Genomic DNA, 55,729 nt, shown 5'->3' on the forward strand with positions numbered 1-55,729 from the left:
CGGCCCAGCGGCCGGGGCCGGTGGGACGGAGCGGCCTGCCCGCGCCCCGCCGCCGGGCGTCCGACGGATCCGGACACCCACGACCGGCGCGGGGCCCGGGCGCGCGCCGCATGAGCCGGGCACCTGGCGGAGCGCGTACGGGACCGGATGCCCGCACCGGCCGGGTTCGGTCCCCGCCGGCCGGACGGCTGTCCGGGAGTCCGGCCGGCGGGGCGGCGGAGGCTGCGGGTCAGCCGCGCGCGGCGGGGACCCGCACGGGGGCTGCGGTGCGCGCGAGAAGGTCCTCGGCGGACACGCCGGGCGCGGTCTCCACCAGGACGAGCCCGTCCTCGGTGACGTCCAGGACGCCGAGGTCGGTGATGATCCGGTGGACGCAGCCCCGGCCGGTCAGCGGCAGCGAGCAGCTCTCGACGATCTTCGGGCTGCCGTCCTTGGCGGTGTGGTCCATCACCACGACCACCCGGCGGGCGCCGTGCACGAGGTCCATCGCGCCGCCCATGCCCTTGACCATCTTCCCCGGGATCATCCAGTTCGCCAGGTCACCGCCTGCGGAGACCTGCATGGCGCCGAGGATCGCGGTGTCGATGTGCCCGCCGCGGATCATCCCGAAAGAGAGCGCGGAGTCGAAGAAGGCCGCGCCCGGCAGCACCGTGACGGTCTCCTTGCCCGCGTTGATCAGGTCCGGGTCGACCTCGTCCTCGGCGGGGTACGGGCCGACGCCCAGCAGCCCGTTCTCGGACTGCAGCACCACGTCCACGCCCTCGGGCAGACAGCTGGGCACCAGCGTCGGCAGTCCGATGCCGAGGTTCACGTAGTCGCCGTCGCGCAGCTCGCCCGCGGCACGCGCGGCCATCTCTTCCCTGGTCCAGGCCATCAGGCGCGCACCGTCCCTTCGCCCTCCGGCGGCGCGGCGACCGTGCGCCGCTCCACCTTCTTGTCCGCGGCCTGCTCCGGCGTCAGCGCCAGCACCCGCTGGACGAACACGCCGGGCAGGTGCACCTCGTCGGGGTCCAGCTCGCCGGGCTCGACCAGCTCCTCCACCTCGGCGACGGTGATCCGGCCGGCCATCGCCGCGAGCGGATTGAAGTTGCGCGCCGCCTTGTTGAAGACGAGGTTGCCGTGCCGGTCGCCCTTCGCTGCCCGAACGAGCGCGAAGTCGGTGGTGATGCCGCGCTCCAGCACGTAACTCTCGCCGTCGAACTCGCGCACTTCCTTGGGCGGCGACGCCTTGGCGATCTCGCCTCCCCCAGCCTCCGGCCGGGAGGTGCCCCCAGCCCCGTACCGCAGCACCATGCCGCCGTCGGCGACGTCCGTGCCCACCCCGGCCGGGGTGTAGAACGCGGGGATGCCGCAGCCGCCGGCCCGCAGCCGCTCGGCGAGCGTGCCCTGCGGGGTCAGCTCCAGCTCCAGTTCACCGGCGAGGTACTGCCGCGCGAACTCCTTGTTGGCGCCGACGTAGGAGCCGGTGACATGGGCGATCCGGCCCGCGCCGAGCCAGATGCCCAGGCCGCCGCCGTCCACGCCGCAGTTGTTGGAGACCACGCGCAGGCTGCTCGCGCCGGTCTCGTACACGGCCTGGATCAGCACGTCGGGGACGCCGCTGAGCCCGAAGCCGCCCACGGCGAACGAGGCACCGTCGGCTACATCCGCCACCGCCTGCGCGGCGGTGGCCACTACCTTGTCCATGCCCCGCCCCGTCAGCCGTTGATGTCGGAGGGGTGCACCGCCAGCGGCGTCACCTCGATGGACATGTACGGGAAGAGCGGCAGGCCCCACAGGATGTCGTGCAGCTCGTCGTTGGACTCCACGTCGAAGACGCTGAGGTTGGAGTACTGGCCGACGCACCGCCAGATGTGCGGCCACTTCCCGGCCTTCTGCAGCTCCTGCGAGTACGCCTTCTCGCGGGCGAGGGTGTCGGCCTTGACCTCGGGGTCCAGGTCGGTGGGGAGGTTCACGTCCATCTTCACGGCGAACAGCATGCTCAGGCCTCCGTCCGGTCCATCACGAAGTCGTACGTGACCTCGTTGCCCCTGCCGTCGGCCGCGGGCTTCGGGGCGAGGACCAGCTCGGGCTTCACGGCCGAGGCGATGTCGTCCTCGACGTGGCTGCCGCCCTCGAAGTACAGCTGCGTGGTGATCAGCTGGTGGCCGGGCGCCGACACCTTCAGATGCAGGTGCGCGGGGCGCCAGGCGTGCCAGCCGGCCGCGGCGATCAGCTTGCCGCAGGAGCCGTCGGTGGGGATCTGGTACGGCGCGGGCTGAATCGTGTGGATCTTGAAGTTGCCCTGGTCGTCGGCGACGACGGTGCCGCGCAGGTTCCACTCCGGCAGGTTCGGCGCGTACTGCGAGTACAGGCCGTCGTCGTCGGCGTGCCACATCTCCACGTGCGCGCCGGCCAGCGGCTCGCCGTCCACGCCCCGGACCTGGCCCTGGAAGAGCAGCGGCGTGCCGGCCTCGTTCTCGCGCATCGGCAGAGTGGTCTCCGCCTCGTGCTTCGGCGACTCCGGGACGTAGTAAGGGCCCTCGATGGTGCCCTTGCTGCCCTGGCGGTTCTCGTTGGCGACCTCCTCGACGACGTGCTCGATCCACACGTCGAGGAAGAGCGGCCACTCGCCGTCCTGGCCGACGCCGATCAGCCACGATTTGAGCGCGTCGTACTCGGCGTACGTCACCTTGTGCCGGCGGATGACGTCGTGCACGGCGGTGATGACCTCGGTGGCCAGCGTGTCGACGCGCTCCTTGCTCGAAACGGCCTCGGACCGCTGCTTCGCGCGGAAGGCCTCGGTGGCCGAGGCGCCGGACGCGGCGGCGGTGGCCTGCTCCTGGACGTTCTCGCTCATGGTCGTGCTCCTGTCCTGACGGGGAGAGGGGGAAGAAGGGGGCGGCTCAGGTGTCCTGGCGGTAGCGGGCCAGCTTTTCGGGGTCGAGGACGAGGCCGAGGCCCGCGCCCTCGCGGACGCGCAGCGTGCCGTCCTCGATGGCCAGCGGCTCGGCGAGCAGGTCGTCGCTCATGTCGAGGAAGTTGGACAGCTCGCCGGCCCGGCGGGCGGTCAGCTCGTACGCGGATCCGAAGACCGCGGTGCACAACGTGCCGATCTGGCCGTCGATCTGATTGCCCATCACGGCCTCCACGCCCAGGCCCTCGCAGAGGTGGTGGACGCGCTGGGAGTACGTGAAGCCGGTACGGGCCGTCTTGATGCTGATGGCGGTCGCGGAACCGCCCAGCAGCTCGCGGGTCACCTCGCCGGGGCGGACGGCGCTCTCGTCGGCGACGAACGGGATGTCCGTGTGCGAGACCAGCCACCGGCGGCCCAGCACGTCGTCGGCCGGGCACAGCTCCTCGGCCAGCGTCAGATCGAGCCCGTCCATCGCGCGCAGCGCGCGGGCCGACTCCGACGCGGTCCAGCCGCGGTTGCCGTCGATGTACAGCTCCACGTCGTCACCGAGTCCCTCGCGCAGCGCGCGGCAGGCCTCGACGTCGAGCCGGAAGGGGCGGCGGCCGACCTTCACCTTGAAGGTGGTGATGCCGTAGGTGTCGCGGATGCGCTGCGCCTCGGCGACCATCCGCTCCGGCGGCGCGAAGCCCACCATGTGCGAGACCCGCATCCGGTCGGTGTAGCCGCCGAGCAGTTCGGTGACAGGCAGCCCGACGGACTGCCCGATGATGTCCCACAGGGCCATGTCCACGGCCGACTTGGCGGTGGGGTTGCCGACCGTACGGTTCAGGCGGGCGTGCACGGCTTCGCGTGCGGTCGGTGCCAGGCCGGTGAGCTGCGGCGCGAAGATCTTGTCGAGCACCGCGACGATGGATTCCTGGGTCTCGCCGTAGGTGAAGGGGCGCGGCGGTGCCTCGGCGACGCCCACGAGGCCGTCGTCGGTGTGGACGCGTACGAGGACGTGTTCTGCCGTGCGGACCTCGCCGCTGGCGAACTTCAGCGGCTTCTTGTACGGGATGGCGAACGGAATCGCCTCGATGGCGGTGATCTTCATCGGTCCTCGTTTGCGGTGGTCTTCATCGGTCCCCGGGGGCGGGGTCCGGGACGAATACGCCGTGCGTCTCCAGGACGCCGATCAGCGTCTCCAGCAGGGGCGAGGCGTCGTTCTCGCGCCAGGCGAGGGCGAGTCCGACGGTCTCCGCGTCCCGGAGGGGCTTGAAGACGACGCCGTCGCGGGAGACCGAGCGGACGGAGTCGGGGAGCAGGGCGATCCCCAGGCCGGCGGCGACGAGCGCCAGCGCGGTCGAGGTCTCGGTGACATCGTGTGCGCAGTGCGGGTAGTAGCCCGCCGCGAGGCAGCTCCGGGTGACCGCGTCGTTGACGACGGAACGGGAGTTGACCGCGTACATGATGAAGTTCTCGTGGCGCAGCTGGCCGACCTCGGCGGCCTCCGCCTCGCTCAGCCAGTGGTCCTCGGGGACCGCCAGTACCAGCGGTTCCCGGGCGACCTCCCGGCAGACGATGCCCTCCTGCCGGACCGGCGGCCGGAGCATGCCCACATCGAGGCGGTTCTCGCTGAGGGCCAGCTCCTGCGCCGGGGTCAGCAGCTCGGTGTGGATCTCCAGTGCCACCCCCGGCATCTCCTCCTTGACCAGCCGGGCGATCTCGGGAAGCTGCCGGTAGCAGGCGGTGCCGGTCAGGCCGAGGCGCAGGATGCCCTCGGCGCCCTTGGCGAAGCGGCGCACGCGGGTGGTCGCCTCGTCGACCGACTGGAGGATCCGTACCGCGTCGGTGCGGAAGACCTCGCCGGCCCCGGTCAGGGCCACCTGGCGGGTGGTCCGGGTGAACAGCTCGACCCCGAGGTCGGCCTCCAGCTGCCGGATCGCCTGGGACAGCGGGGGCTGTGCCATGTGCAGGTTCTCCGCGGCGCGGCCGAAGTGCCGGGTCTCGGCGACGGCGACGAAATAGCGCAGGTGGCGCAGTTCCATGGGGCCTCCTTGGCTTCCTTGCCGCCGGATGCGGCTCATCGTAGGCAGCGGGTTCCAGACGAGAGAAATACTCTTTTGCCGCCGATTGATATGCAAGGAATCTGAATAGGGCCCTGGGTCAACCCTGGGGGAATGCCCGGGGTGGCGTCGTCACCCCGCTGCCATGGTGCTGAAAAGCGGCCGTGAGGGCCCCCGACGGGACGACGGGGCACCGGGCGCAGGTTTGGAGGGACCATGACGCAGACGTCGGTCACCACCCGGGCGATCCTGGACGACGCCCTGGTGGAGGACGAGGAGAACGGCATCCACCGGGCCCGGCGGAAGATCTTCACCGACGAGGAGATCTTCGAGCTGGAGATGAAGCACATCTTCGAGGGCAACTGGGTCTATCTCGCCCACGAGACGCAGATCCCGGAGATCGGCGACTACTTCACGACGTACATCGGCCGCCAGCCCGTGGTGATCTCGCGGAGCAAGGACGGCGAGCTGAACGCGCTGATCAACGCGTGCAGCCACCGCGGCGCGATGCTCTGCCGCCGCAAGACGGACAACCGCACCACCTTCACCTGTCCGTTCCACGGCTGGACGTTCAACAACTCCGGCAAGCTGCTGAAGGTCAAGGACGGCCGCGGCGCCGGCTACCCGGAGCAGTTCAACAAGGACGGCTCGCACGACCTGACGAAGGTCGCCCGCTTCGAGAACTACCGCGGCTTCCTCTTCGGCAGCCTCAACCCGGACGTGAAGCCGCTCACCGAGCACCTCGGCGAGGCCACCAAGATCATCGACATGATCGTGGACCAGTCCCCGGAGGGCCTGGAGGTGCTGCGCGGCTCCTCCACCTACACCTACGACGGCAACTGGAAGGTCCAGGCGGAGAACGGCGCCGACGGCTACCACGTCTCCGCGACCCACTGGAACTACGCCGCCACCACCGCGCGCCGCACCTCCGGCGAGTCCGCCAACGACACCAAGAACATGGACGCCGGCAGCTGGGCCCGCCAGAAGGGCGGCTACTACTCCTTCGAACACGGCCACCTGCTGCTGTGGACCCGGTGGGAGGACCCCGCCAACCGCTCCCTGAACGAGCGCCGGGACGAACTGGTCGCCGAGTTCGGCGAGGTCAAGGCCGACTGGATGATCGAGTACTCGCGCAATCTCTGCCTGTACCCGAACGTCTACCTGATGGACCAGTTCAGCTCCCAGATCCGGCACTTCCGCCCGATCGCGGTGGACAGGACCGAGGTCACCATCTACTGCATCGCCCCCAAGGGCGAGAGCGCCGAGGCCCGCGCCAACCGCATCCGCCAGTACGAGGACTTCTTCAACGCCTCCGGCATGGCCACCCCGGACGACCTGGAGGAGTTCCGCTCCTGCCAGAAGACCTACCTGGCCGGCGCTGCCCCCTGGAACGACCTCAGCCGCGGCGTCGCCCACCGGATCACCGGGCCCGACGAGGACGCCAAGAAGCTCGGCATCCACCCCGTCGCGAGCGGCGCCCGCACCGAGGACGAGACGCTCTACCCGATCCAGCACGGCTACTGGCTGGACACCATGCGCGGGGCAGTTGCCGCCGAGGACGCCGCCACCCCCGGCCAGGACCGGTAAGGACGGAGCGAGGACATGACCGTGAGCACCGAGACGGCCACCGCGGCCGTCACCGTGGAGGACATCCGCCAGTTCCTCTACCGCGAGGCCCGCTACCTCGACGACCGCGAGTTCGAGAAGTGGCTGGAGTGCTACCACCCGGACGTCGAGTTCTGGATGCCGGCCTGGGCCGACGACGACGAGCTGACCCGCGACCCGCAGACCGAGATCTCCCTCATCTACTACGCCAACCGCGGCGGCCTGGAGGACCGGGTCTTCCGCATCCGCACGGACCGCTCCAGCGCCACCAGCCTCCCCGAACCGCGCACCGGCCACCACATCGCCAACGTCGAGGTCGTGGAGCGCCGCGGCGCCGAGATCGACGTCCGCTTCAACTGGCACACGCTGTACTACCGCTACCAGAACATCGACCCGTACTTCGGGACGTCGTTCTACACCATCGACTTCTCGGGCGGGACCCCGCTGATCACGAAGAAGAAGGTCGTTCTGAAGAACGACTGCATCCACCACGTGGTCGACATCTACCACATCTGAGGCCCCCCACCCCGGCCTCCGAGTCCCGCCCTTCCCCCCGAATCGAGTTCACCATGAGCTACCAGGTCGCCCTGACCTTCGAGGACGGCATCACCCGGTTCGTCACCTGCGGACCGAACGAAACCGTCGCCGACGCGTCCTACAAGGCACGCATCAACATCCCCCTGGACTGCCGGGACGGTGCCTGCGGCACCTGCAAGTCCCTCTGCGAGAGCGGCCGTTACGACGGCGGCGACTACATCGACGAGGCGCTGACCGACGAGGAGGCCGCGCAGGGGTACGCGCTGCCCTGCCAGATGACCCCGCAGAGCGACCTGGTGCTCCGCATCCCCACCACCTCCGACGCCGCCAAGACCGCCGCCGCCACGCACACCTCGACCCTCGTCGCGCTGGAGAAGCTGTCGGAGACCACCGTCGCCTTCACCCTGGAGCCCGACGACCGCGCCGCGCTCGCCTTCCTCCCAGGCCAGTACGTCAACGTCGCCGTGCCCGGCACCGACGTCACCCGCTCCTACTCCTTCAGCTCCGGCCCCGCCGAGGGCCAGGTCTCCTTCCTCGTCCGCCTCACCGAGGACGGCGCGATGTCCGGCTACCTGCGCGACCGCGCCCAGGCGGGCGACCGCATCGAGTTCACCGGCCCGATGGGCAGCTTCTACCTCCGCGGGATCGAGCGGCCCGCACTGCTGCTGGCCGGCGGCACCGGCCTCGCCCCGCTCCTCTCCATGCTGGAGAAGCTCGCCACCGAGCCCCCGGCCCACCCCGTCCACCTGGTCTACGGCGTCTCCGCCGACCGCGACCTGGTACGCCTCGAAGCGCTCGCCGACTACGCCGCCGTCATCCCCGGCTTCACCTACGACCACTGCGTCAAGGAGTACGTCACCGGCCGCCTGGAGCCGCGCCACCTCAACGACGGCGACGTGGACGTGTACGTCTGCGGCCCGCCGCCCATGGTCGAGGCGGTACGTACGCATCTGGCCGAACAGGGCGTGGTTCCGGCCCACTTCCACACCGAGAAGTTCGCGCCGACCGGCACCGCGCAGCTCGCGGGGGCCGCCCGGTGAGCGCCGCGCACTTCCCCGGCCGGTTCGCCGGCAGGAAGGCCGTGATCACAGGGGCGGCACAGGGCATCGGCGAGTGCGTGGCCCGCCGGATGGCCGCCGAGGGTGCCGAGGTCGTCCTCGTCGACCGCTCCGAACTGATCCTGGAACTGGCCGCCGAACTGGGCAAGGACGGCGCCGCCGCGCACGCCGTCACCGCCGACCTCGAACAGTACGAGGGTGCCGAGCGGGCCGTGACCGAGGCGCACCGCGCGCTCGGCGGCCGCATCGACGTCCTGGTCAACAACGTCGGCGGCACCATCTGGGCCAAGCCCTACGAGCACTACACCCCCGAGCAGATCCGGGCCGAGGTGCAGCGCTCCCTCTTCCCGACGCTGTGGACCTGCCACGCGGCCCTCCCGCACCTGAGCGCCCAGCGCTCCGGCACGATCGTGAACGTCTCCTCGGTGGCCACCCGCGGCGTCAACCGCGTCCCGTACGCCGCGGCCAAGGGCGGCATCAACGGCATCACCTCCGCGCTGGCCCTGGAGGCCGCCCCGTACGGCATCCGCGTCGTCGCCACCGCGCCCGGCGGCACCGACGCGCCGCCCCGCCGGGTCGCCCGCGGCCCGGCCGCCGCCGACGCGCGGGAACGCGCCTGGTACCAGCAGATCGTCGACCAGACGGTCGACTCCTCCCTGCTCAAGCGGTACGGGAAGCTCGACGAGCAGGCCGCCGCGATCTGCTTCCTGGCCTCCGACGAGGCCTCGTACATCACCGCCTCCGTCCTGCCCGTGGCCGGCGGTGACCAGGGATGAGCGGCCCGCGTGAGCGGCCGCCCGCGCGCGGCTAATGTGAAGCGCAATGGACGATCACGACGGCGCGAACGGTTCCCCGGAGGATGTCCGCGAGACCGGCCGGCAGGGCCCCGCCGGCCGGCAGGCGGAGCTGGCCGCCCTGCACCGCCTGCTGGCCGCGGCCCGCACCGGACACCCCTCGATCGTCCTGGTCGAGGGGGCCTCCGGCATGGGCAAGACCGCGCTGATCGAGTACTTCTTGCAGGAACAGCACGGTCTGAACGATCAGCAGGGCCTCTTGCGGGAGCAGCGCGGCCTCGACGAACAGCACGACCCGGGCGAGCACGCCGTCCGCGTGTACCGCGCGAGCGGCGTGCGCTGGGAGAACGAGCTGGACCTCGGCGTCGCCGACCAGCTCGCCAAGGCCGCGGGTGCCGCCCTCTTCCCGGACGGCACCGCACCGGCCGAGCCGCCCGGCCCGCTCGCCGCCGGCCGCCGGCTGTACGAGATATGGAGCGCCCACCGCCAGGACACCGCCGTCGTCGTCATCGACGACGCCCACTGGGCGGACGCCGCCTCGCTGCGCGCCGTCGCCTCCGCCGTCCGCCGGATGTCCACCGAGAAGGTGCTCGTCGTGCTGGCCGCCGCCGACGACGCACTGCACCGGCTGCCGGTCGACGTGCTGGACTTCCTGGCCGCGTACCGCGACGGGGCGCTGCGGCTGGGCCCGCTCACCCCCGAGGACGTCCAGCAGCTGGCCTGGAGCGCGGGCCGCGTCGACCTCTCGCTCCCCGCCGCGCGCATCCTCTGCCGCCACACCCGCGGCAACCCCCTCCACATCACCGACCTGCTCCAGGAAGTGCCCGCCGGCATCTGGCGGGACTGGCAGCCCGCCCTGCCCGCGCCCCGCCGGTACGCCTCCGCGGTCCACCGCCGCCTCGACGCCTGCGGACCGCAGGCCCGCACCCTCATCGAGGCCTGTTCGGCGCTCGGCGAGGCGGTGCCGTTCGCCGAGGCCGCCGAGCTGTCCGGCGTCGCCGACCCGCTCGCGGCCGTCGACGAGGCCCGCCGGGCCGGCCTGCTCACCACGGCCGACGGCCCCGGACTGACCCTCCTCACCTTCCCGCACCCGCTCGTACGGGCCGCCGTGCACGGCGCACTCGGCCTCGTCGAACGCGGCGACCTGCACCGCCGCGCCGCGGAGATCGTCGAGGACCACGGCCGCCGCCTGATGCACCGGGTCGCCGCCACCCCCGCCGCCGACGCCGAGCTCGCCGACGACCTGGACCGGTTCGCCGCCGACCGGGCCGCCGAGGGCGCCTGGTCCCAGGTGGCCGGCGCGCTGGTCGCCGCCAGCCGGCTCACCCCGGCCCGCGCCACCCGCCGCGACCGGCTGCTGCGGGCCGTCGACGCCCTGGTCGGCGCGGGGGACCGGCCGCAGGCCGAGACCTTCGCCGCCGAGCTGGAGAGCTACCCGCCCGGCGCCCTGCGCGACTCCGTCCTCGGCTACCTCGCGATCACCCGCGGCCGCCCCGAAGAGGCCGAGGTGCGGCTCACGCACGCCTGGGAACGCTGCGACCCGGCCCGCCGGCCCGAGCTGGCCGCCGCGATCTGCCACCGCCGGGTACTGCACTCGCTCGGCCGCTGCCGCGCCGCCGACCTCGTCCACTGGGCCCGCAAGGCCGTCGACCTGGTCGGCCCGATGGAGCCCTCGGCGGTGGAGTCGGAGGCGATTCTCGGGCTCGGGCTCGCCGCCATGGGCCGCGCCGAGGAGGCCGCGCACGCCTACGACGACGTACTGGCCCGGATCTCCAGCGGCGCCCAGTCCCAGCGCGTACAGATGGGCCGGGGCTGGATGGACCTGGCGATGGACGAGCCGGAGGCCGCACGACGCGAGCTGGAGGGCGCCGTACCGACCGGCTTCCGCATGGGCTCCACCCGGATCTCCCTCTGGGCACAGGCCTGGCTGGCCCGCACCCAGTTCGCGCTGGGCGCCTGGCAGGACGCCGTGCGCACGGTCGACCGGGCGGCGGCCCAGCTCGCCGAGGTCCGGATGGAGCTGCTGCGCCCGCTGGTGCACTGGACGGGCGCGCAGATCCACGCGCTGCGCGGCGACTGGGCGGCCGCCCACCACCACGCCCGGCAGGCCTCCGCCGACATGCAGCACTACGAAGCGATGGTGGTGCCCGCCTGCCTGGCCCGCGCCCAGGTCGCCGAGGCCCGCGGCCAGTACGAGCGGGTGACCGCGGCGCTGGAGCCCGTCCTGCGGCTGCGGCAGCGCGAGGGCATCGACGAACCCGGCTTCTGGCCCTGGCAGGACGTCTACGCCAACGCGCTGGTGATGACCAACCGGGTGCCCGAGGCCGACACCTTCCTGAAGCCCTTCGAGGAGCTGGCCGCCGACCGCGGCCACCGCTCCACGATGGCCCGGCTCGGCTACGTACGCGGCCGGATCGCCGGCTCCGAGGGCGACCTCGACACGGCCCGTGCCCACTTCGAAGGCGCGCTGGCCCACCTGGAGCACCTACCGCTGCCGTACGACCGGGCACGGGTGAGCTACGCGTACGGCCAGACGCTCCGCCGCGCGGGCAAGCGCCGGGAGGCGGACGCGCTGCTCCAGAACGCCCGGGACGCGTACGTGCTGCTCGGCGCCCGTACGTACGTCGAACGCTGCGAGCGGGAACTGCAGGCCGGCGGCGTGAAAAGGGGCGGCGCGGAGGATTTCTCCCGGCTCACCGCACAGGAGCGCGCTGTGGCCCGGCTGGTCGCGCGCGGGATGAGCAATGCGCAGGTCGCGTCGGAGCTGTTCCTGTCGGTGAAGACCGTGCAGTACCACCTCACGCACGTGTACGCGAAGTTCGGCGTGCGCTCGCGGGGAGAGCTGGCGGCCGTGTTCCGCGACTCCTGACCCGTGCAACATTCGCACAGAAATTCGAACACGGCGTACGCTGGCACCATGGCCACCACGCACTTGCAGAGCTCGCTCTTCGACGGGGTCGACGACATCGGTCTGCGGCCTTTGGCAGGGGTCGAACGCACGACCCTGGGCCTCGGCGCCTGGATCGACGTGCTGCCCGGCTGGCTGACCGGGGCCGACGAGCTGTTCCAGGAGCTGGTGGCGGCCGTCCCCTGGCACGCCGAGCGGCGGCAGATGTACGAGCGGGTGGTCGATGTGCCGCGGCTGCTGTGCCACTATGCAGAGGGCGTGGAACTGCCGCATCCGGTGCTCGACGAGGCGCGGGAGGAACTCGGCGCGTACTACGCCGAGGAGCTCGGCGAACCGTTCCGCACGGCCGGGCTGTGCTACTACCGCGACGGCGAGGACAGCGTCGCCTGGCACGGCGACCGCATCGGCCGCGGCCGCACCCAGGACACCATGGTCGCGATCCTCTCCGTCGGCGAGCCCAGAGCGCTCGTGCTCCGCCCCCGCGACGGCGGCGGACCGACCGTCCGCCGCTCCCTCGGCCACGGCGACCTCATCGTCATGGGCGGCTCCTGCCAGCGCACCTGGGACCACGCCATCCCCAAAACAGCCCGCCCGGCCGGCCCCCGGATCAGCATCCAGTTCCGGCCTCGAGGGGTGCGCTGAGGGGGCGGCCACTTCCGGTCGCGAGGCGTGCGCCGAGGGGCCCCGCCACTTTCTGGGGTTCTGCCACATGACCGGGCCGAGCCTTGTGGGTCCCACCCACATCGGTGCGGGATCTCGTGCTGCTTAGGGTGACGCCCATGAGCGCCACCTCCACACCAGGTACCGCCCCCGCGTCCGGCCTCGCCGGCCGCACGGCACTCGTCACCGGCGCGGCCGGCGGCATCGGCGCGGCCTGCGCGCTGCGGCTGGCCGCCGACGGCGCCACCGTCCGTGCGGTCGACCGGGACGGCGACGGGCTCGCCCGGCTCGCGGAACGGGCCGACGGCCTGCCCGGTGCGCTCCGGCCCGTCACCCTCGACCTCACCGACCTGGAGGCCGCCGAGGAGAGCGCGGCCGGCGCCGACATCCTCGTCAACAACGCCGGCATCCAGCTCGTCCGCCCCATCGAGGAATTCCCGCCCGACGTCTTCGCGACCGTACTGAAGGTCATGCTGGAGGCGCCCTTCCGCCTCCTGCGCGGCGCACTGCCCCACATGTACGCCCAGGGCTGGGGCCGCGTCGTCAACATCTCCTCCGTGCACGGCCTGCGCGCCTCGCCGTACAAATCCGCCTACGTCGCCGCCAAGCACGGCCTGGAGGGCCTCTCCAAGGTCGCGGCCCTGGAGGGCGCCGAGCACGGCGTCACCTCCAACTGCGTCAACCCCGGCTACGTCCGCACCCCGCTGGTCGAGAAGCAGCTCGCCGACCAGGCCGAGGCGCACGGCATCCCCGCCGAGCGCGTGCTCACCGAGATCCTCCTCGCCGACTCCGCCGTGAAACGGCTCGTCGAGCCGGACGAGGTCGCCGAAGCCGTCGCCTACCTCTGCGGCCCCCGGTCGTCCTTCATCACCGGCACCTCGCTGTCCATGGACGGCGGATGGACGGCGCACTGACCTCGGGGAACGCCGGAGCCGGCGCAGGGGAGCCGGCCGCGGGCCCACCCGGCACCGAGGCCGGCGCGCCTCCCCGCACCCAGGGTGGCGCGCCGCGGCGTACCGGAGGTATCCCTAGGTCCATGCCACCCCAGCAGTCCGCCGAGCCGTCCGCCGCACCGGCCGAGACCCCCTTCCTCGACCTGCTCGCCACCGGCGCGCCCGCCGAGGACTTCGAACGCGCCGTACTGCGCGCCCGGGCCGACGGCGCCTCCCCCGAACGGCTCGCCGCCCTGGAACGCGCCAAGCTGCTCGCACTGCGGGTCCGCACCGAGCTGGAGGGGCGCCGCCGCCGCGAGGCCGAGCTGTCCGCGCTGTACGAAACCGCGCACGACCTGGCCGGGCTGCGCGACCTGGACGCGGTGCTGCGGGCCATCGTGCAGCGCGCCCGCTCCCTGCTCGGCACCGAGACGGCGTACATGACCCTCAACGACCCCGTCGAGGGCGACACGTACATGCGGGTCACCGACGGCTCGGTCTCCGCCCGCTTCCAGCAGCTGCGCCTGGGCATGGGGGAGGGGCTCGGCGGCCTCGTCGCGCAGACCGCCCGCCCCTACGTCACCGACAGCTACTTCGACGACCCGCGCTTCCAGCACACCCGGACCATCGACACGGGCGTACGCGACGAGGGGCTCGTCGCGATCCTCGGCGTACCGCTGAAACTCGGCAGCGGCGTCATCGGTGTGCTCTTCGCCGCCGACCGCCGGGTCCGGGTCTTCGACCACGCCGAGATCGCGCTGCTCTCCGCGCACGCCGCCCACGCGGCCGTCGCCATCGACACCGCCAACCTCCTCGCCGAGACCCGCAAGGCGATGACCGAGCTGGAGGCCGCCAACGAGATCATCCGCGACCGCAGCGGCGTCATCGAGCGCGCCTCCGACATCCACGACCGCCTCGCCGAGCTGGTGCTGCGCGGCGGCGGCGTACAGGACGTGGCCGCCGCGGTGGCCGAAGTCCTCGACGGCACCGTGGAGTTCACCGACGCCGAACGGGTGCCCGCCGACGCCCTGGACCGCTCACGCGCCGCCGACGGCCACGCGGTACGCGACGGCGACGACTGGGTGGCCGCCGTCCGCTCCGGCAGCGAGGTGCTCGGCGCGCTCGTCCTGCGCGGCCACCCCCACCTGGACCCCGTCGACCAGCGCACCCTCGAACGGGCCGCGATGGTGACCTCCCTGCTGCTGCTCGCCCGACGCACCGCCGGCGAAGCCGAGCAGCGGGTACGCGGCGAACTCCTCGACGACCTGCTGGACGCCCCCGACCGCGATCCGCGGCTGCTGCGCGAGCGCGCCGCCCGGGTCGCCGCCGACCTGGACGCGCCGCACGTCGTCCTCGCCGCGCGCATCGAGGACCCGGCGGGAGACGGAGCCGCCCCGGCCGCCACCGGCCCGGACGGGGCCGGGGCCACCGGCCGGCAGCGGCTCTGGTCCGCCGCCTCCCACCTCGCCGCCACCCGCCAGGGACTGGCCGCGGCGCGGGACGCCGGCGTCGTCCTGCTGCTCCCGCTGGGCCGGGACGACGAGCCGGGCGAGGCGGCCGGGAAGGCCGCCCGCCAGCTCGGCGCCGCCGTCCACGCACCGGTCACCGTCGGCGCCTCCGCGCCCGTACCCGCGCCGGCCGCCACGCCCGCCGCCGTCGCCACGGCCTACGCACAGGCCCGGCGCTGCCGCGAGGCGCTGCGCGTGCTCGGCCGCTGCGGCCAGGGCGCCGCCGCCGAGGACTTCGGGTTCCTCGGCCTGCTGCTGGCCGACGGCCGCGACGTCGACGGCTTCGTACGCCGCACGCTCGGCGAGGTCGTGGACTACGACGAGCGCCGCGGCACGGACCTGCTGCGCACCCTGAACGCGTACTTCGAGAGCGGCATGAGCCCGGCCCGTACGAAGGACACGCTCCACGTGCACGTCAACACGGTCGCCCAGCGCCTGGACCGCATCGGCCGCCTCCTCGGCCCGGGCTGGCAGTCCCCGTCCCGAGCCCTGGAGCTGCAACTGGCCTTGCGACTGCATCAGCTGTCGGCGGCGCTGGGCGAGTAGCTTCGGCTTCCCTGGCGGGGCCGCTCCAGATTCCCTGGCAGGGCCCCTCCCTCTCCCCAACCGACGGGAGAGCCGCCCCACCCCCGCGGCAAGGCCCCTCCCCCACCTCCACCGCACATAAGCCGAAGGTAGCGCTCCCCACCGACAGCCGGGGCTGCCTGTGGACAACGCCACCTTCGCCGTGCGCAGCCGCTGGGAGGCCCCTCAGCCCAACCCCGCCTCCGCCGCCCGTGCGTTCTCCTTCGCCGGCGCGGATTCCGGCTCGACCGCCGTCAGGTCCCGGTTGCGGGTTTCCTTGGCCGCGTACAGGGCGATCAGGGTCAGTACCGCCGCGGCGATGACGTACAGCGCGATCGGCGTCGGGCTGCCGTAGTCCGCCAGCAGCGCGGTCGCGATCAGCGGCGCCGGCGCGCCCGCCGCGACCGAGGAGAACTGGGCTCCGATCGACGCGCCCGAGTACCGCATCCGCGTCGCGAACATCTCCGCGAAGAACGCGGCCTGCGGCGCGTACATCGCCCCGTGGAACACCAGCCCGACGGTCACCGCGAGCAGCAGCAGCCCGAAGTTCCCGCTGTCGACCAGCGCGAAGAAGGGGAACGCCCAGGCCGCGACCCCCAGTGCGCCGACGAGGTACACCGGCCGCCGGCCCACGCGGTCCGAGAGCGCGCCCCACGCCGGGATCACCGCGAAGTGCAGTGCGGAGGCGATGAGTACGGCGTTCAGGGCGATCTGCTGGGACAGCCCGCTGTGCTCGGTGGCGTAGACGAGGACGAACGCCGTGAGCACGTAGTACGAGATGTTCTCGGCCATCCGCGCGCCCATCGCGATCAGTACGTCCCGCCAGTGGTGCCGCAGCACCGCGACGAGCGGCAGCCGCTCCGCCGCCGACTCCGTGCCCTTGCGCGCCGCCGCCTGTGCCAGCGCCGCCTTGAACACCGGCGACTCGTCCACCGACAGCCGGATCCACAGCCCGAGAATCACCAGCACGCCGGAGAGCAGGAACGGGATACGCCAGCCCCACGACACGAACGCCGCCTCCGGCAGCAGCGCGGTCAGCGCCGCGAGCACCCCGGTGGCCAGCAGCTGCCCGGCCGGTGCGCCGGTCTGCGGCCAGGACGCCCAGAAGCCGCGCCGCCGCGCGTCGCCGTGCTCGCTCACCAGCAGCACGGCGCCGCCCCACTCGCCGCCCAGCGCGAAGCCCTGGACGAGCCGCAGCAGCGTCAGCAGCAGCGGCGCGGCCGAGCCGACCGTGGCGTGCGTGGGCAGCAGCCCGATGGCGAACGTCGCGCCGCCCATCATCAGCAGGCTCAGCACCAGCAGCTTCTTGCGGCCGAGCCGGTCACCGTAGTGCCCGAAGACCAGCGCGCCGACGGGTCGGGCCGCGAACCCGACCGCGTACGTCAGGAACGACAGCAGCGTGCCCACCAGCGGGTCGGAGTCCGGGAAGAACAGCTTGTTGAAGACCAGCGCGGCGGCCGATCCGTAGAGGAAGAAGTCGTACCACTCGACGGTGGTGCCGATCAGGCTCGCGGCGACGATGCGCCGCAGGCCGGCGGGGGATGGTGGGACGTGCGCGGTGGCGGCCATGGGCTCACTCCGGAACCGGAAGGGGGACGTTGCGATGTCGCCACACGGTAGGAAGCGGGGGACGAGCCGCGTATGTGGCCGCGCACCACACTTCCCGGGGAGGGTGTGCGGGCGGCGGCCATGCCACCTGTGACGGCTCACCCGCCGGACTCCGGTTTCCGGACCGGCCCGCCCGGGCACCCGGCTGATCTCACTCGTACCGCTGGGCGAGTGACAATGCGCGGACACCCGCTCCTCCCGGTCGCACACGCGATCCCGCGGGGTGAGCCTGGACGGGGACGGTATCCGCGTACGGCTCGACAGGAAGGTTGCACAGTGGACAGCGCGCACCAGGAGACGCAGGCGGGGCACGCGGCGGAGGTCACGGTCGAGTGCAGCGGATGCAGGCCGGAGGATGCGCAGGCCATCTTCACCGCGCTGCAGACGTCTTTCGTGTCCGACCGTGACGCGGACGACGTGCCCCGCGAGACGGCAGGCGGGGGACCGAGCGTGTGGACCGCGACCTTCGACGTCAATCAGGGTCGCGACAAGCCCGGGCCCACTCGGCTCTCGGCCCCCTGCACGGTCACCCTGCAGGGCGGCTATCAGGCGGTCGACCAGCTGCGGAAGGCGCTGCTGCCCGCCTTCGTGGTCTCCGTCGTCGGCACGGCGGCGGGCGACCAGGAGGAAGAGGTGCAGCTGCGCCTGGAAGGCCGCTAGGACCGGGCCATTGCCGAACGCCAGTACCGGGCGGCCGTGCAAGAACCGCTAGGACCGGTGCTCGGGCCTGCGGGCGAAGAAGTTCAGGGCCGTCAGGGTCAGCACCGATTCGTCCCGCTGGTTGAGCACTTCGATCCCGGTGCGCACGATGCCCCGGTCCGGCTTGGACCGGGACACACGCGCGTCCAGGACCGTCGTACGGATCGACAGTGTGTCGCCCGGCCGGACGGGCCGTACCCAGCGCAGTTCGTCCACGCCGGGTGACGCCAGGCTCGCCACCTTGCTGACGTAATGGTCGGCGTAGAGCCGCATCATCACCGCGCTCGTGTGCCAGCCGCTCGCGATCAGTCCCTTGAACGGCCCGTCCGCCGCCGCCACCGGGTCGGTGTGGAAGCTCTGCGGGTCGAACCGCCGCGCGAAGTCGAGGATCTCCTCCTCGGTGAGCGTGATGCTGCCGTAGGTGTAGACCGCTCCCGGTACGTAGTCCTCGAAGTACCGCGCAGTGATGGGCGTCGCGAAGTCCGTGGCGTCCATGGGGGCGTCCGATGGCGTCGTCGTCATGCGGGCACGGTATTACGGTACTGACACCATGAGCGCGCATCTCTACGGTCCGGACTTCTTCCGGGACCCCTACGCCACCTATGCCCAACTGCGGTCCGCGGCCCCCGTGCACCCCCTCCCGCCGCGCGGCGACGGCCCGCCGGCCTTCCTCGTCACCGGCTACGCCGCCGCCCGCGCCGCGCTCGCCGACCCCCGGCTGTCCAAGGACACCGCACGCTACTTCGCCGACCGGCCCAGCAACCGCCGGCTGCACCCCGCGCTCGGCCACACCATGCTCGCCACCGACCCGCCGGACCACACCCGGCTGCGCCGCCTGGTGGCCCCCGCCTTCACCACGGGCGCCGCCGCCCGGCTCCGCCCGTACCTCGACGGGCTGACCGCCGAACTGACCCGGGACTGGCGGCCGGGGGACACCGTCGACCTCGTCGCCGGGCTCGCCGTACCGCTCCCGGTCACCGTCATCTGCCACCTCCTCGGCGTGCCCGAGGCGGACCGCGCGCAGCTGCGGGCCTGGTCGGACCAGCTGTTCGAGGCGGGTGCGCCGGACCGCATCGACGCGGCGTCGCACGAGGTGGCGGAGTATTTCGGCCGACTGGTCGCGGCGAAGCGCGCGGCGCCCGATGAAGGCCTGCTGTCCGCGCTGATCGCCGCGCGCGACGGCACCGACCGGCTCGGCGAGGACGAACTGGTCTCGCTCGCCGTCCTGATCCTGGTCGCCGGGCACGAGACCACCACGAACCTGATCGGCAACGCGGTGCTCGCCCTGCTCGCCCACCCGGACGCCGCCGCCCGGCTGCGCGACCGCCCCGACCTGGCCCCCGCGGCCCTCGACGAACTGCTGCGGTACGACTCCCCGGTGGGCGTCGCCACGTTCCGGTACGCCACCGAGCCGCTGACGCTGGCCGGGACGGACGTACCGGCCGGAGCGCCCGTGCTGGTCTCGCCCGGCGCCGCCAACCGCGATCCGGCGCGGTACGCCGACCCGGACGCGCTCGACCTCGACCGCGACGCGGCCGGCCACCTCGCGTTCGGCCACGGCATCCACCGCTGCCTGGGCGCCCCGCTCGCCCGCGCCGAGGCCACAACGGCACTGACCACCCTCCTCACCCGCTTCCCCCGCCTCCGCCTGGCCGTCCCCGCCACCGAACTGCGGTACCGCCACACCCGGTTGATGCGGGGCCTGGAGGCCCTGCCGGTGGTGCTGTGAGCCGACGGGCGGGGGCGGAGGGCGTGATAATCCCGTCCGTCCGCGCCCGCGCAGGCACACTGGATGCATGGCTCACATGGACCACACCGAGACGACCATGGACCCTCTGGAGGCGCTCTACCGGCGCTGGCTCATCGACCTGTGGCACGGTGATTTCGCCGTGGCCGAGGAGATCCTCGCCCCCGGCTTCGTCGGCCACTGGCCCACGTTCGACGTGCACGGACCGCAGGAGACCGCCGAGCAGATCCGCCGGTCGTACGAGTACTTCGACGACATCAAGGTCACGCTCGACGCGGGCCCGGTGGTCGGCGACGGCATGGTGGCCGCGCGCTGGACGTTCCACGGTGCCTACCGCGGCGGCATCCCCGGCACCACCGCGCCGCCCGGCACGCGGGTCGCCTTCGCCGGCCAGGACCTCTTCCGGGCCGGCGACGGCCGCTTCACCGAGTACTGGGTCGTGTCCGACGGCCTCGGCATGATGACGGCGCTGGGGGCGGTCGGCGCGTAGGCGGCGACTGCGGGCCCACGATGCGGACGTACGGGAAACCGGTACGTCACCGGGCCGGTGCGGCGCCCCGAGGTGCAGGCGCCCGCACCGACCCGACCCCACCCGGCCGTGCCTCGCTCACTCCTTGCGGTAGGAGTACGCCTCCGCGGCAGCCGTGGCCACCGCGTCCAGGTCGGCGCCGGCCGAGGCCGTGACCACGGCGGCCACCGCGCCCTCCAGGAACGGCGCGTCCACCAGCCGCGTGCCCTCCGGCAGTTCGTCGCCCTCGGCGAGCAGCGCCTTCACCGTCAGGACGGCGCTGCCCAGGTCCACCAGGACGGCCACGCCCGCGCCGCGGTCGACCGTACGGGCCGCCTCGGTGATCAGCTCGGCGCTCGTCCCGAGCCCGCCGTCGGGCGTGCCGCCCGCCGCCGCGACCGGCGCCTTCGCGTCGCCGCCCGCCAGCCCGGTGGCCAGCTCCGCGACCGCCTCGGCCACCGCGCGGCTGTGCGAGACCAGCACGATGCCGACCGGTGTGTCCGCGCTCATCCGGTCACCTCCGCGAGTGCGGCGAACAACAACGCCGACGAGGTCGCCCCCGGGTCCTGGTGCCCGATGCTGCGTTCGCCCAGGTAGCTGGCCCGGCCCTTGCGGGCTTGGAGCGGCGTGGTGTCGACCGCGCCCTTCTCCGCGGCCTCGGCGGCGGCCGCGAAGGAGGTGCCCAGCGCCTCGACCGCCGGGTCCAGCGCGTCGAGCATCGTCTTGTCGCCCACCGCCGAGCCGCCGAGCTGAGCGACCGCGTCGACCCCGCCGCGGAGCGCAGCGCGCAGCTCCTCGGCGGTCACGCCCGGCGCGTCGCCCAGGGCCTTGCCCGCACGGCGCAGCAGCGTCCCGTACAGCGGTCCCGAGGCGCCGCCCACGGTCGAGATCAACTGCCGTCCGGCGGTGGTCAGTACGGCACCGGGCGTCGCCGGCGGTTCCGACTCCAGCACCTTGGCGACGGCGGTGAAGCCACGCTGCAGGTTGCTGCCGTGGTCGGCGTCGCCGATGGGGGAGTCCAGCTCGGTGAGGCGCTCGGCCTCCTGGTTCACCCGGGCGGCGGCAGCCTGCATCCAGCGGATGAAGAGCGCGGCGTCGAGGGCCGTTTCGGTCACGTGCTGCTCCTGAGGTCTGCGGTACGCGTAGGGATACGAGTACGGGACGAACTGGGGACAAGTACGGGGACAGTACGAGTACGGGTGCGGAGACGGTTACGGGGAGGGGGTACGGGCACTCGCGGGCGGGCAGTCGATCCTGGCAGGTCAGCGGCCCCACCGTAGTCCGGGCGTCTGCACCGGCGCGTCCCACAGGCGGAGCACCTCTTCGTCCGCCTGGCACAGCGTCACCGAGCAGCCCGCCATGTCCAGCGAGGTGACGTAGTTGCCCACGAGCGTACGGGCCACGGGCACGCCGTGCTCGGCGAGCACCCGCTGCACCTCCGCGTTGAAGCCGTAGAGCTCCAGCAGTGGCGTCGCGCCCATACCGTTGACCAGCGCCAGCACCGGTCCGCGCGGCTGCCAGTCCTGCAGGATCGCGCCCACCGAGGCGTCGGCGATCTCGCCCGAGGTCATCATCGGCCGCCGCTCCCGGCCGGGCTCGCCGTGGATGCCCACACCGAACTCCAGTTCCCCGGCGGGCAGATCGAACGACGGAGTTCCCTTCGACGGCGTCGTACAGGAGCTGAGCGCCACACCGAAGCTCCGCGAGGACTCCACGACCTGGCGGGCGAGCGCCTCGACGCGCTCCAGCGGCCGGCCCTCCTCGGCCGCGGCGCCGGCCACCTTCTCCACGAAGAGCGTCGCCCCCGTGCCGCGCCGTCCCGCCGTGAACGTGGAGTCCTCCACCGCCACGTCGTCGTTGACGAGCACGCTGGCGACCTGTACGCCCTCGTCCTCCGCCAGTTCCGCCGCCATCTGGAAGTTCAGCACGTCACCGGTGTAGTTCTTCACGATGAACAGCACGCCCTTGCCGCTGTCCACGGCGGCCGCGGCGCGCACCATCTGGTCCGGTACCGGCGAGGTGAAGACCTCGCCCGGGCACGCCGCGTCCAGCATGCCGGGCCCGACGAATCCCCCGTGCAGCGGCTCGTGCCCACTGCCGCCGCCCGACACCAGCGCGACCTTCCCGGAGACCGGCGCGTCCCGCCGCACCACGACGCGCCCCTCGACGTCCACGACCAGCTCCGGATGCGCCGCCGCCATCCCCCGCAACGCGTCCGCAACGACACTCTCCGGCACATTCATCAGCATCTTCACGGATACCTCCTGGTGAGTCCTCAAGCAAGCCCTCTGAGCAGTGTTGCCGCAGGCCACGGTGGTCATGCCCAGCTCTCGATCTTGGCCGTCCCCGGCGGCCCGACGTGCCTTCCGGCGGGCCCCGCCGCAAGGTCCGGCACCAGTATCGGCCGAGGGGCCATTGAGGTCACGGATCACGTCGAAGGGCGTTCCGCGGCACGGGGCCGGGAGGGGGCGGCAATGCGGGTCGGCGGAGTCCGCGGTGGGGCGCTTGCACGTGTGCGGTCATGCACGAAGCCGGTGCCTCGGGTGAGGTGCCTGAGGTACCGGCTTCGGTGTGGCGGAGACGCGCTCCGGACGGGCGAGGGGGTCAGGCGAACGGGTCGCCCGCCACCCCGCTGAGGCGGACCAGCCCCGGCCTGCCCTCGTCGGTGACGCGCACGTACAGCGTGTAGGCCGACCCGGTCTCCGCCGCCTTGGCGCGTGCCCAGGCCAGGACTTCGTCGACGTCGGCGCCGGTCACCTCGTAGTCGTCCGACGCTTTCGCCGACCTGTCCCAGAAGCACGCCCGATAGGTGGCGTCGTCCTGTTCCCAGGTGGTGTCCCGCGGATCCACTTCTCGTACGCGCATGGGGCCGATCGTAACCGCCCGGCCCTGATAGCGGCCCAGTGACGTTGTGAGCGCCCATGGCGCTGTAGTCAGTGCGACGTTTCGTGTGACGCTCTGCGCGCCGGAATGCCATGTCACATGTTGGACGCGCCTGTTCCTGACTTTCCGCGACCTTCATGTCGGGTAATTCCGGAATATCAACCGCTCGGTGTCGTTCGAGGTGTGCCGGGATCTGGAATGCCATTGATCGTCTGCCGCCCCTCTGCGTAATCTCCGTTCCGGACATCCATGCAGGGCTGTGGCCCGCATGCAGGGCCGTGACCTGGCCCACCGCGATGAGAAACAGGGGGAAGACGTATGCGTAACTCACTCCGCGCGATCGCCGTTTTTGCTACGAGCCTCACCATGGCCGGCGGTCTGAGCGCCGGCCCCGCAATGGCTAGTAGCCACCACGCGGCCGATGCGCGCAAGTTCGTGTGCAAGGCGTCGGCCGACAGGCCGCACTGGTCCAAGGGGGCCAAGAGTGTCATTTACAAGACCCGCGTCGAGTGCGCCGGCAGCGAGCCGACCGTCACGGTCCATTGCAAGGGCCAGTTGATCTATTCCGCCGGCGGTTCTCCGGCGACGGCCGCGTCGTCGAGTGAGACGCGCTCGGTCAAGACGGACGGCACGAAGACGACCTTCTACACCCCTGAGGCGGGTGGAAAGAAGGTGGACTGGTCGGGCAAATTCCAGGGTGCGACACACTGCACCAGCCCGGGTACCAGCGTCGAAATCGGTGACGCCATGACACCTGTGGTTTCGGTAAAGGTTCCGTAGGGAATTCCTGACGCGCCCGGCTCCCCGCTGGCGATCGAAGTGCGAGCCCCGTCACGATGACCGGCAACCGGGTCGACGTGAGGGTGTGACAGCGGGGCCGCCCGGCGAGTCAGCCCGCGCCGGTGGTTGCGTCAGGACCGGCGTCGCGCCGCGGCGATGCGTTGGCGGTGTGCCTCGTACAGCACAGCCGTGGCGGCGTTGGCGGCGTTGAGGGAACTCGCCGCGCCGGTCATCGGTATGCGGACCGTGTGGTCGCACAGGTTCCGCCACGCATTGCTCAGCCCGGACGTCTCGTTGCCGACGAGCAGCAGTACCGGCTGGGTGAAGTCGAAGTCGAAGACATCGCAGTCCCCCTTTTCGTCCGTGCCGACCAGGACGATCGGCTCACCCGCGGCCCGCCGTGCGTCGACCCAGGGCATCACCGTGCCGGGCGAAGATACGCGCACGGCCGGCACGGCGAAGAGGGAACCCGTGCTGGCACGCACGGACTTGGGGTCGTACACGTCGGCGGCGTGCCCCGACACGATGAGGCCGTGCGCCCCGAAGGCGTCCGCGGACCGGATGATGCTGCCGATGTTCCCCGGACTCGTCGGGCGGTCGAACATGACGCCCAGGAAACTGCCTTCTCCTCCGAACCGGCTGAGATCGTCGGCGGGCATTCCGACGACGGCGACCATCTCCGGGGCGCTCCCGCTCTTCTCTCCGAGGTCCGCCAACAGGTCGGGCGCCATGGCTATGTGCTCGGCGTCCACCCTTCGCAGCAGCTCCTTCGCCCACTGCGACAACGGCCGCTCACCGTCGTAAATCAACGCCCTGATGGGCCAGTCGAACTGCACTGCCAAGGAGATCGGGCGCACGCCCTGGACGAGGAACTCACCTGCCCGGGACCGCTTGTTCCGGTTGCCGATCAGCGACTCCCATTGCTGGAAGCGGGCGTTGCGTGCAGTGATCCGTTGGAGCGTTGGCACATGCCCTCCGGGGGGAGCCGTCATCAACGAGGTGCTCCGAGCTTACGGAATCCGCACCGGTGTTCTGACGCCGCTACGCTCTCCACCTACCGGGTCCAGATCCGGGAGGCGGACGAGACGCTCGTCCGCGTGGGCCGAACGGACGCTCGGCGAGATGCTGGACACCGTACGGCCGGTGGCGGAGAGCTTCGTGGGGCGGTTCAGGGGGCCGGCGAACGCACCGGACGAGAGCACGCTGGAATTCGGGGTGTCCCTGTCGGCCGAGGCGGACGTGGTGATCGCCAGTACGGCGACGGCGGCCAACTTCTCCGTGAGCCTCACCTGGAACAGAAGCGATGGGGGAGATGCCAACCGGGTCGCGGCGCAGCAGGGTTGAGCGGTCGGGCCCGACGGTGGCGGCCGGGCCCGACGTTGAGTGGCCGGGCCCGACGGTGAGAGGCCGGGCCCCGTGGCGGCGGCCGGCCGTCAGGCCGCGCGGCCGGTCAGCTCGTAGCCGGCCTCGTCGACGACCTCCGCGATCTTCGCGTCGTCCAGCTCCCGGTCGGCAGCCACGCTCGCCAAGCCGGCCTCGACATCGACCTCGACGCTCAGTACGCCGTCGACCTCGCCGATCGCCTTGGTGAGCGTCGACTTGCAGTGGCCGCAGGTCATTCCGGCGATCGCGTACACCGTGGTCCGGCTGTCGGCGACGGCGGTCGCCGTACTCTGAGCGCCGTCGGTCTGGCAGCTGCCGTCGGGCGTACAGCAGTTGGACATGGTTCCTCCTGGCGAGGTTGCTGATTTCGTACGTGACAGGCATCCCGGGTACCCCTAGGGGGTACCTGTCACGTACGTATGTATACCCCCCGGGGGTACATATTGCAACCGTGGGTCGAGGTCGACGCGCGCGCCGGGCTACTCCGTGTCCCAGGTGACGGGCAGGCTGTGGACCCCGTGGATGTTCGCTTCGGGGCGCATCGGCACCTCCTCCGGCGGGACGGCGAGGCGGAGCGTCGGGAAGCGGGCGAAGAGCGCCGGGAAGGCGACGCGCATTTCGACGCGGGCCAGTTGCTGGCCCAGGCACTGGTGGATGCCGTGGCCGAACGCGAGGTGCCCGGTGGCCTTGCGGTGCAGGTCCAGCGTGTCGGGGTCCGCGAACCGCGCAGGGTCCCGATTGGCTGCCTGTACCGACACCACGACCGACTCGCCGGCCCGGATCAACTGGCCGTCCAGCTCCACGTCCTGCAGGGCTGAGCGCACTCCGGTGTGGGTGATGCTCAGATACCGCAGCAGTTCCTCGACGGCCTGGTCGACGAGTCCGGGGTCCGCACGCAGGGAGGCCGCCTGCTCCGGGTGGCTCAGCAGCGCGAAGGTGCCGAGCGCCAGCATGTTGGCGGTGGTGTCCAGCCCGGCCGCCAGCAGAAAGCCGCCCAGTCCGGCCAGTTCCTCGTCGGTCAGGTCCGTGGTGGTCAGATCGCTGAGCAGATCGTCGGTCGGCCGGGCGCGCTTGGCCACCACCAGCTCGGCGATCAGCTCCTGCAGTGCGGACAGGGCCGCGAACTGCTCCTCCAGGGAGGCATCGGTACGGGATATCCCGGCGGCCTGGCGCTTGAAGCGGTCGCGCTCGGCCGCCGGTACGCCCAGCAGCTCGCAGATCATGAGGGCGGGTACGGGATGCGCGTACGCCGCCACCAGGTCCACCGACGGACCCTGGCGTTCCATCGCGTCCAGGTGCTCGACGGCGATCTGCTCGACGCGCTCGGTGAGCGCCCGCATCCGGCGGACTGTGAACTTGCCCATCAGCAGCCGCCGGTAGCGGGTGTGGTGGGGCGGATCGATCCCGGTCATGTCGCCGACCGGGGCCGGGCCCATCTCCACCTCGCCGTCGTACGGCGTCGGGGCGTGCATCAGGTCGTACCGCGAACTGAACCGGGGGTCGCCGAGTACCGCACGGACCGCCGAATGTCCGGTGGCCAGCCAGCCCAGGTGGCCGTCCGGGAAGCGCATCCGGCGCAGCGGCCGTTCCTCGCGCAGCCGCCCCAGGTCGGCGGGCGGGGCGAAGGGGCAGTCCGCGGGGCGGGAAGTCGGCAGTCCGGGAACCGGTGAGAGAGCCTCGGGCATGAGGAGTGGCCTCCATCGGGAGTCGGTGTCTCGTTGGTTGGGTTGGTGTCTTGTCGGTTGGGTGGCGGCTCGTCAGTCGAATGGCGAGCAGGTGGTGCGGAGTGGCGAGCAGGCGGTCCGGTGGGGCGGGTCCTAGCGGACCCAGCCCGTGTATTTCTGTGGACCGTGGTGGCCACGTCCGGCGGGGTGGTCGCGCGCTCCCGGCTCCAGGGCCGCGGCGGTGGCCCGCACCAGCCAGGTGTTGACCGACAGTCCCTCGCGCGCTGCGGCCTCCTCGGTCCGGATCTTGAGGTGGGTCGGCAGGCGGAAGTTGATGCGGGCCGTGCCGCCCGCCTCGCCCTCCGCCGGGCCGGGGCGTACGTCCACCGGGTCCGGCGTCAGGTCGCGGGTGGTCTCGGCCGTGGCGTCGGACAGTGCGTCGAGCAGGGCCAGCCGGACGGCCGACTCCAGCTCGCGACGGAGGCGGTCGACGTAGGGGGCGAGGTCCATGGCGCCAATATGGCACCACTATGGCGCCATGGCAAGTGTTGGCGACGTCATCGCGGATTCCCGGGAGGGGCGCGGTGTGCCGTATTCCGGGGGAAGTAACGCAAAGGCCGGGTGGCGCCATAATGGCGCCACCCGGCCTCACCTGCTGTGCCGGAATTCGTGGGCGTTCGCCGGCATCTGCCGGCACTCGCCTCAGCTTCCCGACAGTTCCCTCACCAGTTCCCTCAGTGCGATGTTGAGCTGGAGGACGTTGACCCGCGGTTCGCCCATGAAGCCGGCGACGCGGCCCTCGGTGTGGTTCTCGACCAGCTTCCGCACCTGTGTGACGGAGAGGTGGTTCTTCTCCGCGACGCGGTGGACCTGGAGTGCGGCGTACGCGGGGGAGATGTCCGGGTCCAGGCCCGAGCCGGAGGAGGTGACCGCGTCGGGCGGCACCTGCGACGGCTTCACCCGGTAACCGTGCACGCTGTTGTCCTTGACGACCGCGGCCTGCGCCTCCTCCACCGTCTTGACCAGCTCGGGGTTGTCGGCCGCGAGGTTGGTGGCACCGGAGAGGAGGAGCTTGTACTGGGTGTTGACGGAGTTGGTGCCGAGGCCGTTGGAGGGCCGCGGCTGGAACCACTTCAGGTCCGGTTCGGGGGTCTCCTGGCCCTTTTCCAACGGCAGGTCGTAGCGCTGGCCTATCAGCGAGGAGCCCACCACCTTGCCGTCGTACGACACCTCCGAGCCATTGGCCTTGTCGTGGAAGGCGGCCTGCGCGATACCCGTAACGGCCAGCGGGTAGAGCACGCCGCACACCACGGTCAGGGCCAGCAGGGCGCGCAGGCCCGCCGCGAACAGCCGGGCGGTGTTCTTCACGGAGTTGTTCACGGCGGTCACCCGATGCCAGGAATGAGGGAGAGGAGCAGGTCGATGAGTTTGATGCCGAGGAAGGGCGCGATGAGGCCACCGAGGCCGTAGATCCCCAGGTTGCGGCGGAGCATCCGGTCCGCGCTGCTCGGGCGGTAGCGGACGCCCTTCAGCGCGAGCGGTACGAGCGCGACGATGATCAGCGCGTTGAAGATCACCGCGGAGAGGATCGCCGAGTCGGGCGAGGAGAGCCGCATGATGTTGAGCTTGTCCAGACCCGGGTAGACCGCGGCGAACAGCGCCGGGATGATCGCGAAGTACTTGGCGACGTCGTTGGCGATGGAGAACGTCGTCAGCGCGCCCCGCGTGATGAGGAGTTGCTTGCCGATCTCGACGATCTCGATGAGCTTCGTCGGGTTGGAGTCGAGGTCGACCATGTTCCCGGCCTCCTTGGCGGCGGAGGTGCCGGTGTTCATCGCGACGCCCACGTCCGCCTGGGCCAGGGCCGGGGCGTCGTTGGTGCCGTCGCCGGTCATCGCGACCAGCTTGCCGCCGGCCTGCTCGCGCTTGATCAGCGCCATCTTGTCCTCGGGGGTGGCCTCGGCGAGGAAGTCGTCGACGCCCGCCTCCTCCGCGATGGCCTTGGCGGTCAGCGGATTGTCGCCGGTGATCATGACGGTCTTGATGCCCATCCGGCGCAGCTCGGTGAAGCGTTCGCGCATGCCCTCCTTGACCACGTCCTTGAGGTGGATGACGCCCAGTACGCGGGCGCCGTCGGTGTCCTCGACGGCCACCAGGAGTGGTGTGCCGCCTGCTTCGGAGATCGCCCGGACGAGGTCGTCGGCGTCCTCCGCCACGGTGCCGCCGCGCTCCCGTACCCACTCCAGGACCGAGCCGGACGCGCCCTTGCGGACCTTCCGGCCGCCCACGTCCACGCCCGACATACGCGTCTGCGCAGTGAAGGCGATCCACTCCGCCTCAGCCAGCTCGCCCACCCGTCGCCCACCACCCTTCATCGGCCGCGCTTCGCGCGCAGTCACACTTCGCTCGCGCAGCCCGTACTTCTCCTTGGCGAGGACGACGACGGAGCGGCCTTCGGGGGTTTCGTCGGCCAGTGAGGAGAGCTGGGCGGCGTCGGCGACCTCGGCGGCGGTGGTTCCGTGTACAGGAACGAACTCGGCGGCCTGCCGGTTCCCCAGCGTGATGGTGCCGGTCTTGTCCAGCAGCAGCGTGGAGACGTCGCCGGCGGCCTCGACCGCGCGGCCGGACATCGCCAGGACGTTGCGCTGGACCAGGCGGTCCATGCCGGCGATGCCGATCGCGGAGAGCAGTGCCCCGATCGTGGTGGGGATCAGGCAGACCAGCAGCGCGGTCAGCACGATGAGCGAGGTCTGCTTGTCGGCGCCCGCGTAGACCGCGAAGGGCTTCAGTGTCACCACGGCGAGCAGGAAGACGACGGTCAGCGAGGCGAGCAGGATGTTCAGCGCGATCTCGTTGGGCGTCTTCTGCCGCGCCGCGCCCTCGACCAGGTTGATCATGCGGTCGATGAACGTTTCGCCGGGCTTGGTCGTGATCGTGACCACGATGCGGTCGGACAGCACCTTCGTACCGCCGGTGACCGCGGACCGGTCGCCGCCCGACTCCCGGATGACCGGGGCGGATTCGCCGGTGATCGCGGACTCGTCGACGGACGCGACGCCTTCCACGACATCGCCGTCACCGGGGATGATGTCGCCCGCCTCGCACACCACCCGGTCGCCGACGCGCAGTTCGGTGCCGGGTACGTGCTCCTCCGTGGCGCCGGCGAGGCGGCGGGCGACCGTGTCGGTCTTGGCCTTGCGGAGGGTGTCGGCCTGCGCCTTGCCGCGGCCCTCGGCCACGGCTTCGGCGAGGTTGGCGAAGAGGACGGTGAGCCAGAGCCAGACGGTGATCGTCCAGCCGAACCAGTCGCCGGGGTGCGCGAGGGCGAGCGCCGTGGTGAGCACCGAGCCGATCAGCACGACGAACATGACCGGAGACTTGATCATCACGCGCGGGTGCAGCTTGCGGACGGCGTCGGGCAGCGACTTCGCCAGCTGGGCCGGGTCGAAGAGGCCGCCGCCGACCCGGCCGCCGCCGGCGGGTTCGTGGTCCGTCGGCCGGTCGCGGTGGGGAGCCCGGGGCGGGGTTGCTGTGATCATCTCTTCCTGCTTCTCGGTCCCTTGCTGCTGCGGGTCGGTCGCCTGCTGATCAGCGGCGCCGTACGGGCCGGCGGTCGGCCGGGTCTCGGTGGTCATGTCGCCAGCCCTTCGGCGAGCGGGCCCAGCGCGAGGGCCGGGAAGTAGGTCAGGCCGGCGATGATCAGGATGGCGCCGACCAGCAGGCCGCTGAAGAGCGGCTTCTCCGTGCGCAGGGTGCCCGATGTCTCCGGTACGGGCTGCTGCTCGGCGAGCGAGCCGGCCAGCGCCAGGACGAAGACCATGGGCAGGAAGCGGCCGAGGAGCATCGCGAGCCCGATGGTGGTGTTGAACCACGGGGTGTCGGCGCTGAGGCCGGCGAAGGCCGAACCGTTGTTGTTGGCGCCGGAGGTGTACGCGTACAGGACCTCCGAGAAGCCGTGCGCGCCGGTGTTGAGCATGGAGTGCGGCGGGGTGGGCAGGGCCATCGCGGCGGCGGTGAAGCACAGTACGAGGGCCGGGGTGACCAGGATGTAGCAGGCGGCCAGCTTGATCTGGCGGGTGCCGATCTTCTTGCCCAGGTACTCGGGCGTCCGGCCGACCATCAGGCCCGCGAGGAACACCGCGATGACGGCCATGATCAGCATGCCGTACAGCCCGGAGCCGACGCCGCCGGGCGCGATCTCGCCGAGCTGCATGCCGAGCATCGTGAGGCCGCCGCCGAAGCCGGTCAGTGAGGAGTGGAAGGCGTCCACCGCGCCGGTCGAGGTGAGCGTGGTGGCCACCGCGAAGATCGAGGAGCCGCCGATGCCGAACCGGGTCTCCTTGCCCTCCATCGCGCCCCCGGCGATCTGCAGTGCCGGGCCGCCGTGGTGGAACTCCGTCCACATCATCAGCGCCGTGAAGCCCACCCAGATGGTGACCATCGTGGCGAGGATCGCGTAGCCCTGCCGGAGCGAGCCGACCATCCGGCCGAAGGTCCGGGTGATCGCGAAGGGGATGAGCAGGATCAGGAAGACCTCGAAGAGGTTGGTGAAGCCGTCGGGGTTCTCGAAGGGGTGGGCGCTGTTGGCGTTGGCGAGACCGCCGCCATTCGTGCCCAGCTCCTTGATGACCTCCTGGGAGGCGTAGGCGCCGCCCTGCCACTGCTGGTGGCCGCCCATGAAGCGGCCGACCTCGTGGATGCCCGCGAAATTCTGGATCGCACCGCAGGCCACGAGGACCAGCGCGCCGATGACCGAGATCGGCAGCAGGATGCGGACCGTGCCGCGTACCAGGTCGGCCCAGAAGTTGCCCAGTTCGCCGGTACGGGACCGGGCGAAGCCGCGGACGAGGGCGACGGCCACCGCCATGCCGACGGCCGCGGAGACGAAGTTCTGCACCGCCAGGCCGCCGGTCTGCACGACGTGGCCCATGGCCTGTTCGCCCGCGTAGGACTGCCAGTTGGTGTTCGCCACGAAGGAGGCGGCGGTGTTGAACGCCTGGTCCGGGTCGATGGAGACGAAGCCCAGCGAGCCGGGCAGCACGCCCTGGAGCCGCTGCAGCAGATAGAGGAAGAGGACGCCGGCGGCCGAGAAGGCCAGCACTCCGCGCAGATAAGAGGGCCAGCGCATCTCGGTGTCAGGATGCGCGCCGATGGCCTTGTATACCCAGCGCTCCACCCGGAGGTGGCGCGGCGAGGAGTAGACCCGGGCCATGTAGTCGCCGAGGGGGCGGTATGCGAGCGCGAGCGCGGCGATGAGCGCCAGCAGCTGAAGCACACCGGCAAGTACGGGGCTCATGTCGTGCTTCAGAACCTCTCGGGGTAGATCAGTGCGAGGACGAGATAGCCCAGCAGGGCGACGGCCACGACCAGGCCGACGATGTTTTCGGCGGTCACAGCTTTGCGACCCCCTTGGCGACGAGGGCCACCAGCGCGAAGACCGCGAGCGTGGTGACGACGAAGGCCACGTCGGCCATCGAGAGCTCCTGAATGAGAGGGGAACTGAACGGACGGTTAGAGCAAACCGCCCTTTCGAGCCACCGTGGCCGCCGTTGACGGCTCCCTTACGGCGGCGTACGCGCCCTTGATGGATCCCATACGCACACCGCGCTGAGCTGGGAAAAGATCGCCGAAGGCCCGCACCGGGCAGGCGGTGCGGGCCTTCGAGGGGAGCAGCGGCGGCTGCCCTACGGGCTGGGAAGTGCGGCCCCCGGGGAGGAGGGCTAGCTGCCGATGTCGCGGCTGCTGAGGTCGTCCAGGGTCTCGCGGCGTACGAGAAGGCGCGCCGCGCCGCCCGTCACGGCGGCCACCGGCGGGCGGCCGACGAGGTTGTACGCGGAAGCCATGGACAGGTGGTACGCGCCGGCGGCCGGTACGGCCAGCAGGTCGCCGGGCCGGACGTCGCCGGGCAGCGGCACACCGGCCGCGAGGACGTCACCGGCCTCGCAGTGCCGGCCGACCACGGTCATCGGGGCGGGCTCGGCGTACGAGTGTCGCCCTACGAGGCGCGGCGCGTAGCGCACCCCGTAGAGCGCGGGCCGCGGGTTGTCGCTCATCCCGCCGTCCACGGCCACGAAGGTGTGCGCCTCGGTGCGCTTGACCGTGAGCACCCGGTACAGCGCGACGCCCGAGGGGCCCGCGACGGCCCGGCCCGGTTCGATGACGAGCCGGGGCACGGTGAGTCCGGCCGTCGCACAGCTCTCGATCAGCTCGGCGCGTACCTTCCTGGCGAGCGCGGGGACGTCCAGCGCGGGCTCGCCGGGCCGGTAGGCGATGCCGTGCCCGCCGCCGAGGTCCAGCTCCGGCGGCACCGTGCCGTGGGTGTCGCGGATGCGGGCCATCAGCCCCACCATCCGGCGCACCGCGGCGAGATAGGGCTTGGCGCTGGTGATCTGCGAACCCAAGTGGCAGTGCAGTCCGGCCAGTTCGAGGTCGGGCTGGGCGAGGACCCGGGCGACGGCGTGCTGCGCGCTGCCGTCCGCGACCGACAGGCCGAACTTCTGGTCGGCGGTGCCGGTACGGATCTTCTCGTGCGCCCCCGCGGCGATGCCGGGCACCACCCGGACCATGACCCGCACACGGGCCCGCGCGGCGCCGGCGGCGGCCGCGAGGCGGGCGATCTCGGACGGGCTGTCGATGACGATGCGGCCCACGCCGAGCCGGAGCGCGGCCTCCAGGTCGTGCGGGCTCTTGGCATTGCCGTGCAGCAGGATGCGCTCGGGCGGTACGCCTGCCGCGACGGCGAGTTCCAGCTCGCCCGCCGAGCAGACGTCCAGCCCGAGCCCTTCCTCGGCCACCCAGCGGGCCATGGCCCGGCACAGGAACGCCTTGGCCGCGTACCGGATGTCGGCGTCGGGGAAGGCGCGCACGTACGTACGGCAGCGGGCCCGTACCTCGTCCTCGTCGAGGAGGTAGAGCGGCGTACCGAAGCGCTCGGCGGCCTCGGCGAGCGGCACGCCGCCCACAGCCAGGTCGCCGGTGGACAGGGGAACGGTGGAGGCGGGCCAGACGGACAGTTCGGCCGGCCCGGCGGGCGCGCTCGCCACGGATGCGGCGGGCGGCAGACCAACAGTGGTCATGCGGCGCGCCCCCGGAGGAGGTAGGGGGCCGCCGACGCGGCGGTGCGGTCCGGTACGGGCGAGCGGTACGGCCTGGCGGCGTGGGGGTTGGGGGCCGCGAAGCGGGGGTCGACGGTGACGCGGTCGACGCCCAGCGGGGCGACGAGGGCGCGCAGTGCGGGCTCGGCCAGCCGGATCCACGCGACACCGGGGCCGAGCGCTCCCAGGAGCCGGTCCGCGGAGGTGAAGCCGACGGCGGTACGGCAGCCGAGAGGCGTGCGGCACAGGCGGGCCGCGTACCCCATGGGTCCCGGCCGGACCGGCACGTACAGCGGTCCGGCCGGGCCGTGTTCGTAGGGTTCGGGGTCTTCGGTGAACAAGGTGTCCGGCATGACGTTCTCCCAGGTGGTGCGGGTGTGGAGGCAGCGGCCCCGGTTCGGTGAGGGCGAGCCGGGGCCGCTGCCGACGGTATGCCCGGGACAACGGCCGGCCCGGTGGTCCATGACGGGACGCTGATGGTGAACGGGACGCTTCTGACGGAATGCTGACGCGTTCTGGCGGATGCCTGCGAGATGCCTGCGCGTGAGTGACCGGTCGGGGCGTCACCGTGTACGTGGGGTATCACCACCTCAGTGGTGCAGCGTCAGTGGGCCTTCGAGGCAGGCCCGTCGGTGGGCCAGTAGGTCATCGAGGGGACGGCGCCGGCAGGCCATCGAGGGGACGACCGCCTCTGACGGCCGCGGACACTCGCGGCGGCGGCACACCATGCGCACTCGGAGGGCATGTACGGCTACGTGCCGGCCTCCGGGGGCGGATCACCTCTCGCGGTGCCGCTCCGCGTCCTGGGTCGAGCGCTCGCCCTCGGTCTGCGAGGGCGTCGGTTCGTGCCTCGGGTCTGCGTCGCGCATGTGCGCCTCCCGGTCTTACCGGTCGTCGCTCCGGCACGGATGCCGGAGCGATCATCGGATACCCGGTGGCATTGGGTGCAAACCAGAGCAAATAGCTGGTCGGTGCACGAAAGTCACCCGCGGGGCGCGGTCGTACGGGCTACGCCTCCGCGAGTGCCTTGACGCCCTCCAGGGTCGCGGCCATGCCCGTACGAAGCTCCGCGAGGCGCGCCTCGATCAGTTCCTCCTCACGGTCGGGCATACGGGCGATGACCGCGCTGAGCCCGGAGGCGCCGGGGCCTACGTGCACGGAGTGCCGCAGCAGGACACCTCGAGGTGCGGGCTCCAGGGTGAAGCGCCACGTGGCGAGTGCCTGTGCGGGGTCCGTCACGGGTGCGCCGAAGCGTCCGGCGGTGTCCAGCACCGCCCAGCCGAACTCGCGCCCGGCGGCGACCGTGACGAGCTGCGAGACGGTGCGCCACTCGCCGATCTTCGGGTGCCGGTTGTGGCCGACGAAGCGCGCACCCACCACGGGGGCGGTGGCGCCGTCCAGCCACTCCACCCGCTGGAGTTCGGGGCTCAGCCGGGCGGGCAGCCCGATGTCGCTGACCAGCTCCCAGACCCGTGGCGGCGCGGCCGCGATCGGTATCTCGCACGCGGTCGTCGGGCCGTCGGCGTAACGCATCGTGTGTCCTCGTCTCCTCGGTCGTGCGGAAAGTATGGGCTGCCGTGCGGAAGGCGTGGAACGAGGGCACAGGTTTCATCGCCTTCACACATTTCACAGAAAAACCGCTGAATGTTCGACTAGTTCGATATTCTGAGCGCCTGCTGAGTTCTTCCGGGACTCGGCCCGACATCTGAGGATGCGCGTTGCTCCGTACACGTACGCTCGCCGCCGCGGTGACCGCCGCCGCGTGCGCCGGGATCCTTGCCCTGCCCGCCCAGGCCCAGGCGGCCGGCTCGGTCCATCTGTACAAGATCTATTACGACAGCCCGGGCAAGGACACCCGCTCCAACTCCAGCCTGAACGCCGAATACGTGCAGATACGCAACACCACCGGCCGGAGCGTGAGCCTGAAGGGCTGGACGCTGGTGGACGCCTCGCGGCACAAGTACACCTTCGGGACGTACACGCTCGGCTCCGGCAAGACCGTGACCGTGCGCACCGGCAAGGGCAGCAACACCCAGGCCACCCGCTACCAGGGCCGGGCCGCGTACGTCTGGAACAACGACAAGGACACCGCGACGCTGCGCACGTCCGCGGGCCGGACCCAGGACACCTGCTCGTACAACTCCACGCGGTACGACTCCAAGATGTGCTGAGCCGGAGGCGGCAGGGCCGTCCGCCGGGCGCCGAAGCGGCGTGACCGGCGGACGGCGGCGCTACGGGGCACGCCGCCGCGCGGCCCCGAGAGGCCGCCGCGAGCGTTGCGGGGCGCTTCCGGGCGCGTGATGATGGCTGTCTGGAGCGACAGCGCCGGACGCGGCGCGTCGGTCACAAGGGAGCGAGCCATGACCGAACCCGGTGACCTGCGGCAGACGTACGCATTCAGCTGCACCGGATGCGGACATGCCTGGAAGCAGACCTACGACATCGTGATCGTCAGCGATGCCGAGGGCCGCCGCTCCCAGACGTACCGCATCGAGGGGCGCACGGTGCGCTCCCCGCTCACCTCGCCCGTCTGCCCGCACTGCGACAGCGGGCGGGTGCACGCGGTGCCGGTGGGGCTGGCCGAACGAGCACTGGCGGCGGAGACCGCGGCGCGGTCCCGTCCCGAACGCCCGGAGCGCACACCGCACACGCCGCACGGATCCCATTGGCATCTGCGACGCCGTTCGGGACGGTCGAACGCGCAGGATCCCGCGCGCGTGCAGGACCGCCCGGACACGAAGGACGAGCCACCGGCGCTGTAAGGGAGGCGCCGGGGCTCTGCCCTCTTCGGGTGCGCCGAGACGAGCCCTCCGTATGCGGCGGGACGCGCCCTTCGGGTACGCGGGGCCTCTCGTCCCTATTCCGTCGGGAGGGCGCCCGTCCCGGCGAGGGCCCGGTGGAGGCGGTGCACGCCGTCCTCCAGTTGCGCCGTGCCGGGAGCGCTGACGTAGCTCAGCCGCAGGTGCGGGGCGGGCGCCTCGGCGCTGAAGTACGGGCCGCCCGCGGTGACCGAAACGCCACGGCGAAGGGCAGCCGCGACGACGGCCTGCTCGTCGGTGCCGTCCGGCAGCCGCAGCCACAGGTGGTACCCGCCGCGTGGCGGCCGCTGCGGAAGGAGCGCGGGCAGCGCGCCGCCCAACGCGGTGAGCAGGGCGGCACGCCGGTCGCGCAGGGCGCCGGCGAGCACCCGCAGATGGCGGGACCAGGCGGGCGAGCCGACCAGTTCGAGGGCGGTCTCCTGTAGCGGCCGCGGGACGAAGAAGCTGTCGGTGACCTGGACGGCGCGCAGCCGCTCCAGGGCCGGGCCGCGTGCGGTCAGCGCCCCGATCCGCAGGCTGGGGGAGGCCACCTTGGTCAGCGAGCGCACATGGACGACGACACCGTCCGGGTCGTCCGCGGCCAGCGGGAGCGGCAGCGGCGGGGAGTCGGCGTGCGCCAGGCGGCGGGCGAAGTCGTCCTCCAGTACGAACGCGCCCGCCGACCGGGCGATGTCGAGCACTTCGGTGCGCCGTTGCGGGGACAGGGCGGCGCCGGTGGGGTTCTGGAACAGCGGCTGGCAGACGAACAGCCGGGCCCGGGTGGCCGCGAAGGCCTCGGCGAGCAGGTCGGTGCGTACGCCGTCGGCGTCGACCGGTACCGGGACGGGCCGCAGCCCGGCGGCGCGGGCGACGGCGAGCATGCCGGGGTAGGTGGGGGATTCGACCAGGACGGGGGAGCCGGGGGCGGCCAGCGCCCGCAGGACGGTGGTGAGCGCGCCCTGGCCGCCGCCCGCGATCAGGACGTCCGAGGCGTCGAGCGGGCCGTTCGGGCCGCCGATGTCGTGGGCGAACCACTGCCGCAGTTCGGCCAGCCCCTCCACCGGGGGCCGCGACCAGGTGCCGGGCCTGCGGCCGGCCCGGGCGAGTGCGGCGGCCAGGGCCCGCTCCGGCTGGAGCGCCGTGTGCAGATAGCCGCCGTTGAGGTCGATGACCTCGGGCGGCGGGGTGTTGAGGGTGGCCAGGATCGCGGCGGGATCGGTGCCGTGCGGGCCCGTGAGGGGCGCGTGCGGGGGATCGGCGCTCAGGGCCACCTCCTGCCAGGAGACGTCACCCAGGGCGCCCGCGGCGCGGCGGGCGGTGGCCTTGAAGACGCCGGCGCCGGGCCGGGAGGTGACGACGCCTTCGGCGACGAGCGTGGCGATCGCCCGGGAGACCGTGACGGGGCTGACCCGGTGGCGCGTGACCAGCTCCCGGCTCGACGGGAGCTTCGCCCCTTCCGAGTAGCGGTCCAGCTCCTTACGCAAAGTCGCCGCTAGCTGAGCCACACTGCTACTGTCTTTCATGACAGTACAGAATAGCGCTACTCCTTCTCTTGCGATATCGGTCCGCAGCGGTACTCTCCTCGCCGCGCTCGGCGTGGTGTCCTTCTCCTTCAGCCTCCCCGCCACGGCATGGGCCCTGGACGGCTTCGGCCCGTGGACGGCGACCGGCGTACGCGGTCTGCTGGCGGGCCTGCTGGCCGCGGTCTGCCTCATGGCGGCCCGGGTCCCGGTGCCCGGGCGGCAGCACTGGCCCGGCCTGCTCACGGTGGCCGCCGGCTGTGCCGTCGGCTTCCCCCTGCTGAGCACGCTGGCCCTCCAGACGTCCACCACCGCGCACTCGGCCGTCGTCATCGGCATGCTGCCGCTGGCCACCGCCGCCGTCTCGACCGTCCTGACCGGCCGGCGCCCCTCGCGCCTCTTCTGGGCGGCCGCCGGCCTCGGCGCGCTCACCGTGGCCGCCTTCACCCTCCAGCAGAGCCGCGGCCTGCCGACCCTCGGTGACGGGTACCTCTTCGCCGCCGTACTGGTGTGCGCCGCCGGGTACGCGCAGGGCGGGCGGCTCGCGTCCCACATGCCCGGCTGGCAGGTGATCGCCTGGGGCGTCGTCGTCGCGCTGCCGGTGTCCGCCCTGGTCACCGTCTTCGCCCTGCCCGTGGAGCCGGTGCACCTGACGGACAGAGCGGTCGTCGGCATGGCCTACATCGCCGCCGTGTCCCAGTTCGGCGGCTTCGTCATGTGGTACCGCGGCATGGCGGCCATCGGGGTGCCCAAGGCGAGCCAGCTCCAGCTCGCCCAGCCCCTGCTCACCCTCGTGTGGTCGGTCCTGCTCATGGGCGAGACTCCCTCGCCGCTGGCGCCGGTCGCGGCCCTGATCGTCCTCGGCTGCATCGCGGCGACCCAGCGCGCCCGCGGCTGACCCGTCCCGGTGACCGGCCCCGGCGCGTCCGTACGGCGGCGCTCGGTCGCGGTTCTCGGGAGCCGCGGCCCTCAGGGGGTGACGGCCAGTTCCAGGTACGCCGCGAGCAGGGCCAGATGAAGGGCGCCCTGGAGGAGCGTGGCGCGGCCGGGGATGACCGTCAGGGTGCCGACGATCATCGTGAGGGCGAGCAGCACCATGTGGGTCGCGCCGAGGCCGAGGATGAGCGGGCCGTCCAGCCAGATGGACGCCGCGGCCACCGCGGGGATGGTGAGGCCGATGCTCGCCATGGCGGAGCCGAGGCCGAGGTTGAGGCTGGTCTGCACCCGGTCGCGCTTGGCCGCGCGCACCGCGGCGATGGTCTCGGGCAGCAGCACCAGCAGTGCGATCACGATGCCGACCACCGCGGCCGGCAGGCCGGCCGCGGCCACGCCGGCCTCGATGGTGGGGGAGACGCCCTTGGCGAGCCCCACCACCCCGACCAGCGCCAGCGCGAGCAGCCCCAGGCTGATCAGGGCCACGCGGCGGGTGGGCGGGTCGGCGTGGTCGTCCTCGTCGAGGATCTGGCCGGACGAGGTGACGGGCAGGAAGTAGTCGCGGTGCCGCACGGTCTGGGTGGTCACGAAGAGCCCGTAGAGCACCATGGCGGCGAGCGCGGCGAACCCCAGCTGGGCCGGGGCGAACTCCGGCCCCGGCTTGCTCGTGGTGAACGTGGGGACGACGAGGCTGAGCCCGGCCAGTGTGGCCACCGTCCCGAACGCCGCCGACGTGCCCTCGGCGTTGAACACGGCGACCCGCCGCCGCACCGCGCCGATCAGCAGACTCAGCCCGACGATGCCGTTGCAGGTGATCATCACGGCGGCGAAGACGGTGTCGCGGGCGAGCGAGGCGGCCTTGTCCCCGCCGTCCGTCATCAGGGTGACGATCAGCGCCACCTCGATGATGGTCACCGCCACCGCGAGTACGAGGGACCCGAACGGCTCACCCACCCGGTGGGCCACCACCTCGGCGTGGTGCACCGCTGCCAGCACGGCCCCGGCCAGGAAGCACGCCACGACGGCCACGACGGGGCCGGGCAGCGAACGGCCCCAGGAGAGCGCGAGCAGGACGACGGCAAGGACGGGGAGGGCGGTGGTCCACTGGCCGGCGACCGCCCGCACGGTACGCAGCATGGCTCGACCTTCTCAGGAAAGGCCGCGGCCTGCGCGCGGAGAAGTGCGCGCCTGCCCCTTCCGTATTACTGGAACGCGTTCTACCGTGCGGGCGACCCTACGGACCGCGGGACCGGGACAGGGAGGGGCCGTGCACCTCGAATACACGCCCGAACAGCAGCGGCTGCGCGCCGAGCTGAGGACCTACTTCGCCGAACTGGTGCCGGACAACGCGTACGCGCGGTACGCAGCGCCGGCCGAGCAGAAACGCTTCTACCGGGAGACCGTCCGCCGACTGGGCGCCGACGGCTGGCTCGGCGTCGGCTGGCCGAAGGAGTACGGCGGCCGCGGCCTCACCCCCGTCGAACAGTTCGTGTTCTTCGACGAGGCGGCCCAGGCGAACGTGCCGCTGCCCCTGATGGCGCTGAACACCGTCGGCCCCACGATCATGAAGTACGGCACCGAGGAGCAGAAGGCGTACTTCCTGCCGAAGATCCTCTCCGGTGAGCTGGACTTCGCCATCGGGTACAGCGAACCGGACGCCGGCACCGACCTCGCCGCCCTGAAGACCCGCGCCGTACGGGACGGCGACTCCTACGTCGTCAACGGGCAGAAGATCTGGACCACCAACGGCGACACCGCCGACTGGGTCTGGCTGGCCGTCCGGACCGACCCGGAAGCGCCGCCCCACAAGGGCATCACCATGCTCCTCGTGCCCACCAGCGATCCGGGCTACAGCTGCACCCTCATCAACACCCTCGCCTCCCACGACACCACGGCCAGCTACTACGAGAACATCCGCGTCCCCGTGAGCCGCCGCGTCGGCGCGGAGAACGAGGGCTGGCGGATCATCACCAACCAGCTCAACCACGAGCGCGTCACCCTCGCCGCACACGGCACGATGGCGATCCGCGCCCTGCACGACGTCCAGCGCTGGGCCATGGACACCAAGCTCGCCGACGGCCGGCGCGTCATCGACCTGGGCTGGGTACGGACCCGGCTGGCCCGCACGCACACCAGGCTGGAGGGGCTGCGGCTGCTGAACTGGCGCATGGTCGACGCGCTCCAGCGCGCCACCCTCACGCCCCAGGACGCCTCCGCCGTCAAGGTCTACGGCTCGGAGGCGCGGCGCGACGCCTACGCCTGGCTGATGGAGGTCGTCGGCGCCGCGGGACCCTTGAAGGAGGGCTCGGCGGGCGCGGTGCTCCACGGCGAGCTGGAGCGCGGCTACCGGTCCGCCGTCATCTTCACGTTCGGCGGCGGCAACAATGAGATCCAGCGGGAGATCATCTCCTGGATCGGCCTGGGGATGCCCCGCGTGCGCAGGTGATCCCGTACGGGCGAAGGGGGTACGGCGGTGACGGACGAGGGCATCGGGCGGGGCGGACGGCGGGGCCCGGAGGCGGGCGGAGAGAGGGCCCCGAAGGCGGGCGAGGGCGGTCCTTCGGGGGCGGCCGGGGGCGGTCCTTCGGGGGCGGCCGGGGGCCGGGCCCGGGAGGCTGATCCCGGGCTCTACGGGCCCGACTCCGTGACCTGGCAGCTGCACGGTGACCCGATGATGTGGATAGCGGGCGTCCGCGCGCTCTACCTACAGGCGCTGCATCCGCGTGCCGTTCGTGGCGTCATGCAGAACTCCGACTTCCGGCGGGACGCCTGGGGGCGGCTGATGCGCACCGCCGGCTTCGTCGGCACCACCACCTTCGGTACCACCGAGGCCGCCGAGCGGGCCGGTGCCGCGGTCCGCCGCATCCACCGCCGGCTGACCGCCACCGACCCGGTCACCGGCGAGCGCTACCCCATGGACGAGCCGGAGCTGCTCCTGTGGGTGCACTGCGCCGAGATCGCCTCCTACCTGGAGGTCGTCCGCCGCTCCGGATACGCCGCGAGCGCCGCCCTTCAAGGGGGAGCGGGCGATGCGTACATACGGGAGAACCGCACCGCCGCCCGGCTCGTCGGCCTCGATCCCGCCACCGTCCCCGGTGACCGGGCCGGGCTCGCCGCGTACTTCGAAGAGGTGAGACCCGAACTGGCCGCCACCCCGGAGGCCGCGGCCGTGGACGACTTCCTGCAGCGGCCGCCCGCCCCCCTGCCGCTGCTCCCCGTCCGCGCCCTGCTGTGGCGGCGGGTGGCCACTCTGGCGTACGAAGCACTCCCCCCGTACGCGCACGAGTTGTACGGCAGGGCGGCACCTCCTCCGGACACCGTGGACCGGAAGCTGCGTGCCGCAGGACGGGTGCTGCGGTCGGTCCCCGCGACCGTGCGCTGGCAACTGCCCCCGAAACACATCCTGCGCGCGGTGGCCAGACTCGGACCCGGCACCCGCCCGTCGGCCTACAAGCTGTGCCGCCCGGCCGCCATACTGAGGGCTCACGGTGCTCAGGGGGAGCCACGGGACTGATTGCGGGGACGGGGGCGGCGGCAGGCGATGGGGGAGAGCAGGCTGATCCACGGCCGTTACCGGCTGATCGAACTGATCGGGCGCGGCGGCATGGGGGAGGTGTGGCGGGCCCGGGACGAGTCCCTGGGCCGCCGGGTCGCGGTCAAGTGCCTCAAGCCGCTGGGGCAGCAGCAGGACCCGTCGTTCATGCGGGTGCTGCGCGAGCGGTTCCGCCGCGAGGCGCGGGTCGCCGCCGGGCTGCAGCACCGCGGCATCACCGTCGTGCACGACTTCGGCGAGGACGACGGCATCCTGTACATCGTCATGGAGCTGCTGGACGGGCGTAATCTCAGCCAGCTTCTGGACGACAACCGCCGGAACCCACTGCCCGTCCCGGACTTCGCCGACATCGCCGACCAGGTGTCGTCGGCGCTCGCGTACACGCACGAGCAGGCGGTCGTGCACCGGGACCTGAAGCCCGCCAACATCGTCCGGATAGCGGACGGAACGGTGAAGATCTGCGACTTCGGTATCGCCCGGCTGGGCCACGACATCGGCTTCACCGCCCGCCTCACCGGTACCGGCATCGCCATGGGCACGCCGCACTACATGTCGCCCGAGCAGATCGCGGGTGGCACCATCGACCACCGCAGCGATCTGTACTCCCTGGGCTGCGTGCTGTACGAACTGGCCACAGGCGTCCCTCCGTTCGAATTCGACGACGCCTGGGCGGTACTGGTCGGCCACCGCGACACGGCGCCCCAGCCGCTCCGCAAGCGCCGCCCCGACCTTCCCGAGCCGTACGAGCGCATCGTCCTCGACCTGCTCGCCAAGGATCCCGACGACCGCCCGCGCGACGCCGCGGAGCTGGGCAAGCGCATCGCCACGGCGCGCGCCCCGCAGCAGGCCACCCCCGGGCTGCCTTCCTGGACCGCCGGGATGCGGATCGGTGCCGGCGCCCGGCCGGTCCGTGCGCTCCGTACGCCGCCCCGCGGCGCCGTCGGCGAGCTGACGGGCTCCTGGACCATCGGCTTCGAGCCCCATCGCCCCGACAGCGCCCCGCCCGCCCGTGAGCGGCCCACGCCCTCGCCCGCGACCCTCGCCGCGCTCGCCGGGCGGCACAACGCCGGGCTGAGCCTGGGCCGGCTCGGGCGCTGGGAGGAGGCGGGCGAGGTGCACCGCTCGGTCGCCGCCGAGCGGGAGCACGTGCTCGGGCCCGAGCACGCCGACACCCTCGCCAGCCGCTTCGAGGTGGCTTTCACCTTGGCGCGCTCGGGCCGGTTCGCCGACGCGCTGCGCGAGTACGAGACGGTCGCGACGGGCCGCGAACGCGCGCTCGGCCCCGAGCACGCCGACACGCTCGCCGCCCGCCAGGAGACCGCGTACGTACTCGGCCGGCTCGGCCGCCACTTCGAAGCGCACCAGGTCTACACCTCCGTGCTCGCGGCCCGTGACCGCACGATGGGCGCCGACCACCCCGACACCCTGCGCTGCCGTCACAACCTCGCCTACAACCTCAGCCGCCTGGGCCGCCTGGAGGACTCCTACGAGATGGCGCGCGACGTCGCCGCCGCGCGCGCCCGGGTGCTCGGTGAGCGCCACCCCGAAACGCTCGTCACGCGCCACGAGGTCGCGTACACCCTCGGCCGGCTGGGCCGCTGGCCCGAAGCGCTGCGCACGTACCGGGAGGTGGCCGCGGCGCGCACCCAGGCGCTCGGCCCGGACCACCCCGATACGCTCGCCGCGACGTACGAGGTGGGGATAAGCCTCGGGCGGCTCGGCCGCAGTGCGGAGGCCCTGGAGCTCTACCGGGAGCTGGTGGCGGCCCGTACGGAGGCGCAGGGCGCCGAGGACCCGGAGACGCTGCGCGCGCGGCACGGTCTGGGCGTCAACCTCGGGCGGCTCGGGCGCTGGGAGGAGGCGCTGGCCGAGGCCCGCGAGGTGTGCGCGCTGCGGGAGAAGGCGCTCGGCCCGGACCACCCGGACACGCTCGTCAGCCGCCGTGAGATTGCTGTGGGGCTGGGCTGGCTGAAGCGCTGGAGCGAGGCCCTGTCGGTCTACCGGCAGGTCGCCGAGGCCCGCGAGCGGGTCTTCGGCCCCGATCACCCGGACGCGCTCGCCAGCCGCACCGACGAGGCGTACTGCCTGGAGCAGCTCGGCCGCGCCGCCGAGGCGGTCGGTCTGTACCGCCGGGTGGCGGCCCTCCGGCAGCACCGGGGGACGCACGGGCACTGAGGCGTACGAGGGCGCGCGGTCGTTGCGTGCGTCCGGCGAATGACGTGCAAGCGCCCGTCAGGTGTCCGGAGACGATCGGACAGGAGCGTTCCGGAGCGCGGCGCTACCGGAGGGAGGCCGACCTCTGGCCGGTAGTGATCGCTCCGTGCTACCAAGAGACATGCCGGAACGGACGTCCTATGACGTGATCATTGTCGGCGGCGGGCACAACGGTCTCGTTGCCGCCGCCTACCTCGCCCGCGCCGGGCGCAGCGTGCTCGTTCTGGAGCGGCTCGGCCACACCGGTGGCGCGGCCGTCTCCACCAAGGCCTTCGCCGGGATCGACGCCCGGCTCTCGCGCTACTCCTACCTCGTCAGCCTGCTGCCGTCGAAGATCGTCCAGGATCTGGGGCTGCGCTTCGCCGTCCGCAAGCGCACCGTCTCCTCGTACACGCCCACCGACCGTGACGGCCGTCCCACCGGGCTTCTCGTGGGCGGTGGTTCGGCCCGTACTCGTGCCGCGTTCGAAGCGCTGACCGGCTCGGACCGTGAGTACGAGGCCTGGGAACGCTTCTACGGGACGACGGCACGGGTCGCCGAGCGCGTCTTCCCGACCCTCACCGAACCGCTGCCCACCCGTGCGGAGCTGCGTGCCCGCATCGACGACGAGGACGCCTGGCAGGCCCTCTTCGAGCGGCCGATCGGCGAGACCATCGAGAAGACCTTCGCCGACGACCTCGTACGCGGCGTCGTCCTCACCGACGGCCTGATCGGCACCTTCGCCTCCGCGCACGACGTGACGCTGCGGCAGAACCGGTGCTTCCTGTACCACGTCATCGGCGGCGGCACCGGCGACTGGGACGTACCGCTCGGCGGTATGGGCGCGCTCACGGACGCGCTGGCCCGGGCCGCGCGGCAGGCCGGCGCCGAGATCGTGACCGGCCACGAGGTGACGCGGCTCGACACGGACGGCCGGTCGGCCGAAGTCACCTGTGAACAGGGCACGTTCCATGCCCGGCAGGTACTGGTGAACGCCTCTCCGGAGGCGCTGGCCGGGCTCCTCGGAGAGCGCGCTCCGGAGCCGGCCGAAGGCGCCCAGCTCAAGGTCAACATGCTGCTGACGCGGCTGCCGCGCCTCCGGGACGAGAGCGTCGACCCCCGAGAGGCGTTCTCCGGCACCTTCCACGTCGCGGAGGGCTACGAAGAGCTGGAGACGGCCTACCAGCAGGCAGCGGCCGGTGCGCTCCCCACGGCGCCGCCCAGCGAGATCTACTGCCACTCCCTCACCGACCCCTCGATCCTCGCCCCCGACCTCGTGCGCCAGGGCTACCAGACCCTCACGCTCTTCGGGCTGCACACCCCGGCGCGCCTCTTTGCCGACGACAACGACGCGCAACGGGAACGCCTGCTGCGCGCCACCGTCGGGCAACTGGACGCGCACCTCGCCGAGCCGCTGGCCGACTGTCTGGCCCACGACGCCGACGGCCGTCCCTGCATCGAGGCGAAGACCCCGCCGGACCTGGAGCGCGACCTCCGCCTCCCGGGCGGCAACATCTTCCACGGTGACCTCGCCTTCCCGTACGCGGAGGGCCACGAGGACGACACCCCGGCCGCTCGCTGGGGCGTCGCCACCGGCCACCCGAACGTCCTCCTGTGCGGCGCCGGGGCGCCGCGCGGCGGCGGCGTCAGCGGCATCCCGGGGCACAACGCGGCAATGGCGGCCCTGGCGGGCCGAACGGCCTAGAGGGCGGCCGGCGGGACCAGGCGCAGCACCGCGTCCAGGCCGCGGACCGCGCCCGGCGCGGCGCCGGCGGGCAGCACGTACGAGCGCAGGCCGCTGCCCGCCGCGCCGCCGTCCTTGGCCGGGTGGTCCCCGACCATCAGCGTCTCGGCGGGCTCCACGGCCAGCTGTCGGCAGGCGTACGCGAAGAGCGCCGGATCGGGCTTCTCCGTGCTGTGTTCGTAGGAGTGGACCCACACCGAGAAGTACCGGTCGAGCCCGTGGTGGGCGAAGGTCGCGCGCAGGTCCCAGCCGACGTCGCTGACCACGCCGAGCGCGACGCCCTGCCGCGTGAGGGCCTCCAGGGCGGCTTCCGTGTCGGCGTACGGGCGCCAGTGCTCCGGGGCGCGCAGCTGCTCGTACAGCGCGTCCGCGACCGGCGCCAGGCCCGGCACGGACGCGTACCAGGTCGTGAAGGCGTGCCGGTGGGCCGCCGCGGAGACGTCCCGGCCCCGCTGGGCCGCGACGACCTCCGGATCCGTCAGCCCGGCCTCCAGACCGGCCAGCAGCGCGTCCATCGCGGACTCGTCCACGGGGGAGCCCATGGCCGCACGGATACGGTCGGCGTACGGCGCCACCTGGAAGAGGGTGCCGGAGAAGTCGAAGAGCACCGCACGGACCGGCGACGGGTGCGACGGACGGTCCGGGACGCGCAGCGGGCCTTCGGGGCCGCAGACGGGAAGAGAAGTCATGCGGGGATCTTCCGGCACGAAGCCGGCCCGCGCCCGGGATTCGGACTTCTCGGCCCCGCGATCCGGCATTCTCGACCCGCGGACCGGCGTGCCGGCGAGCCGCGATCTGACGTTGCGTCAGAAAAACTCTTCCCTCGTGCGGCGCGCTGCGGCATCCTGCGCCCATGCAGACGGAGTTGAGCAGCACACTGGGGGCCGAGCACGCCGTCTTCGGGTTCACACCGTTCCCCGCCGTCGCCGCGGCGATCAGCCGGGCCGGCGGATTCGGGGTACTCGGCGCGGTGCGGTACGGCGCCGCCGACGACCTCGCGCGCGACCTGGACTGGATGCAGGAGCACACCGACGGCCTGCCGTACGGCCTGGACGTCGTGATGCCCGCGAAGAAGGTCGAAGGCGTCACCGAGGCCGACATCGAGGCGATGATCCCCGAGACGCACCGCACGTACGTCGAGGAGACCCTCGCCAAACACGGCGTGCCGCCGCTCCCCGAGGGCGAGGCGTCCGGGTGGCGGATCACCGGATGGATGGAGCAGGTCGCCCGCTCCCAGCTGGACGTGGCCTTCGACTATCCGATCAAGCTGCTCGCCAACGCACTCGGCTCGCCGCCGCCCGACGTCGTCCGCCGCGCGCACGACCACGGCATCCTCGTGGCCGCACTCGCGGGCAGCCCCCGGCACGCCCGGCACCACCAGGAAGCCGGCATCGACGTCATCGTCGCGCAGGGCTACGAGGCGGGCGGGCACACCGGCGAGATCGCCACGATGGTGCTGACCCCCGAAGTCGTGCGCGCCGTCGACCCGCTCCCCGTGCTCGCCGCCGGCGGCATCGGCACCGGTGAACAGGTCGCGGCGGGCCTCGCCCTCGGGGCGCAGGGCGTCTGGCTCGGCTCGGTCTGGCTCACCACCGAAGAGGCCGAGCTGCACTCACCGCTGCTCATGCAGAAGCTGCTCGCCGCCGGCCCCGGAGACACCGTCCGCTCGCGCGCCCTCACAGGGAAGCCCGCACGACAACTGCGTACGGAGTGGACCGACGCCTGGGACGACCCGGCGGGCCCCGGCACGCTGCCCATGCCCCTGCAGGGCCTGCTGGTCGCCGACGCGCTCACGCGCATCCAGAAGTACGAGACGGAGCCGCTGCTCGGCACCCCGGTCGGCCAGATCGTCGGACAGATGAACAGCACCCGCAGCGTGCAGGCCGTCTTCGACGACCTCACCCGCGGGTTCGAACGCGCCATCGACCGCATCAACCGCATCGCCGGCCGTTGAGGAGGGCTGCGCCATGAAGGGCCACACCACGACAGAACAGTCGCCATCCGGGACACCGGCACCCAGTGGCTTCTGGGCCCAGGCCGCCGCGACACCGGACCGCACCGTGCTGATCGCACCGGACGGCGAGGAGTGGACGGCGGGTCGGCTGCACGCCGCCTGCAACCGCCTCGTGCACGGCCTGCGCGCCGCAGGGCTGCGCCGCGGCGACGTGTTCGCCGTCGTGCTGCCGAACGGGGTGGAGTTCTTCACCGCCTACCTCGCCGCCAGCCAGGCCGGGTTCTACCTCGTGCCCGTCAACCACCACCTCGTCGGCCCGGAGATCGCCTGGATCGTCGCCGATTCCGGCGCCAAGGCGCTGATCGCGCACGAGCGCTTCGGGGACGCGGCCCGCGCCGCCGCCGACGAGGCCGGACTCCCCGCCGAACACCGCTACGCGGTCGGCACCGTGGCCGGCTTCCGCCCGTACGCCGAGCTCCTCGAGGGACAGCCGGAGACGCCCCCCGAGGACCGCACGCTCGGCTGGGTCATGAACTACACCTCGGGCACCACCGGACGCCCGCGCGGCATCCGCCGCCCGCTGCCCGGCAAGCCCCCCGAGGAGACCCACCTCGGCGGCTTCCTCGGGATATTCGGCATCAAGCCCTTCGACGACAACGTGCACCTCGTGTGCTCGCCGCTCTACCACACGGCCGTCCTGCAGTTCTCCGGAGCGTCCCTGCACATAGGGCACCGGCTCGTCCTCATGGACCGCTGGACCCCCGAAGAGATGCTGCGCCTCATGGACACGTACCGGTGCACGCACACCCACATGGTCCCCACCCAGTTCCACCGGCTGCTCGCCCTCCCCGAGGAGACCAGGAACCGGTACGACGTGTCCGCCATGCGGCACGCCATCCACGGCGCGGCACCCTGCCCCGACCACGTCAAACGCGCCATGATCGACTGGTGGGGGAGCTGCGTCGAGGAGTACTACGCGGCCAGCGAGGGCGGCGGCGCCTTCGCCACCGCCGAGGATTGGCTCAAGAAGCCCGGCACGGTCGGCAAACCCTGGCCCATCAGCGAACTCGCCGTGTTCGACGACGACGGCAACCGCCTGCCGGCCGGCGAGGTCGGCACCGTCTACATGAAGATGGCCACCGGCGGCTTCCGCTACCACAAGGACGACGGCAAGACCGAGAAGAACCGCATCGGCGACTTCTTCACCGTCGGCGACCTCGGCTACCTCGACGAGGACGGCTACCTCTTCCTCCGCGATCGCAAGATCGACATGATCATCTCCGGCGGCGTCAACATCTACCCCGCCGAGATCGAGTCCGCGCTGCTCGCCCACCCCGCGGTCGCCGACGCCGCCGCCTTCGGCATCCCGCACGACGACTGGGGCGAGGAGGTCAAGGCCGTCGTCCAGCCCGAGGAAGGCCGCACAGCGGGCCCGGAACTGGCCGCCGAGATACTCGCCCACTGCGCCACCCGGCTGGCCGGCTACAAGCGCCCCAAGAGCGTCGACTTCCTCACCACCCTGCCCCGCGACCCCAACGGCAAGCTCTACAAGAGGCGGCTGCGCGCACCGTACTGGGAGGGCCGCGAACGCGCCCTCTGAGACCCGGCACGGCGGGCGCGGCAACCGGAGACCGCCGCGCCCGGTGCCGTCTCCCTTGACCCGGACGGAGGCGGGGCACAGGATCGCGCCATGGCTGGAGTGCGGAGCAGTACGGTCGACGGAATGCTGCGGCGGAGCGCCCGGCGGGTGCCGGGGCGCACGGCGGTGCGGTACGCCGAACGCTCCTGGACCTACCGGGAACTGGACGAGGCGGTCACCGCCGCCGCCCGGCTGCTCCTCGGCGAGGGACTGCGCCCCGGCGACCGGGTCGGCTCGTACGGGCACAACTCCGACGCCTACCTGATCGGCTTCCTCGCCTGCGCCCGCGCCGGCCTCGTCCACGTACCCGTCAACCACCACCTCACGGGCGACGACCTGCGGTACATCGTCGAACAGTCCGGCAGCTCGCTCGTCCTCACCGACCCCGCCCTCGCCCACGAACTCCCGGCCGGCACACCCGTACTGCCGCTGCGCGACGCCGCCGACGGGCTGCTCGCACGGCTGGACCGGCTGCGCACGGATCCCGCGGCACAGGCCGCGCTCCCGCCGCTGGGCGACGTCGACGGCGAGTCGCTGGCCCAACTGCTCTACACCTCGGGCACCACCGCGCTCCCGAAGGGCGCGATGATGACCCACCGCGCCCTCGTGCACGAATACGTCAGCGCCATCACGGCCCTGGACCTGACCGAGGCCGACCGGCCGCTGCACTCCCTGCCGCTCTACCACTCCGCCCAGATGCACGTCTTCCTGCTGCCCTATCTGGCGGTGGGCGCGGAGAACACCATCCTGGACGCGCCGGCGGCCGAGGTCATCTTCGAACTGGTGGGCGCGGGCCGCGCGGACAGCCTCTTCGCGCCGCCCACGGTGTGGATCGGCCTCTCCCACCACCCCGACTTCGCCGCACGCGACCTCACGGGGCTGCGCAAGGCGTACTACGGGGCGTCGATCATGCCGGTACCCGTACTGGAACGGCTCCGCGGCCGCCTCCCCGACCTCGCCTTCTACAACTGCTTCGGGCAGAGCGAGATCGGCCCGCTGGCCACCGTGCTGGGGCCCGACGAGCACGAAGGACGGATGGACTCCTGCGGGCGTCCCGTGCTCTTCGTGGAGGCGCGGGTGGTCGACGAGGAGGGCCGGGACGTGCCCGACGGGACGGCGGGCGAGGTCGTCTACCGCTCGCCGCAGCTGTGCGAGGGCTACTGGGAGAAGCCGGAGGAGACCGCGGCGGCCTTCAGGGACGGCTGGTTCCGCTCCGGCGATCTCGCCGTACGGGACCCCGAGGGGTACCTCACGGTCGTCGACCGGGTGAAGGACGTCATCAACTCGGGCGGCGTGCTGGTCGCCTCGCGACAGGTCGAGGACGTGCTGTACGAGCATCCGAAGGTCGCCGAGGTCGCGGTGATCGGGCTGCCGGACGCCCGGTGGATCGAGGCGGTCACGGCGGTGGTCGTGCCGAAGCCGGACGCCGGCGACCTGGACGAGCAGGAACTGATCGCCGCGGCCCGCACCCGGCTGCCCGCCTTCAAGACGCCCAAGCGGGTCGTGCTCGTTCCCGAACTCCCGCGCAACGCCAGCGGCAAGATCCTCAAGCGCGAGCTCCGGGACCGGCTGGGGCAGGAGCGGGGCTGAAGCCGGCGCTGCGGGCGCGGCATGCCGCCTGACCTGCGGCGATGCTGCGTTGCGGGGCGACTGTCAGTGGTGCCTGCCATGCTGTGAAGTGTTCGGAAAACCGGGCGGTGCGGGCCGCGATCGGCCGGCGGCCGGGCACCGCCATGACAGCAGTTCACCAGCTTCGCCAGACACCGAAGGATCTGCTCATGCTCTCGACCCAGTACGTATCGGGCGCGCCGAACTGGCTGGACCTCGGCGTCCCCGACGTGGACGCGGCCGTCGCCTTCTACAGCGAGGTGTTCGGCTGGACCTTCGAGTCCCTGGGGGAGGAAGCAGGCGGCTACGGCTTCTTCCGGCTGGACGGCCGGACCGTCGCCGCGATCGGCCCGCTGGTCGAGGAGGGAGCCGACCCGTCCTGGACGCTCTACTTCCACACCCCGGACGCGGACGGCACGGCCAAGGCCGTGGTGGCGGCCGGTGGCAGGGTGCGGGCGGAGCCGATGGACGTCTTCACCGCGGGCCGGCTGGCCGCGTTCACCGACCCCACCGGCGCGCAGTTCGCCGTCTGGCAGCCGGGCGAGGTCAAGGGGCTGGAGGCGGTGATGGAGTCCAACGCCCTGTGCTGGACGGAGCTGTACACGACCGACGCCGCGACGGCCAAGGACTTCTACAGTTCGGTCTTCTCCTGGCAGTACCAGGACCTGCCGATGGGCGAAGCCGGCGCGTACACCATCGTGGTCCCGTCGGGCGTCCCGGCGTCCCCCGCGTACGGGCAGGGCGGCCTCATGCAGCTGCCCCAGGAGCACCTCGACCACGGTGAGACCTCGGAGTGGCACCCGTACTTCGGCGTGGACGACTGCGACGCGACAGCCGCGGCGGCGACGGAGCGCGGCGCGACGGCCCTCATCCCGCCGGTCGACGCGGAGGGAGTCGGCCGCCTGGCGATGTTCCGCGACCCGGACGGCGCCGTCTTCGCCATCATCAAGGGGGAACCGCCGACGAGCTGACAGAGCCTCCGGAGTGAGGCGGAAGCGAAGTGGAGGGGTGGGGCGGGGGAGGGGGGAGGGCCCCCGAAGGGCGTTCACCCGCCCCCTCCTCAGGCGGCCAGTGGGCAACCAGCCGTGTGCGACCAGTAGGCAATCAGCGTGTGCGGCCAGCGGCAATCAGCGTGTGCGGCCCGTGGGCAATCAGCGTGTGGCGAACGCGTCGAGGGGGATCGGGGCGCGCCGTCGTGGGTACCTTCGGCCCATGGCGGACGTACAGAAAGTGAAGGTGGACGGAGTCGAGCTGGCGTACCGGGTGTGGGGCGAGGAGGACGCGCCCCCGGCGGTGCTGCTGCACTGTCTCGGCGAGGACGGTGAGGACTGGCGCGGGGTGGTCGGGCAGCTGGCGACCACCCACCGGGTGTACGCGCTGGACCAGCGGGGGCACGGGAAGAGCGACTGGCCCGGCGAGTACGGCTTCGAGCGGTGGCGGGACGACGCGATCGGCTTCCTCCGTGAGCTGGGGCTCGACGAGGTCACGCTGATCGGCCACTCGCTGGGTGCGGTGGCCGCGCTGCTGCTTGCCGCCGAGCGGCCCGAGCTGGTGGACCGGCTGGTCGTGGAGGAGGCGGCCCCGCCACTGCCGGCGGATCCGCCGCAGGAGGTACCGGACGCGCCGCCCGGCCCGGCGGCGTTCGACTGGGCGGCGAAGGCCGCGGTGGTGGCGGAGCGGAACGCGCCGGACCCGCGGTGGTGGGACGGTCTCGCACGGATCACCGCGCCCACGCTCGTGATCGGCGGCGGTGCCGACAGCCACATCCCGCAGGAGCAGCTGACCCGTATGGCGGAGCTGATCCCGCACGCCGAACTGGTCACGATCGACGGTGCGGGGCATCTCGTCCATGAGGAGCGGCCGCGCGAATTCCTCGACGCGGTGAAGGGCTTCCTTGTGCGGGAAGGGTGACCCCGGTGGGGCGGGCGGTGGTCGGCCGTCCGGGCGCGGCCCGGTCGGCTGTCCGGCCGGTGGACCTCGGTGGCCGCGGCGGCCGTTGTTCCAGTAGAACAAGGCAACGTCGCCGACCGAGAAGGGCAACCCGTGCCTCTCAGCTCCTCCGTCCGCCGTGCTGCACCGCGGCGCGTCCTCGCCCGCCGCGCGATGGTCGCGGCTGCCGCCGCGGCCGTCCTGTCCGCCGGAGCGCCCGGCGCGATCGCGGCACCTACGGCCCAGGTGGACCGGCCCGCCACCGCCACCACTTCTGCCACCGAGTCCGCCGCCACCTCGGCCCCTCGTACAGGTTCCTACGCCGCGCTGCGTCCCCTCGCCGTGCTGTCCGCCGAGCGGCTGGCCACCGCCGATCTGGTCGCGGCGGCCAAGTGGGGTACCGGCAGCCCCATCGACGACCCGGCGCGCGAGCAGCAGGTGCTCGATGTGGTGGCCGAGCGGGCGCGTGCGCTGGGTGCGGACCCCGCGCGCACGGTCGCGGTCTTCCGCGATCAGATCGAGGCGAACAAGATCGTGCAGCGGGGTCTGCACCGCGCCTGGACCGCCGACCCGGGCCGGGCGCCCACCACGCGCCCCGACCTGAACGAGGTCCGGGAGGAGATCAACCGCATCAACGAGGGACTGGTACGCGCCATCGCCGACTCGGCGGACGCCCGCCCGGCCCCGTCCTGCGGCCCCGTACTGGCCGTCGCCGCGGCCGGCGTCGTACGGGAGAAGCACCTGGACCCGCTGCACACGGTGGCCCTGGCCCGCTCCCTGCGCTCGGTCTGCGGCTGACCGGAGGCGCCCCGACGGGCCGTCCCCGGACCCGGAGGGCTCACTCGCCCCCGGCCACCCGCTTGGCCCACCGGTAGTCCGCCTTGCCGCTGGGGGAGCGTTGGATGTGGTCGGTGAAGACGACCGTGCGGGGGATCTTGTAGCCGGCGAGCCGGGTGCGGCAGTGGGCCTGGACGGCGGCCGGGTCCACCGGGGCCGCGCCCGCGCGGAGTTGCACCACGGCCGCGACCCGGTTGCCCCAGCGGTCGTCCGGGATGCCCGCGACGAGTGCGTCGTACACGTCCGGGTGGGCCTTGAGTGCCTGCTCGACCTCTTCCGGGTAGATCTTCTCGCCGCCGGAGTTGATGCACTGCGAGCCGCGCCCGAGGACGGTGACCACGCCGTCCTCGTCGACCGTTGCCATGTCGCCGAGGAGCACCCAGCGTTCGCCGTCGGCCTCGAAGAACGTGTCGGCGGTCTTGGCGGGGTCGTTGTAGTAGCCCAGCGGTACGTGGCCGCGCTGGGCCAGCCGGCCGGGTTCGCCGGGCGGCACGGGGGCGTGCGTCACCGGGTCGACCACCGCCGTGCGGCCGTTGACGTGCAGCCGGAAGCCGGTGTCCGGGCCCGCGTCGTCGGTCGCGGTGCCGTTGAAGCCGGACTCGGAGGAGCCGAAGTTGTTCAGCAGCATCGCGTTCGGGAGCAGGGCGGTGAACTGGTTCCGTACGGTGTCGGAGAGGATCGCGCCGGAGCTGGAGACGGCGAACAGGGTGGTGCAGTCGGTGCCCTTGAGGGGGCCGGCCAGGGCGTCCGTCAGGGGGCGCAGCATGGCGTCGCCGACGAGGGAGACGCTGGTGACTCGCTCCCGTTCGATCGTTCGCAGGACCTCTTCGGGCACGTATTTGCGGTGCAGGACCACCTTCTGTCCGAAGTGGAAGGCTATGAGGGCGGTCAGGGTGGAGGTGCCGTGCATGAGCGGGGGAGTGGGGAAGAAGACCAGTCCTTCGCCGCTCGCGGCGGCCCGTTCGGCCAGTTCCTCGGCGCGGGAGACCGGTTCCCCGGTGGGCGCGCCGCCGCCCGTGCCGGAGAAGAACAGGTCCTCGTGGCGCCAGACCACGCCCTTGGGCATGCCGGTCGTGCCGCCCGTGTAGATGATGACGCGGTCATCGGCGCTGCGCGGCCCGAAGCCGCGTTCGGGGGAGCCGGCGGCC

At 72.3% G+C, this 55,729-nt stretch carries 53 protein-coding genes (1 of these 53 cut by a window edge); 26 read left to right on the top strand and 27 right to left on the bottom strand.

The genetic code is table 11. The features are described from left to right. Positions 1-229 precede the first annotated feature (229 nt). The 6 genes from ABZ840_RS35095 to ABZ840_RS35120 are packed head-to-tail and all read right to left on the bottom strand — an operon-like array spanning position 230 to position 4,923. Positions 230-874 (bottom strand): CoA transferase subunit B, encoded by a 645-nt coding sequence (locus tag ABZ840_RS35095; RefSeq protein WP_361567272.1) that lies wholly within the window; start codon positions 872-874, stop codon positions 230-232. Continuing rightward, positions 874-1,686 carry a CoA transferase subunit A gene (locus ABZ840_RS35100; protein ID WP_361567276.1) on the bottom strand — a complete coding sequence of 271 codons (813 nt, stop codon included), beginning with the start codon at positions 1,684-1,686 and terminating at the stop codon, positions 874-876. Before ABZ840_RS35100 ends, ABZ840_RS35095 begins: the two co-directional genes overlap by 1 nt. Before the next feature lie 11 nt (positions 1,687-1,697). Next, positions 1,698-1,979: a muconolactone Delta-isomerase gene (gene catC / locus ABZ840_RS35105; RefSeq protein WP_361567282.1), complete on the bottom strand. Its 282-nt coding sequence runs from the start codon at positions 1,977-1,979 to the stop codon at positions 1,698-1,700. 2 nt (positions 1,980-1,981) lie between these two features. Next, on the bottom strand, positions 1,982-2,839 hold the full coding sequence (catA, locus tag ABZ840_RS35110) for a catechol 1,2-dioxygenase (protein ID WP_361567285.1): 858 nt from the start codon (positions 2,837-2,839) through the stop codon (positions 1,982-1,984). Between the two features lie 46 nt (positions 2,840-2,885). Continuing rightward, positions 2,886-3,989 (bottom strand): enolase C-terminal domain-like protein, encoded by a 1,104-nt coding sequence (locus tag ABZ840_RS35115; protein ID WP_361567288.1) that lies wholly within the window; start codon positions 3,987-3,989, stop codon positions 2,886-2,888. A 22-nt stretch (positions 3,990-4,011) separates the two neighbouring features. After that, the gene (locus ABZ840_RS35120; protein ID WP_361567291.1) at positions 4,012-4,923 is read right to left on the bottom strand and encodes a LysR substrate-binding domain-containing protein; all 912 of its coding nucleotides are present in this window, start codon (positions 4,921-4,923) and stop codon (positions 4,012-4,014) included. A gap of 234 nt (positions 4,924-5,157) precedes the next feature. Here ABZ840_RS35120 and benA point away from each other — a divergent pair, with 234 nt between their 5' ends. The 8 genes from benA (at position 5,158) to ABZ840_RS35160 (ending at position 15,489) form a co-directional block, all read left to right on the top strand. Then, positions 5,158-6,528, top strand: coding sequence for a benzoate 1,2-dioxygenase large subunit (gene benA / locus ABZ840_RS35125; protein ID WP_361567293.1), 1,371 nt, complete (start codon positions 5,158-5,160; stop codon positions 6,526-6,528). Positions 6,529-6,543: 15 nt separating this feature from the next. Further along, positions 6,544-7,062 (top strand): benzoate 1,2-dioxygenase small subunit, encoded by a 519-nt coding sequence (gene benB / locus ABZ840_RS35130; RefSeq protein WP_361567296.1) that lies wholly within the window; start codon positions 6,544-6,546, stop codon positions 7,060-7,062. A 53-nt stretch (positions 7,063-7,115) separates the two neighbouring features. Beyond that, positions 7,116-8,123 carry a benzoate 1,2-dioxygenase electron transfer component BenC gene (gene benC / locus ABZ840_RS35135; RefSeq protein WP_361567298.1) on the top strand — a complete coding sequence of 336 codons (1,008 nt, stop codon included), beginning with the start codon at positions 7,116-7,118 and terminating at the stop codon, positions 8,121-8,123. After that, positions 8,120-8,917, top strand: coding sequence for a 1,6-dihydroxycyclohexa-2,4-diene-1-carboxylate dehydrogenase (locus tag ABZ840_RS35140; protein WP_361567301.1), 798 nt, complete (start codon positions 8,120-8,122; stop codon positions 8,915-8,917). Before benC ends, ABZ840_RS35140 begins: the two co-directional genes overlap by 4 nt. A 46-nt stretch (positions 8,918-8,963) precedes the next feature. After that, a complete protein-coding gene (locus tag ABZ840_RS35145; RefSeq protein WP_361567303.1) occupies positions 8,964-11,804 on the top strand; it encodes an AAA family ATPase in 2,841 nt (946 codons plus the stop codon). A gap of 48 nt (positions 11,805-11,852) precedes the next feature. Continuing rightward, positions 11,853-12,485: an alpha-ketoglutarate-dependent dioxygenase AlkB gene (locus tag ABZ840_RS35150; protein ID WP_361567305.1), complete on the top strand. Its 633-nt coding sequence runs from the start codon at positions 11,853-11,855 to the stop codon at positions 12,483-12,485. A gap of 137 nt (positions 12,486-12,622) precedes the next feature. Further along, positions 12,623-13,417 (top strand): 3-hydroxybutyrate dehydrogenase, encoded by a 795-nt coding sequence (locus tag ABZ840_RS35155; RefSeq protein WP_361567308.1) that lies wholly within the window; start codon positions 12,623-12,625, stop codon positions 13,415-13,417. Positions 13,418-13,539: 122 nt separating this feature from the next. Next, complete coding sequence (locus ABZ840_RS35160) at positions 13,540-15,489, top strand: helix-turn-helix domain-containing protein (protein WP_361567310.1); 1,950 nt, start codon at positions 13,540-13,542, stop codon at positions 15,487-15,489. A 204-nt stretch (positions 15,490-15,693) separates the two neighbouring features. Here ABZ840_RS35160 and ABZ840_RS35165 read toward each other — a convergent pair whose 3' ends face one another. Further along, positions 15,694-17,076: an MFS transporter gene (locus tag ABZ840_RS35165; protein WP_361567313.1), complete on the bottom strand. Its 1,383-nt coding sequence runs from the start codon at positions 17,074-17,076 to the stop codon at positions 15,694-15,696. Between the two features lie 315 nt (positions 17,077-17,391). Between ABZ840_RS35165 and ABZ840_RS35170 the strand changes: the two genes are divergently transcribed. Then, positions 17,392-17,775: a hypothetical protein gene (locus tag ABZ840_RS35170; protein ID WP_361567315.1), complete on the top strand. Its 384-nt coding sequence runs from the start codon at positions 17,392-17,394 to the stop codon at positions 17,773-17,775. Positions 17,776-17,823: 48 nt separating this feature from the next. On the opposite strand, the gene ABZ840_RS35175 is transcribed toward ABZ840_RS35170, so the two are convergent. Then, on the bottom strand, positions 17,824-18,336 hold the full coding sequence (locus ABZ840_RS35175; protein WP_361567318.1) for a MaoC family dehydratase: 513 nt from the start codon (positions 18,334-18,336) through the stop codon (positions 17,824-17,826). Positions 18,337-18,364: 28 nt separating this feature from the next. Between ABZ840_RS35175 and ABZ840_RS35180 the strand changes: the two genes are divergently transcribed. Both ABZ840_RS35180 and ABZ840_RS35185 read left to right on the top strand, forming a co-directional pair. Further along, positions 18,365-19,543 (top strand): cytochrome P450, encoded by a 1,179-nt coding sequence (locus ABZ840_RS35180; RefSeq protein ID WP_361567321.1) that lies wholly within the window; start codon positions 18,365-18,367, stop codon positions 19,541-19,543. Between the two features lie 67 nt (positions 19,544-19,610). Next, a complete protein-coding gene (locus ABZ840_RS35185; RefSeq protein ID WP_361567323.1) occupies positions 19,611-20,051 on the top strand; it encodes an ester cyclase in 441 nt (146 codons plus the stop codon). A 117-nt stretch (positions 20,052-20,168) separates the two neighbouring features. Here the strand turns inward: ABZ840_RS35185 and dhaM are convergent, their stop codons facing one another. From dhaM to ABZ840_RS35205, 4 genes are all read right to left on the bottom strand, one after another. Further along, positions 20,169-20,579, bottom strand: a complete 411-nt coding sequence (dhaM, locus tag ABZ840_RS35190) for a dihydroxyacetone kinase phosphoryl donor subunit DhaM (protein WP_361567326.1) — start codon at positions 20,577-20,579, stop codon at positions 20,169-20,171. Then, complete coding sequence (gene dhaL, locus ABZ840_RS35195; protein WP_361567448.1) at positions 20,576-21,142, bottom strand: dihydroxyacetone kinase subunit DhaL; 567 nt, start codon at positions 21,140-21,142, stop codon at positions 20,576-20,578. The genes dhaM and dhaL overlap by 4 nt, the downstream gene beginning before the upstream one ends. Before the next feature lie 189 nt (positions 21,143-21,331). Then, the gene (dhaK, locus tag ABZ840_RS35200; RefSeq protein ID WP_361567328.1) at positions 21,332-22,324 is read right to left on the bottom strand and encodes a dihydroxyacetone kinase subunit DhaK; all 993 of its coding nucleotides are present in this window, start codon (positions 22,322-22,324) and stop codon (positions 21,332-21,334) included. A gap of 349 nt (positions 22,325-22,673) precedes the next feature. After that, the gene (locus ABZ840_RS35205; RefSeq protein WP_361567330.1) at positions 22,674-22,934 is read right to left on the bottom strand and encodes a hypothetical protein; all 261 of its coding nucleotides are present in this window, start codon (positions 22,932-22,934) and stop codon (positions 22,674-22,676) included. Between the two features lie 336 nt (positions 22,935-23,270). On the opposite strand from ABZ840_RS35205, the gene ABZ840_RS35210 reads away from it, so the two are divergent. Further along, the gene (locus tag ABZ840_RS35210; protein ID WP_361567333.1) at positions 23,271-23,732 is read left to right on the top strand and encodes a hypothetical protein; all 462 of its coding nucleotides are present in this window, start codon (positions 23,271-23,273) and stop codon (positions 23,730-23,732) included. Positions 23,733-23,863: 131 nt separating this feature from the next. On the opposite strand, the gene ABZ840_RS35215 is transcribed toward ABZ840_RS35210, so the two are convergent. Continuing rightward, positions 23,864-24,700, bottom strand: coding sequence for an RNA methyltransferase (locus tag ABZ840_RS35215; protein ID WP_361567336.1), 837 nt, complete (start codon positions 24,698-24,700; stop codon positions 23,864-23,866). 154 nt (positions 24,701-24,854) lie between these two features. On the opposite strand from ABZ840_RS35215, the gene ABZ840_RS35220 reads away from it, so the two are divergent. Next, positions 24,855-25,076: a CU044_2847 family protein gene (locus ABZ840_RS35220; protein ID WP_361567339.1), complete on the top strand. Its 222-nt coding sequence runs from the start codon at positions 24,855-24,857 to the stop codon at positions 25,074-25,076. Between the two features lie 89 nt (positions 25,077-25,165). On the opposite strand, the gene ABZ840_RS35225 is transcribed toward ABZ840_RS35220, so the two are convergent. The 10 genes from ABZ840_RS35225 to ABZ840_RS35270 all read right to left on the bottom strand — a co-directional run bounded on the left by ABZ840_RS35225 (position 25,166) and on the right by ABZ840_RS35270 (position 35,406). Then, complete coding sequence (locus ABZ840_RS35225; RefSeq protein WP_361567342.1) at positions 25,166-25,456, bottom strand: heavy-metal-associated domain-containing protein; 291 nt, start codon at positions 25,454-25,456, stop codon at positions 25,166-25,168. Between the two features lie 138 nt (positions 25,457-25,594). Continuing rightward, positions 25,595-26,800, bottom strand: coding sequence for a cytochrome P450 (locus ABZ840_RS35230; RefSeq protein WP_361567345.1), 1,206 nt, complete (start codon positions 26,798-26,800; stop codon positions 25,595-25,597). Positions 26,801-26,932: 132 nt separating this feature from the next. After that, positions 26,933-27,289: a hypothetical protein gene (locus ABZ840_RS35235; RefSeq protein ID WP_361567348.1), complete on the bottom strand. Its 357-nt coding sequence runs from the start codon at positions 27,287-27,289 to the stop codon at positions 26,933-26,935. Positions 27,290-27,481: 192 nt separating this feature from the next. Continuing rightward, entirely contained in the window at positions 27,482-28,159 is a 678-nt protein-coding gene (locus ABZ840_RS35240; RefSeq protein ID WP_361567350.1) for a potassium-transporting ATPase subunit C, read from the bottom strand. Positions 28,160-28,164: 5 nt separating this feature from the next. Beyond that, entirely contained in the window at positions 28,165-30,318 is a 2,154-nt protein-coding gene (kdpB, locus tag ABZ840_RS35245; RefSeq protein WP_361567451.1) for a potassium-transporting ATPase subunit KdpB, read from the bottom strand. Between the two features lie 92 nt (positions 30,319-30,410). Continuing rightward, positions 30,411-32,075, bottom strand: a complete 1,665-nt coding sequence (gene kdpA / locus ABZ840_RS35250; RefSeq protein ID WP_361567352.1) for a potassium-transporting ATPase subunit KdpA — start codon at positions 32,073-32,075, stop codon at positions 30,411-30,413. 8 nt (positions 32,076-32,083) lie between these two features. Then, positions 32,084-32,173 (bottom strand): K(+)-transporting ATPase subunit F, encoded by a 90-nt coding sequence (gene kdpF / locus ABZ840_RS35255; protein ID WP_018533641.1) that lies wholly within the window; start codon positions 32,171-32,173, stop codon positions 32,084-32,086. Positions 32,174-32,499: 326 nt separating this feature from the next. After that, positions 32,500-33,855: a diaminopimelate decarboxylase gene (lysA, locus tag ABZ840_RS35260; protein ID WP_361567355.1), complete on the bottom strand. Its 1,356-nt coding sequence runs from the start codon at positions 33,853-33,855 to the stop codon at positions 32,500-32,502. Beyond that, positions 33,852-34,226 carry an SAV_915 family protein gene (locus ABZ840_RS35265; RefSeq protein WP_361567357.1) on the bottom strand — a complete coding sequence of 125 codons (375 nt, stop codon included), beginning with the start codon at positions 34,224-34,226 and terminating at the stop codon, positions 33,852-33,854. The genes lysA and ABZ840_RS35265 overlap by 4 nt, the downstream gene beginning before the upstream one ends. A 655-nt stretch (positions 34,227-34,881) precedes the next feature. Further along, positions 34,882-35,406: an SRPBCC family protein gene (locus ABZ840_RS35270; RefSeq protein WP_361567360.1), complete on the bottom strand. Its 525-nt coding sequence runs from the start codon at positions 35,404-35,406 to the stop codon at positions 34,882-34,884. Positions 35,407-35,591: 185 nt separating this feature from the next. On the opposite strand from ABZ840_RS35270, the gene ABZ840_RS35275 reads away from it, so the two are divergent. Beyond that, entirely contained in the window at positions 35,592-36,044 is a 453-nt protein-coding gene (locus ABZ840_RS35275; protein ID WP_361567363.1) for a lamin tail domain-containing protein, read from the top strand. 189 nt (positions 36,045-36,233) lie between these two features. Continuing rightward, positions 36,234-36,635: a hypothetical protein gene (locus ABZ840_RS35280; protein WP_361567365.1), complete on the top strand. Its 402-nt coding sequence runs from the start codon at positions 36,234-36,236 to the stop codon at positions 36,633-36,635. Between the two features lie 95 nt (positions 36,636-36,730). Here the strand turns inward: ABZ840_RS35280 and ABZ840_RS35285 are convergent, their stop codons facing one another. Further along, the gene (locus ABZ840_RS35285) at positions 36,731-38,194 is read right to left on the bottom strand and encodes a PLP-dependent aminotransferase family protein (RefSeq protein WP_361567368.1); all 1,464 of its coding nucleotides are present in this window, start codon (positions 38,192-38,194) and stop codon (positions 36,731-36,733) included. Positions 38,195-38,267: 73 nt separating this feature from the next. Between ABZ840_RS35285 and ABZ840_RS35290 the strand changes: the two genes are divergently transcribed. Further along, positions 38,268-39,089, top strand: coding sequence for a DMT family transporter (locus ABZ840_RS35290; RefSeq protein WP_361567454.1), 822 nt, complete (start codon positions 38,268-38,270; stop codon positions 39,087-39,089). Between the two features lie 71 nt (positions 39,090-39,160). Here ABZ840_RS35290 and ABZ840_RS35295 read toward each other — a convergent pair whose 3' ends face one another. After that, positions 39,161-40,261 (bottom strand): ionic transporter y4hA, encoded by a 1,101-nt coding sequence (locus ABZ840_RS35295; RefSeq protein WP_361567370.1) that lies wholly within the window; start codon positions 40,259-40,261, stop codon positions 39,161-39,163. Between the two features lie 130 nt (positions 40,262-40,391). On the opposite strand from ABZ840_RS35295, the gene ABZ840_RS35300 reads away from it, so the two are divergent. The 4 genes from ABZ840_RS35300 to ABZ840_RS35315 all read left to right on the top strand — a co-directional run bounded on the left by ABZ840_RS35300 (position 40,392) and on the right by ABZ840_RS35315 (position 46,575). Beyond that, the gene (locus tag ABZ840_RS35300; protein ID WP_361567373.1) at positions 40,392-41,570 is read left to right on the top strand and encodes an acyl-CoA dehydrogenase family protein; all 1,179 of its coding nucleotides are present in this window, start codon (positions 40,392-40,394) and stop codon (positions 41,568-41,570) included. A 198-nt stretch (positions 41,571-41,768) separates the two neighbouring features. Next, positions 41,769-42,638: an oxygenase MpaB family protein gene (locus tag ABZ840_RS35305; protein WP_361567376.1), complete on the top strand. Its 870-nt coding sequence runs from the start codon at positions 41,769-41,771 to the stop codon at positions 42,636-42,638. 27 nt (positions 42,639-42,665) lie between these two features. Further along, on the top strand, positions 42,666-44,852 hold the full coding sequence (locus ABZ840_RS35310; RefSeq protein WP_361567379.1) for a serine/threonine-protein kinase: 2,187 nt from the start codon (positions 42,666-42,668) through the stop codon (positions 44,850-44,852). 160 nt (positions 44,853-45,012) lie between these two features. Continuing rightward, complete coding sequence (locus tag ABZ840_RS35315) at positions 45,013-46,575, top strand: NAD(P)/FAD-dependent oxidoreductase (protein WP_361567382.1); 1,563 nt, start codon at positions 45,013-45,015, stop codon at positions 46,573-46,575. On the opposite strand, the gene ABZ840_RS35320 is transcribed toward ABZ840_RS35315, so the two are convergent. Next, positions 46,572-47,303 (bottom strand): HAD-IA family hydrolase, encoded by a 732-nt coding sequence (locus ABZ840_RS35320; protein ID WP_361567386.1) that lies wholly within the window; start codon positions 47,301-47,303, stop codon positions 46,572-46,574. The genes ABZ840_RS35315 and ABZ840_RS35320 overlap by 4 nt on opposite strands. Positions 47,304-47,467: 164 nt before the next feature. On the opposite strand from ABZ840_RS35320, the gene ABZ840_RS35325 reads away from it, so the two are divergent. The 6 genes from ABZ840_RS35325 (at position 47,468) to ABZ840_RS35350 (ending at position 54,542) form a co-directional block, all read left to right on the top strand. Continuing rightward, the gene (locus ABZ840_RS35325; RefSeq protein ID WP_361567389.1) at positions 47,468-48,568 is read left to right on the top strand and encodes a nitronate monooxygenase family protein; all 1,101 of its coding nucleotides are present in this window, start codon (positions 47,468-47,470) and stop codon (positions 48,566-48,568) included. Positions 48,569-48,581: 13 nt separating this feature from the next. Beyond that, positions 48,582-50,168, top strand: coding sequence for an acyl-CoA synthetase (locus ABZ840_RS35330; RefSeq protein ID WP_361567392.1), 1,587 nt, complete (start codon positions 48,582-48,584; stop codon positions 50,166-50,168). Between the two features lie 90 nt (positions 50,169-50,258). Beyond that, positions 50,259-51,797: an acyl-CoA synthetase gene (locus ABZ840_RS35335; RefSeq protein ID WP_361567395.1), complete on the top strand. Its 1,539-nt coding sequence runs from the start codon at positions 50,259-50,261 to the stop codon at positions 51,795-51,797. Between the two features lie 188 nt (positions 51,798-51,985). Next, a complete protein-coding gene (locus tag ABZ840_RS35340; protein ID WP_361567398.1) occupies positions 51,986-52,786 on the top strand; it encodes a VOC family protein in 801 nt (266 codons plus the stop codon). A 241-nt stretch (positions 52,787-53,027) separates the two neighbouring features. After that, positions 53,028-53,726 (top strand): alpha/beta hydrolase, encoded by a 699-nt coding sequence (locus tag ABZ840_RS35345; protein ID WP_361567401.1) that lies wholly within the window; start codon positions 53,028-53,030, stop codon positions 53,724-53,726. Between the two features lie 192 nt (positions 53,727-53,918). Next, positions 53,919-54,542, top strand: a complete 624-nt coding sequence (locus tag ABZ840_RS35350; RefSeq protein ID WP_361567456.1) for a chorismate mutase — start codon at positions 53,919-53,921, stop codon at positions 54,540-54,542. 40 nt (positions 54,543-54,582) lie between these two features. Here ABZ840_RS35350 and ABZ840_RS35355 read toward each other — a convergent pair whose 3' ends face one another. After that, positions 54,583-55,729 carry the 3' portion of an acyl-CoA synthetase gene (locus tag ABZ840_RS35355; RefSeq protein ID WP_361567404.1) on the bottom strand. The gene runs 473 nt beyond the window's last position, so only the last 1,147 of its 1,620 coding nucleotides appear in the window; its start codon lies off the right edge, out of view; the stop codon is at positions 54,583-54,585.

The organism is Streptomyces sp. NPDC047117, assembly GCF_040643545.1.
Lineage (GTDB): Bacteria > Actinomycetota > Actinomycetes > Streptomycetales > Streptomycetaceae > Streptomyces.

Bases quoted from the DNA above. Each gene is read 5' to 3' on its own strand.
- ABZ840_RS35095 (WP_361567272.1), bottom strand. From the start codon at position 874: ATGGCCTGGACCAGGGAAGAGATGGCCGCGCGTGCCGCGGGCGAGCTG.
- ABZ840_RS35350 (WP_361567456.1), top strand. From the start codon at position 53,919: ATGGTCGCGGCTGCCGCCGCGGCCGTCCTGTCCGCCGGAGCGCCCGGC.
- ABZ840_RS35175 (WP_361567318.1), bottom strand. From the start codon at position 18,336: ATGACGACGACGCCATCGGACGCCCCCATGGACGCCACGGACTTCGCG.
- ABZ840_RS35185 (WP_361567323.1), top strand. From the start codon at position 19,611: ATGGCTCACATGGACCACACCGAGACGACCATGGACCCTCTGGAGGCG.
- ABZ840_RS35280 (WP_361567365.1), top strand. From the start codon at position 36,234: ATGACCGAACCCGGTGACCTGCGGCAGACGTACGCATTCAGCTGCACC.
- ABZ840_RS35330 (WP_361567392.1), top strand. From the start codon at position 48,582: ATGAAGGGCCACACCACGACAGAACAGTCGCCATCCGGGACACCGGCA.
- ABZ840_RS35225 (WP_361567342.1), bottom strand. From the start codon at position 25,456: ATGTCCAACTGCTGTACGCCCGACGGCAGCTGCCAGACCGACGGCGCT.
- kdpA (WP_361567352.1), bottom strand. From the start codon at position 32,075: ATGAGCCCCGTACTTGCCGGTGTGCTTCAGCTGCTGGCGCTCATCGCC.
- kdpB (WP_361567451.1), bottom strand. From the start codon at position 30,318: ATGATCACAGCAACCCCGCCCCGGGCTCCCCACCGCGACCGGCCGACG.
- ABZ840_RS35160 (WP_361567310.1), top strand. From the start codon at position 13,540: ATGCCACCCCAGCAGTCCGCCGAGCCGTCCGCCGCACCGGCCGAGACC.
- ABZ840_RS35235 (WP_361567348.1), bottom strand. From the start codon at position 27,289: ATGGACCTCGCCCCCTACGTCGACCGCCTCCGTCGCGAGCTGGAGTCG.
- ABZ840_RS35270 (WP_361567360.1), bottom strand. From the start codon at position 35,406: ATGCGTTACGCCGACGGCCCGACGACCGCGTGCGAGATACCGATCGCG.
- dhaL (WP_361567448.1), bottom strand. From the start codon at position 21,142: ATGCAGGCTGCCGCCGCCCGGGTGAACCAGGAGGCCGAGCGCCTCACC.
- ABZ840_RS35165 (WP_361567313.1), bottom strand. From the start codon at position 17,076: ATGGCCGCCACCGCGCACGTCCCACCATCCCCCGCCGGCCTGCGGCGC.
- ABZ840_RS35335 (WP_361567395.1), top strand. From the start codon at position 50,259: ATGGCTGGAGTGCGGAGCAGTACGGTCGACGGAATGCTGCGGCGGAGC.
- ABZ840_RS35220 (WP_361567339.1), top strand. From the start codon at position 24,855: ATGCTGGACACCGTACGGCCGGTGGCGGAGAGCTTCGTGGGGCGGTTC.
- ABZ840_RS35115 (WP_361567288.1), bottom strand. From the start codon at position 3,989: ATGAAGATCACCGCCATCGAGGCGATTCCGTTCGCCATCCCGTACAAG.
- ABZ840_RS35265 (WP_361567357.1), bottom strand. From the start codon at position 34,226: ATGCCGGACACCTTGTTCACCGAAGACCCCGAACCCTACGAACACGGC.
- ABZ840_RS35285 (WP_361567368.1), bottom strand. From the start codon at position 38,194: ATGAAAGACAGTAGCAGTGTGGCTCAGCTAGCGGCGACTTTGCGTAAG.
- lysA (WP_361567355.1), bottom strand. From the start codon at position 33,855: ATGACCACTGTTGGTCTGCCGCCCGCCGCATCCGTGGCGAGCGCGCCC.
- ABZ840_RS35145 (WP_361567303.1), top strand. From the start codon at position 8,964: ATGGACGATCACGACGGCGCGAACGGTTCCCCGGAGGATGTCCGCGAG.
- ABZ840_RS35180 (WP_361567321.1), top strand. From the start codon at position 18,365: ATGAGCGCGCATCTCTACGGTCCGGACTTCTTCCGGGACCCCTACGCC.
- catA (WP_361567285.1), bottom strand. From the start codon at position 2,839: ATGAGCGAGAACGTCCAGGAGCAGGCCACCGCCGCCGCGTCCGGCGCC.
- catC (WP_361567282.1), bottom strand. From the start codon at position 1,979: ATGCTGTTCGCCGTGAAGATGGACGTGAACCTCCCCACCGACCTGGAC.
- ABZ840_RS35320 (WP_361567386.1), bottom strand. From the start codon at position 47,303: ATGACTTCTCTTCCCGTCTGCGGCCCCGAAGGCCCGCTGCGCGTCCCG.
- ABZ840_RS35155 (WP_361567308.1), top strand. From the start codon at position 12,623: ATGAGCGCCACCTCCACACCAGGTACCGCCCCCGCGTCCGGCCTCGCC.
- ABZ840_RS35205 (WP_361567330.1), bottom strand. From the start codon at position 22,934: ATGCGCGTACGAGAAGTGGATCCGCGGGACACCACCTGGGAACAGGAC.
- ABZ840_RS35100 (WP_361567276.1), bottom strand. From the start codon at position 1,686: ATGGACAAGGTAGTGGCCACCGCCGCGCAGGCGGTGGCGGATGTAGCC.
- ABZ840_RS35210 (WP_361567333.1), top strand. From the start codon at position 23,271: ATGCGTAACTCACTCCGCGCGATCGCCGTTTTTGCTACGAGCCTCACC.
- ABZ840_RS35230 (WP_361567345.1), bottom strand. From the start codon at position 26,800: ATGCCCGAGGCTCTCTCACCGGTTCCCGGACTGCCGACTTCCCGCCCC.
- ABZ840_RS35310 (WP_361567379.1), top strand. From the start codon at position 42,666: ATGGGGGAGAGCAGGCTGATCCACGGCCGTTACCGGCTGATCGAACTG.
- ABZ840_RS35150 (WP_361567305.1), top strand. From the start codon at position 11,853: ATGGCCACCACGCACTTGCAGAGCTCGCTCTTCGACGGGGTCGACGAC.
- ABZ840_RS35340 (WP_361567398.1), top strand. From the start codon at position 51,986: ATGCTCTCGACCCAGTACGTATCGGGCGCGCCGAACTGGCTGGACCTC.
- ABZ840_RS35315 (WP_361567382.1), top strand. From the start codon at position 45,013: ATGCCGGAACGGACGTCCTATGACGTGATCATTGTCGGCGGCGGGCAC.
- benB (WP_361567296.1), top strand. From the start codon at position 6,544: ATGACCGTGAGCACCGAGACGGCCACCGCGGCCGTCACCGTGGAGGAC.
- ABZ840_RS35295 (WP_361567370.1), bottom strand. From the start codon at position 40,261: ATGCTGCGTACCGTGCGGGCGGTCGCCGGCCAGTGGACCACCGCCCTC.
- benC (WP_361567298.1), top strand. From the start codon at position 7,116: ATGAGCTACCAGGTCGCCCTGACCTTCGAGGACGGCATCACCCGGTTC.
- dhaM (WP_361567326.1), bottom strand. From the start codon at position 20,579: ATGAGCGCGGACACACCGGTCGGCATCGTGCTGGTCTCGCACAGCCGC.
- ABZ840_RS35345 (WP_361567401.1), top strand. From the start codon at position 53,028: ATGGCGGACGTACAGAAAGTGAAGGTGGACGGAGTCGAGCTGGCGTAC.
- ABZ840_RS35325 (WP_361567389.1), top strand. From the start codon at position 47,468: ATGCAGACGGAGTTGAGCAGCACACTGGGGGCCGAGCACGCCGTCTTC.
- benA (WP_361567293.1), top strand. From the start codon at position 5,158: ATGACGCAGACGTCGGTCACCACCCGGGCGATCCTGGACGACGCCCTG.
- ABZ840_RS35120 (WP_361567291.1), bottom strand. From the start codon at position 4,923: ATGGAACTGCGCCACCTGCGCTATTTCGTCGCCGTCGCCGAGACCCGG.